The sequence below is a fragment of the Runella sp. R5_40 genome (assembly GCF_057652295.1).
Genome location: NZ_JBYFCH010000004.1, coordinates 346029 through 403699 on the forward strand (window position 1 = coordinate 346029; position 57671 = coordinate 403699).

The 57671-nt window shown below is 44.0% G+C and carries 53 protein-coding genes and 1 pseudogene (1 of these 54 only partly in view); 16 read left to right on the forward strand and 38 right to left on the reverse strand.

Going from position 1 to position 57671, the window contains the following annotated elements; translation table 11 throughout:
- On the reverse strand, positions 1–403 hold the start of the coding sequence (locus AC23N5_RS10745; RefSeq protein WP_487755566.1) for a tetratricopeptide repeat-containing sensor histidine kinase. The gene continues 1571 nt to the left of window position 1, outside the view; the window shows 403 of its 1974 coding nt (coding positions 1–403); it begins with the start codon at positions 401–403; its stop codon lies off the left edge, out of view.
- A 132-nt stretch (positions 404–535) separates the two neighbouring features.
- Positions 536–1345, reverse strand: a complete 810-nt coding sequence (locus AC23N5_RS10750) for a LuxR C-terminal-related transcriptional regulator (RefSeq protein WP_487755567.1) — start codon at positions 1343–1345, stop codon at positions 536–538.
- A 121-nt stretch (positions 1346–1466) separates the two neighbouring features.
- Here AC23N5_RS10750 and AC23N5_RS10755 point away from each other — a divergent pair, with 121 nt between their 5' ends.
- From AC23N5_RS10755 to AC23N5_RS10780, 6 genes are read left to right on the forward strand one after another with little or no spacing between them, the layout of a single operon-like run.
- Positions 1467–2573 (forward strand): OmpA family protein, encoded by a 1107-nt coding sequence (locus tag AC23N5_RS10755; protein WP_487755568.1) that lies wholly within the window; start codon positions 1467–1469, stop codon positions 2571–2573.
- A 14-nt stretch (positions 2574–2587) separates the two neighbouring features.
- The gene (locus AC23N5_RS10760; protein ID WP_487755569.1) at positions 2588–3502 is read left to right on the forward strand and encodes a hypothetical protein; all 915 of its coding nucleotides are present in this window, start codon (positions 2588–2590) and stop codon (positions 3500–3502) included.
- Between the two features lie 10 nt (positions 3503–3512).
- Positions 3513–5546 carry a tetratricopeptide repeat protein gene (locus tag AC23N5_RS10765; protein WP_487755570.1) on the forward strand — a complete coding sequence of 678 codons (2034 nt, stop codon included), beginning with the start codon at positions 3513–3515 and terminating at the stop codon, positions 5544–5546.
- Between the two features lie 21 nt (positions 5547–5567).
- Entirely contained in the window at positions 5568–6839 is a 1272-nt protein-coding gene (locus AC23N5_RS10770) for a hypothetical protein (protein WP_487755571.1), read from the forward strand.
- Between the two features lie 19 nt (positions 6840–6858).
- Positions 6859–7869: a hypothetical protein gene (locus AC23N5_RS10775; protein ID WP_487755572.1), complete on the forward strand. Its 1011-nt coding sequence runs from the start codon at positions 6859–6861 to the stop codon at positions 7867–7869.
- Between the two features lie 48 nt (positions 7870–7917).
- Positions 7918–8949 carry an OmpA family protein gene (locus AC23N5_RS10780; protein ID WP_487755573.1) on the forward strand — a complete coding sequence of 344 codons (1032 nt, stop codon included), beginning with the start codon at positions 7918–7920 and terminating at the stop codon, positions 8947–8949.
- A gap of 96 nt (positions 8950–9045) precedes the next feature.
- Here AC23N5_RS10780 and AC23N5_RS10785 read toward each other — a convergent pair whose 3' ends face one another.
- Positions 9046–10212, reverse strand: a complete 1167-nt coding sequence (locus AC23N5_RS10785; protein ID WP_229601302.1) for a PQQ-dependent sugar dehydrogenase — start codon at positions 10210–10212, stop codon at positions 9046–9048.
- A gap of 210 nt (positions 10213–10422) precedes the next feature.
- Positions 10423–11418, reverse strand: a complete 996-nt coding sequence (mgrA, locus tag AC23N5_RS10790) for an L-glyceraldehyde 3-phosphate reductase (protein ID WP_487755574.1) — start codon at positions 11416–11418, stop codon at positions 10423–10425.
- 100 nt (positions 11419–11518) lie between these two features.
- On the opposite strand from mgrA, the gene AC23N5_RS10795 reads away from it, so the two are divergent.
- On the forward strand, positions 11519–12103 hold the full coding sequence (locus tag AC23N5_RS10795) for a Crp/Fnr family transcriptional regulator (RefSeq protein WP_487755575.1): 585 nt from the start codon (positions 11519–11521) through the stop codon (positions 12101–12103).
- A 38-nt stretch (positions 12104–12141) separates the two neighbouring features.
- Here AC23N5_RS10795 and AC23N5_RS10800 read toward each other — a convergent pair whose 3' ends face one another.
- The 8 genes from AC23N5_RS10800 to AC23N5_RS10835 all read right to left on the reverse strand — a co-directional run bounded on the left by AC23N5_RS10800 (position 12142) and on the right by AC23N5_RS10835 (position 23351).
- On the reverse strand, positions 12142–13860 hold the full coding sequence (locus AC23N5_RS10800) for a tetratricopeptide repeat protein (protein WP_487755576.1): 1719 nt from the start codon (positions 13858–13860) through the stop codon (positions 12142–12144).
- 47 nt (positions 13861–13907) lie between these two features.
- A complete protein-coding gene (locus AC23N5_RS10805; RefSeq protein WP_487755577.1) occupies positions 13908–14618 on the reverse strand; it encodes a hypothetical protein in 711 nt (236 codons plus the stop codon).
- Positions 14615–15142, reverse strand: a complete 528-nt coding sequence (locus AC23N5_RS10810) for a nuclear transport factor 2 family protein (protein WP_487755578.1) — start codon at positions 15140–15142, stop codon at positions 14615–14617. The genes AC23N5_RS10805 and AC23N5_RS10810 overlap by 4 nt, the downstream gene beginning before the upstream one ends.
- Positions 15143–15193: 51 nt before the next feature.
- Positions 15194–16507 carry an amidohydrolase gene (locus AC23N5_RS10815; protein WP_183972292.1) on the reverse strand — a complete coding sequence of 438 codons (1314 nt, stop codon included), beginning with the start codon at positions 16505–16507 and terminating at the stop codon, positions 15194–15196.
- A 103-nt stretch (positions 16508–16610) separates the two neighbouring features.
- On the reverse strand, positions 16611–17933 hold the full coding sequence (locus AC23N5_RS10820) for a DUF418 domain-containing protein (RefSeq protein WP_487755579.1): 1323 nt from the start codon (positions 17931–17933) through the stop codon (positions 16611–16613).
- A gap of 150 nt (positions 17934–18083) precedes the next feature.
- Positions 18084–18566, reverse strand: coding sequence for a RidA family protein (locus tag AC23N5_RS10825; protein ID WP_122930757.1), 483 nt, complete (start codon positions 18564–18566; stop codon positions 18084–18086).
- A gap of 21 nt (positions 18567–18587) precedes the next feature.
- Entirely contained in the window at positions 18588–20135 is a 1548-nt protein-coding gene (locus tag AC23N5_RS10830) for a SusD/RagB family nutrient-binding outer membrane lipoprotein (RefSeq protein WP_487755580.1), read from the reverse strand.
- Between the two features lie 15 nt (positions 20136–20150).
- The gene (locus tag AC23N5_RS10835) at positions 20151–23351 is read right to left on the reverse strand and encodes a SusC/RagA family TonB-linked outer membrane protein (protein ID WP_487755581.1); all 3201 of its coding nucleotides are present in this window, start codon (positions 23349–23351) and stop codon (positions 20151–20153) included.
- Positions 23352–23608: 257 nt separating this feature from the next.
- On the opposite strand from AC23N5_RS10835, the gene AC23N5_RS10840 reads away from it, so the two are divergent.
- Positions 23609–24367, forward strand: a complete 759-nt coding sequence (locus AC23N5_RS10840) for a DeoR/GlpR family DNA-binding transcription regulator (protein ID WP_122930760.1) — start codon at positions 23609–23611, stop codon at positions 24365–24367.
- A 48-nt stretch (positions 24368–24415) separates the two neighbouring features.
- Here AC23N5_RS10840 and AC23N5_RS10845 read toward each other — a convergent pair whose 3' ends face one another.
- From AC23N5_RS10845 to AC23N5_RS10855, 3 genes are all read right to left on the reverse strand, one after another.
- Positions 24416–25666 (reverse strand): PQQ-dependent sugar dehydrogenase, encoded by a 1251-nt coding sequence (locus AC23N5_RS10845; protein WP_487755582.1) that lies wholly within the window; start codon positions 25664–25666, stop codon positions 24416–24418.
- 110 nt (positions 25667–25776) lie between these two features.
- Positions 25777–26133, reverse strand: coding sequence for a cyclophilin-like fold protein (locus AC23N5_RS10850; protein ID WP_487755583.1), 357 nt, complete (start codon positions 26131–26133; stop codon positions 25777–25779).
- A gap of 107 nt (positions 26134–26240) precedes the next feature.
- Positions 26241–27011 (reverse strand): hypothetical protein, encoded by a 771-nt coding sequence (locus tag AC23N5_RS10855; protein WP_487755584.1) that lies wholly within the window; start codon positions 27009–27011, stop codon positions 26241–26243.
- A gap of 146 nt (positions 27012–27157) precedes the next feature.
- Between AC23N5_RS10855 and AC23N5_RS10860 the strand changes: the two genes are divergently transcribed.
- Positions 27158–28045, forward strand: coding sequence for a helix-turn-helix domain-containing protein (locus AC23N5_RS10860; protein WP_487755585.1), 888 nt, complete (start codon positions 27158–27160; stop codon positions 28043–28045).
- Positions 28046–28047: 2 nt separating this feature from the next.
- Here AC23N5_RS10860 and AC23N5_RS10865 read toward each other — a convergent pair whose 3' ends face one another.
- The 13 genes and pseudogenes from AC23N5_RS10865 to AC23N5_RS10925 all read right to left on the reverse strand — a co-directional run bounded on the left by AC23N5_RS10865 (position 28048) and on the right by AC23N5_RS10925 (position 40188).
- Complete coding sequence (locus tag AC23N5_RS10865; protein ID WP_183972283.1) at positions 28048–29241, reverse strand: ATP-binding protein; 1194 nt, start codon at positions 29239–29241, stop codon at positions 28048–28050.
- Between the two features lie 166 nt (positions 29242–29407).
- Positions 29408–30082 carry a 3-oxoacid CoA-transferase subunit B gene (locus AC23N5_RS10870; protein ID WP_487755648.1) on the reverse strand — a complete coding sequence of 225 codons (675 nt, stop codon included), beginning with the start codon at positions 30080–30082 and terminating at the stop codon, positions 29408–29410.
- A 57-nt stretch (positions 30083–30139) separates the two neighbouring features.
- A pseudogene (locus AC23N5_RS10875) lies at positions 30140–30826 on the reverse strand (CoA transferase subunit A); the annotation flags it as partial.
- Between the two features lie 126 nt (positions 30827–30952).
- The gene (locus tag AC23N5_RS10880) at positions 30953–31402 is read right to left on the reverse strand and encodes a DUF3237 domain-containing protein (protein ID WP_487755586.1); all 450 of its coding nucleotides are present in this window, start codon (positions 31400–31402) and stop codon (positions 30953–30955) included.
- A gap of 89 nt (positions 31403–31491) precedes the next feature.
- Positions 31492–32727 (reverse strand): flavin-dependent oxidoreductase, encoded by a 1236-nt coding sequence (locus AC23N5_RS10885; RefSeq protein ID WP_487755587.1) that lies wholly within the window; start codon positions 32725–32727, stop codon positions 31492–31494.
- Between the two features lie 49 nt (positions 32728–32776).
- Positions 32777–34003, reverse strand: a complete 1227-nt coding sequence (locus tag AC23N5_RS10890) for a multidrug effflux MFS transporter (protein ID WP_487755588.1) — start codon at positions 34001–34003, stop codon at positions 32777–32779.
- Between the two features lie 187 nt (positions 34004–34190).
- Positions 34191–34544 carry a DUF5615 family PIN-like protein gene (locus AC23N5_RS10895; protein WP_487755589.1) on the reverse strand — a complete coding sequence of 118 codons (354 nt, stop codon included), beginning with the start codon at positions 34542–34544 and terminating at the stop codon, positions 34191–34193.
- Positions 34541–34762, reverse strand: a complete 222-nt coding sequence (locus AC23N5_RS10900; RefSeq protein WP_487755590.1) for a DUF433 domain-containing protein — start codon at positions 34760–34762, stop codon at positions 34541–34543. Before AC23N5_RS10900 ends, AC23N5_RS10895 begins: the two co-directional genes overlap by 4 nt.
- A gap of 72 nt (positions 34763–34834) precedes the next feature.
- On the reverse strand, positions 34835–36043 hold the full coding sequence (gene pcaF / locus AC23N5_RS10905; RefSeq protein ID WP_183972276.1) for a 3-oxoadipyl-CoA thiolase: 1209 nt from the start codon (positions 36041–36043) through the stop codon (positions 34835–34837).
- A gap of 5 nt (positions 36044–36048) precedes the next feature.
- A complete protein-coding gene (gene madM, locus AC23N5_RS10910; RefSeq protein ID WP_487755591.1) occupies positions 36049–36807 on the reverse strand; it encodes a malonate transporter subunit MadM in 759 nt (252 codons plus the stop codon).
- Position 36808: 1 nt separating this feature from the next.
- Positions 36809–37177, reverse strand: coding sequence for a malonate transporter subunit MadL (gene madL / locus AC23N5_RS10915; RefSeq protein WP_183972274.1), 369 nt, complete (start codon positions 37175–37177; stop codon positions 36809–36811).
- Positions 37178–37283: 106 nt separating this feature from the next.
- Entirely contained in the window at positions 37284–38771 is a 1488-nt protein-coding gene (locus tag AC23N5_RS10920) for an acyl-CoA synthetase (RefSeq protein ID WP_487755649.1), read from the reverse strand.
- A gap of 73 nt (positions 38772–38844) precedes the next feature.
- Positions 38845–40188: a 3-oxoacid CoA-transferase gene (locus AC23N5_RS10925; RefSeq protein ID WP_487755592.1), complete on the reverse strand. Its 1344-nt coding sequence runs from the start codon at positions 40186–40188 to the stop codon at positions 38845–38847.
- A gap of 43 nt (positions 40189–40231) precedes the next feature.
- Here AC23N5_RS10925 and AC23N5_RS10930 point away from each other — a divergent pair, with 43 nt between their 5' ends.
- Both AC23N5_RS10930 and AC23N5_RS10935 read left to right on the forward strand, forming a co-directional pair.
- Positions 40232–40471: a hypothetical protein gene (locus AC23N5_RS10930; protein WP_122930781.1), complete on the forward strand. Its 240-nt coding sequence runs from the start codon at positions 40232–40234 to the stop codon at positions 40469–40471.
- The gene (locus AC23N5_RS10935; protein ID WP_487755593.1) at positions 40468–40857 is read left to right on the forward strand and encodes an HNH endonuclease; all 390 of its coding nucleotides are present in this window, start codon (positions 40468–40470) and stop codon (positions 40855–40857) included. The genes AC23N5_RS10930 and AC23N5_RS10935 overlap by 4 nt, the downstream gene beginning before the upstream one ends.
- On the opposite strand, the gene AC23N5_RS10940 is transcribed toward AC23N5_RS10935, so the two are convergent.
- The 5 genes from AC23N5_RS10940 to pcaH all read right to left on the reverse strand — a co-directional run bounded on the left by AC23N5_RS10940 (position 40817) and on the right by pcaH (position 46128).
- Positions 40817–42040 carry a 4-hydroxybenzoate 3-monooxygenase gene (locus tag AC23N5_RS10940; protein ID WP_487755594.1) on the reverse strand — a complete coding sequence of 408 codons (1224 nt, stop codon included), beginning with the start codon at positions 42038–42040 and terminating at the stop codon, positions 40817–40819. The two genes, AC23N5_RS10935 and AC23N5_RS10940, sit on opposite strands and share 41 nt — an antisense overlap.
- Positions 42041–42087: 47 nt before the next feature.
- Complete coding sequence (gene pcaDC / locus AC23N5_RS10945) at positions 42088–43206, reverse strand: bifunctional 3-oxoadipate enol-lactonase/4-carboxymuconolactone decarboxylase PcaDC (protein WP_487755595.1); 1119 nt, start codon at positions 43204–43206, stop codon at positions 42088–42090.
- 160 nt (positions 43207–43366) lie between these two features.
- The gene (gene pcaB / locus AC23N5_RS10950; protein ID WP_487755596.1) at positions 43367–44686 is read right to left on the reverse strand and encodes a 3-carboxy-cis,cis-muconate cycloisomerase; all 1320 of its coding nucleotides are present in this window, start codon (positions 44684–44686) and stop codon (positions 43367–43369) included.
- Positions 44687–44813: 127 nt separating this feature from the next.
- Positions 44814–45338, reverse strand: coding sequence for a protocatechuate 3,4-dioxygenase subunit alpha (gene pcaG / locus AC23N5_RS10955; RefSeq protein ID WP_487755597.1), 525 nt, complete (start codon positions 45336–45338; stop codon positions 44814–44816).
- 82 nt (positions 45339–45420) lie between these two features.
- Positions 45421–46128: a protocatechuate 3,4-dioxygenase subunit beta gene (gene pcaH, locus AC23N5_RS10960; RefSeq protein ID WP_183976670.1), complete on the reverse strand. Its 708-nt coding sequence runs from the start codon at positions 46126–46128 to the stop codon at positions 45421–45423.
- 146 nt (positions 46129–46274) lie between these two features.
- Between pcaH and AC23N5_RS10965 the strand changes: the two genes are divergently transcribed.
- Complete coding sequence (locus AC23N5_RS10965; RefSeq protein WP_487755598.1) at positions 46275–47078, forward strand: hypothetical protein; 804 nt, start codon at positions 46275–46277, stop codon at positions 47076–47078.
- Between the two features lie 32 nt (positions 47079–47110).
- Positions 47111–47983 carry a helix-turn-helix domain-containing protein gene (locus AC23N5_RS10970; protein WP_487755599.1) on the forward strand — a complete coding sequence of 291 codons (873 nt, stop codon included), beginning with the start codon at positions 47111–47113 and terminating at the stop codon, positions 47981–47983.
- 67 nt (positions 47984–48050) lie between these two features.
- On the opposite strand, the gene AC23N5_RS10975 is transcribed toward AC23N5_RS10970, so the two are convergent.
- The 3 genes from AC23N5_RS10975 to carB all read right to left on the reverse strand — a co-directional run bounded on the left by AC23N5_RS10975 (position 48051) and on the right by carB (position 53315).
- On the reverse strand, positions 48051–49349 hold the full coding sequence (locus AC23N5_RS10975) for an MFS transporter (RefSeq protein ID WP_487755600.1): 1299 nt from the start codon (positions 49347–49349) through the stop codon (positions 48051–48053).
- A 232-nt stretch (positions 49350–49581) separates the two neighbouring features.
- Positions 49582–50406 (reverse strand): formate dehydrogenase accessory sulfurtransferase FdhD, encoded by an 825-nt coding sequence (gene fdhD, locus AC23N5_RS10980; RefSeq protein ID WP_487755601.1) that lies wholly within the window; start codon positions 50404–50406, stop codon positions 49582–49584.
- 80 nt (positions 50407–50486) lie between these two features.
- The gene (gene carB, locus AC23N5_RS10985) at positions 50487–53315 is read right to left on the reverse strand and encodes a carbamoyl-phosphate synthase large subunit (protein WP_487755602.1); all 2829 of its coding nucleotides are present in this window, start codon (positions 53313–53315) and stop codon (positions 50487–50489) included.
- A gap of 269 nt (positions 53316–53584) precedes the next feature.
- On the opposite strand from carB, the gene AC23N5_RS10990 reads away from it, so the two are divergent.
- The 3 genes from AC23N5_RS10990 to AC23N5_RS11000 all read left to right on the forward strand — a co-directional run bounded on the left by AC23N5_RS10990 (position 53585) and on the right by AC23N5_RS11000 (position 56651).
- Entirely contained in the window at positions 53585–54553 is a 969-nt protein-coding gene (locus AC23N5_RS10990; protein ID WP_487755603.1) for a DUF2157 domain-containing protein, read from the forward strand.
- Between the two features lie 4 nt (positions 54554–54557).
- Positions 54558–55715: a hypothetical protein gene (locus AC23N5_RS10995; RefSeq protein ID WP_487755604.1), complete on the forward strand. Its 1158-nt coding sequence runs from the start codon at positions 54558–54560 to the stop codon at positions 55713–55715.
- 66 nt (positions 55716–55781) lie between these two features.
- Positions 55782–56651, forward strand: coding sequence for an RluA family pseudouridine synthase (locus AC23N5_RS11000; protein WP_487755605.1), 870 nt, complete (start codon positions 55782–55784; stop codon positions 56649–56651).
- A gap of 14 nt (positions 56652–56665) precedes the next feature.
- On the opposite strand, the gene AC23N5_RS11005 is transcribed toward AC23N5_RS11000, so the two are convergent.
- Together AC23N5_RS11005 and AC23N5_RS11010 are read right to left on the reverse strand one after the other, a co-directional pair.
- On the reverse strand, positions 56666–57049 hold the full coding sequence (locus tag AC23N5_RS11005) for a hypothetical protein (protein WP_487755606.1): 384 nt from the start codon (positions 57047–57049) through the stop codon (positions 56666–56668).
- Positions 57050–57451, reverse strand: coding sequence for a PIN domain-containing protein (locus tag AC23N5_RS11010; RefSeq protein ID WP_487755607.1), 402 nt, complete (start codon positions 57449–57451; stop codon positions 57050–57052).
- Positions 57452–57671 lie beyond the last annotated feature (220 nt).

The following is a 57671-nucleotide window of genomic DNA, read 5'->3' on the forward strand; positions in this document are numbered from 1 at the left end:
ATGTGTTCCCCATGTTTTCGTACATTATCCCCTCGCGCATACGGTCTTTACGGTCGATACTCAGCTTCACTCCTTCACGCAGAAGCAACATGGTTTGGTCGTATTTGCCTTCTATATTGAGCAACTCGCCTTCACTCGAAAAGTACCGAATGATTCCTCTCAAATAATCCAGTTTTTTACTCAACTCATAGGCATCTTTATAATATTGGCGAGCGGTTTTGATGTCGTTGTAAGCATACTCGTCGCCAATTTTATTGAGCAAACGTACTTTATTGGTATCGGGCTTCGACGTTTTCAACTTCCCCAAAAGGGGCTGTAAATCACCCGTTTGGGCATTTGCTATATTATGAAACAAAATCAAAGCCAGTAAAACTCTGTGTAAATCCGACAAAATCTGTTTCATCTGTGTGCAAATTATGTTGCTCAAAATTAGGCATTACCTACCAAACAAAATTCCCCCTTTTGGTGGAGAAAAAACATTTTTTCACCCACTACTTTTGGAACATCAACACATCCCCAAATTCCATCAATTATGTTACTCAAACCAGCCCATTGTTAATGCTTTAGCGGTCAGTTCGGCCATGTTTTTGACCTCACATTTGACAAACATATTGGTGCGGTGGTGCTTGACCGTATTTTCACTGATACCAAGCTCGGCCGCAATTACTTTAATACTTTTTCCTTGGGCAATCAGCTCAAGTACCCGTTTTTCGGAAGGGCTAATGGGAAGTGATTGGGTTTTACGAATAATCCCTTCGTGTATGGGAATATTTTTCATGTGTTCCGGATTATTCGTGTCGAGTAGAAAAAAACGAAGTTTGGGGATTGGGTCCAGGTGAGAGATGTCGGTAATGAGGTCAAATTGAAAGACACCGTTGCCCAAGTTATCAAAAAACAACGTGGAGCTTTGTTGAAGCGCATGAAATGAAGTACCGTTTTTACGCAAAAACTGATACGTATGCGACGATTTAACATTTTTACGGTAATCGACGGGTTGCGAATAAAAATAGTGCCAAAAAAGCTCGGCCGATTGAACCGTTGCCATGAGTTGCTCGGGGGTAGTGAAGCGAGCTGCCTGAATAAAGGAAGCGTTGGTAAGTTCGTCTTTTGAATAGCCCGTCATTTGCTCAATGGCTCCTCCGACTTTCACCCATTTGGCGCTTTTCATGTCCGAAATAAACCAACAATATGGCCCTACGGCATAGATGCGCTCGATAGTTTCGGTAAATGAAAATTGGTCGATGTACGAATCCAACCCCGAATCTCTCGGCAAATATTCATAAAAGCTTTTCAGCTTTTTATAAATCTGTTTAATCTCATTTCGAAACCGTAGCAAATCGCTCATAGTCAAGGTGTTTTTACGAAATATAGGCATTTTCGAGCAATTCAATAGCACAAATGTGCCATTGACAGGCGCAAGGGCTTTTCCTAGTTTTAGAACGTCGTTTAAACCTACTTTTAAAACAATGAAAAAAAACCTTCTTTTTGCACTTTTCCTTGGTTACAGCCCATTATTTGCCCAAGTTTCGGAAAAATCGTACGCAAAATTTGACTTTGTCCCAGGGGATAAGGTATTGTTTGAAGACAACTTTACGGGCGAAAGTTCTGACGAAATTCCATCGCATTGGATGATTAGCAGTGGGAAAATCGAAATCGCCAAAATTAATGGCGAATTGGTCATGGGTTTCTTGGATGCTTCCCCCAAAGCTTATCCTCGCATGGCCAAAAATAAAAACCTTATCGGTACCAGCCGATTCACTGTCGAGTTTGATTATTTGTGGCGGCACAACACCAAACCTTTTGCACAAGCCATCGGCGACGGCAACAGCGGTGGCGACAAATTACTGATTCAATTTGCTACCGACAAAGAATGGGACAGCGTACGAGAAAAACTCGGCGACTTTGAAGAAAGCATTTACCTCTATTCCATTGGTAATGTTGAGTTTAAATCTTTCAAAGGGCAATACAAGGGTGGCAAAAAAATAGCAGACAGCGAATATATTTACGAAGACCTCTGCGACAAATGGGTGCACGTTTCGATGGCAGTTACCGAAAAATCATTGAAGGTCTATCTAAACAGCGAACGCGTTTTGAACGCCCCTATCGAAAGTGGACAAGCCTTTAACATCGAGATAGTGGCCGATGGAAGTACGTACGAAATGAGTTCGCAGTTGTTCTTGAAAAATTTTCGCATTGCTGCTGGAGGCATTGACCCCTATAAAACACTAACGACCGATGGTAAATTTATCGCACGGGGCATCCATTTTGACGTTGCCAAGGCGACCATCAAACCCGAAAGCATGGGAACGCTCAATACGATGGTCGCGATGATGAAAGAACACCCCGAATTAAAATTTGAAATTGGTGGGCATACCGATGCCGATGGCAACGAAGCGGCCAATCTAAAACTATCCCAAGAAAGAGCTGATGCCGTGAAAGAAAAACTGGTTTCGCTCGGAGCAGATGGCACCAAACTTACCACCAAAGGTTACGGCAAAACCAAGCCCATTAGTGACAATACTACTTTTGAGGGAAAAGCCGAAAATCGTCGCGTAGAATTTGTAAAACTCTAAAAATCCCCCTAATCATGAAAAAACTCACTTATACAGTCATCATTTTAGTCACTTTTTCCGCCTTTCGTTTTTGGGATGATTTAGCAAAATATAAAGTCAACACGCCCGAATTTAAAGAAAAAATTGTGGAGCTTGCTGCCATGAATACCTTTCCCAGTTTTCAATTTTACATTCCAAAAGAAGTGAAAGACCTTGGCAGTAAATTGCCCGCTGCCGAACAAGCCGCCATGGCCCGTGCCGTAGGAACGTTTGCCAAAACGTACGTCAACTCCTCGGCTTTTGTCGCTGATTTAGGAAAAAGTTTGGATGCTCAAAAACAAGGTACCGACCCTAATTCGCCCGAACTAAAAGAATTCTATGCCGAAAAATACAACGAATCGCTCAGCGAAATCACCGAGACGATCAAGGCTGGAATACTCAACGACGAGTATTTTAAAGGACAACAACAGATGCTGGATGGACTAAAACCTGTCTTAGAAAAACCCAATCCGTACGGTGACACCCCCGAAGGAAAAGCCACTTACACCGCCGAAATGAAGGGCATTAAACAAATGGTGGGAGATTTGGAAGCCATGCTGGCGATTAAACCGTTGTTTCAAACCAACAAAACAGAGTTTGCCAAAAAGTATGCCACCATCCGAGCCAAATCAGAGGTCAATCAGCGCATTGGTACTATTGTAGAAAAAAATGCCGAAATCGACGGCAAGAAAAATTACAAAGCAAACATCAAAGCACAGCTTCAGCAGTTTTTGGATGAATCGACCGACGTTGATTTTGAGGCGAAGGTTGAACAAAAAAATGGTCGTAGTGAATTCGTAAACGACGACTATCGCCGCAAATCTTCTATCTGGAAACAGTGCTTTCGTATGGGTAAACCTGCGACTATGGAATTGCGTAAAATAGCCGAAGGTTGGCTCAAGGAACTATAAGGCACTCATTATGAAAACTTTATTCGTATTTTATCTAACCTTAATTGGAGTAAGTGTACAAGCACAATACGTGTGGGATGCGGTCAAAGATTCCGAAGAACGCCCGCTCAAAGAAAATAGCAGCTTGCATTATGACCAAATCAAAACCCCTACGGAGGAGGTTCTCACCAAATTGCTTTTCCAATCTAAAGGGATTGCTGTGGCGTTTTTAGATAAAAAAAATAGGAATTTTAGAATAGAGCTAGACCGAAACATCAGTAGCGCCAATGGCAGTGAGTTAACCGATTTAGCCACTCTTTTTTTCTTGAAAGGAAGTTCGTATGCCGCCGTTTACTTGTATGCAATGGCTGCCGAAAGAAACCGAATTGACACGACTATTTACCGCAATTTAGGCGTATGCCTCAAGAACATCGACGCCTATTTATTGTCGTACAAAATTTTGTTATATACCCGAAAACAAACACCTCAAAACCCTACATTACTGGCTAACCTCGGTTGGGTTGCTACTTCGGTAGGGGATTTTACAACGGGGAAAAAACACTTTGAAAATGCACTGTTAGTCGCGCCCAACCTCTACCATGCGATGAATGGTTTAGCGACGATTGCCGAAGCACGAGGCCAAAATACAGAAGCAGACCGCTGGCGTAAACTGGCTTGGTCTAAAAAAATGACATTTGCAGGTGCCATACAAAAAAAGGATGATCAGGCTAAAAAAATAGCGAAAGTCAACCAAAACGAAGGAATGAACGAAAGCACAACTTTACCCGCCGTAAACGACGTGCTTCCCCTCATAGATTACGAAGAGCGGCCTTTTGGAGGAAACGCCGCCAGTGGGCTTCATTTTCCTGAACCTCCCGCCGAATACAGTAGTAACTTGCTCAAAACGATGCAAAACGAACGGATTATTGAAGACTTTCACACTTCGTTAGTGGACGAAAATCACCAACGAATTGAGCGCGTGATGGCTTCGTTGAGTACCCTCGAAACGCAATGGCAAGAACAAGCCAAAGTAAAAGTAACTGATAATCATATCGTTGTCCCTTACCCTTATACCAAAGAGCTGGCAGCCCTTGACTATTATGAACAGCTCTTTAGCAATCGTTCCATTGCCTTCACGCGCCGTTTTAACAACGAAACAAAGGGGTCTTACTTGCAAATGAACGAAAAGTTTATGGCTGCCAAACGAGCTTACGAAACCAGTGCCCAAAAGTGCGGCGATAATGAAGGCTGCCAAGAGCAAGAGCGTAATAAGTACTGTCAAAATGTTCAAAAGTTGTTGAACAATCACCACCAGTATTTTTATTCAGCATGGCTGAGTTTGTATAAAAACACTACCAACGACATAAGGTCGTACGAGTCCAAAACCGACCGATACTTGATGGCACTCAAAAACCCCCAGCTCCATCAGTTGGCCAATACGCGCCGCAAAGAAGCCGCCCAACTGATGTACCAATATGGGTTGGCCCATGCCAGTTGGGCTACGTGGGCAAGCAATGCCGCCAATACATTTTGCGAAGTAGAAGAGAAAATTGAGGAGGACTCAGTCATTACGGAACAAGTACAACGATTGATGAGAACTCACAAGCTCGAACTTTGGGAAGATGACGACGAATGCCCCCTGCCTACGTGGAATATCGACGCGGGAGTGATAGAATCGGAAGCGAATTGCGAAAAAATCAACTTTTCAATCAATACCCCCAGCCCAGGGGTCAAAGGAACGCTCGGGTTAGAGCTAACGTGGGGAGACGATTGGGGCGAAGATGAACTCGAATTACAAGCGGGACTAAAAGCTGAAAAAGAAGTAGGTGGCTTGAGCGTAGGTGGAAAGGTCGTCGAATTTATCACCATCACTGGCAATAAAGGGATTGTGGATGCAGGTTTAAAGGGGGAAGCTACGGCTTCATTGTCGGGAAAAATTTCGACTAACGGCGGTGATTTGGGCTTAAAAAGCGAGGGGAAAATTGAATTTGGCATCTCTGCCGCCAAAGGAATTGCCCCACTCACACCTTCACAGGCCTGGAAATTTACCCCAGGAGTTGATTGACATTTATTTATTTTCAATACTATGCCTCAGAGTTCTTACCGTTTTCTTCAGCTTAAAGCGTCTTTTCTCTTTCATTGGGGAATAGTCTTCGTTTGTTTTCAGGCCCATGCCCAAGAAGGCCGCCCCGCTTTGGCCATTGAAACTGCCGAAAGCCAACGGGTGAAAAGCATTATCAAAAATGCGCTTCCACATCAGTTGGAAAATTGGGCAATCGAACGCGAATCAGATACCGACGGCGACACGTGGTTTCATAATGGTAGCGTGGGCTACAGCTCATTTTTTTCGCATGAGTTTAAAATTCGATACGTGCGTAAAAATGTAAGCGAGGATGAAAAGAACAAGTGGCGCACCATTGCCGTTGACATGGCTGGCATCCAAAAAATGATGGACGAAACGGAATGTGAAATAGACGTTTATGTAAATGCGTTCGAAAACGAGCTGACTACTCAAGGTTCCCTTCATCCCAAGCCAATACCTCCATTTCCCTTTGTGATGGTGGGTCCGCACGACGCTCGCTTGTGCATGGGAAAAGGTTGGAAAGTTGCTAAAACAACCCCGCTTGACGATGGCCAAACGCTGTATCGATTTGAGATGCCGCCCAGTTTTACCGTTCCCATGACCCAAATCCAAAGTATATTAATCTTGGTGAAAGGGTCACCGACAGTACTTGACTTTTTCTTAAAAAACACTGATTTAAAAGCACTTAAAGACTTGATGGGTGAAAATAAAATCCCTATTCCTAACCCAAGCCAAGCACCTCCGATGGAGAAAACGCTGGCAAAGCCTTTGGCAGGAACTAACGAGATTGAATTCACGCTCAACGGCGGAGATTTTAACCAGCGAACCGTTCGTTTAAAGCCATCGGTGGATAATCAGTTTGGGTATTTACGAAACAATCATCCCAATCGTGCCATTACCGAAAATGCCATCACTCGTATTTTAATTTCCGAAGACTCCGATTTTAAAACCTATACCAGTGCTGGTTTTCTGGATATTACGATTCCATTTATTCGACAAACGGGGCAGTTTGAGACCTTCCCAGGGAGTGAAAAATCTTCTTTTCGTGGAGGCATAAATTGTTGGAATGGCTGCGAATATAGCTTTGACTCCAACGGAGTTACCATCAAAATCACCAGTTATGACCCCGTAGGTGGCTTTATCGAAGGTACATTCGAAGGGGACGTTAAAGTGGGTTACAAAATCCATGAACCCATTGGCACAGACCAACAAAAACGACCCGACGCTCATATCAAAGGGCATTTTAAAGTAAGAAGGCAAAAAGATAGGTATTAATCCAAAACAATCAATATTTATGAAAAGAGTGATTTTTTTTCTCCTTTTAAGCATCTCCTTATTGGAAGTTAGAGGGCAAACTCCCGAGGGCTGGACCAAAGAAATGTGGGACGAAGTCATTGCCAGTAAAGCATTTAAGCTTTCCTTGGTTTCGGATAAGGGACTATTAGAAGCCTCTGAATCTTGTCAATTAAGCATCGACTTGTTTATTCTACCTAAAGCTAACCCCGACGACGAGACGCCTGAACTCCGCCGTAAAGGACGGACCATAAAGTTACCAAGCGGAGAAACAAGTCCTTATCGGGTAACTAACTGGCGGATTGTGGAAGGAGGTGGTCGAATTGCTTCAAACGGTCTGACTGCTTCTTACACAGCTCCCGCTGCTGCACCCGCCAACAAAAAAATGATTATATCGGTTGATTTAACCCCAACAGAGCCCAATTTGCCCAAAGTACAACTCCTTAAAACTATTTATTTTTCCCAAAACGAAACCTTTTTTACGCTACACATACCAGATATGGGCATCGTCAATGCCAAGTTTGTTACCAAACTGACAAGTATTGATAGCAAAATGCTACCCCAACAAGCGGTAAACGCCATTAAACAGAAAGGGTACTCTATCAATGGGCTTACGGCCAGCGCCATGTACATCTATGACCCAAATCAAAACCTCTCGGTCCTTCGCTTTAGCAACTTAGCCCTTGAAGCTATTGACACAGAAGACAATGGGAGTAAAAACATCGTGAACGGCAACTACCTGCTTGCCATTGCCTATCGAGGATTAGGAGCTGGTTCGTTTGATTTAAGCGCCGAAAAAAGTGGGGTCAATATGGTCGTTGGTCTTCAGCTGGGAGTAGGTTGTGGAGACACCAACGAAGATATGATTTGTGACGGAGGTGTTAGGATTACGCACGAGGACAGCACCTATATAGAAGGCTATATCAACACCATTGTGTATGCAGGGGATGCCAATGGTCAAAAAGCCCGAGGACGCCTAAATGGAAAATTCAGAGCTATGAAAGCCAATTGATTCCCAAACTCTTAGCAAGTTTTAAAAATCAAAAAACAATCAAATCACATGAAAAAAGTAATTATTTTCTTACTCCTAACAATTCCCCCAATGGGGGGCAGGGGGCTATTCGCTCAAGACCTGCGCGCTTATCAAAACTATGATTTTGTGGCAGGTGATAAAATTATTTTTTCAGATGATTTTACTGATAGTCAAGAAGGCGAATTTGGTACTCATTGGAAACTAAAAGAAGGGCAGGCAGTTGTCAATAAATCGGGGGACGAAAAAGCATTTTTTATCACAAAATTTTATACCAAGTTAGCTCCAAGGGTAAAGACGCCCACTTATTTGCCCAAAGAATACACCATCGAATTTGATGCTTATTTGGATGCGGGTTACGACAGCAACCCAGGCATTCGCATTATGCTTATGAATGGCGATGAAGCCAGCGTAACAGTAGAAACTTCTCGCGACTATACCACTTTTTATGGCCCTGGCACCCAGCTCAATGGCGATAATCCAAAGGACTTATTAGGAGATAACTTCTTCAACAAATGGATTCATTACGCTGTTGCGGTCAAGGGAGGGCAAATTAAAGTTTATGCCAACCAAAATCGGGTATTGACCGTCCCTGAGGTGGAGTTTAAAGCCACCACCTTGCTGGTCAGCGGAGATTACAGCGACGGAAAACCCATGGCTTTTAAAAATTTCAAATTGGCCGCAGGGGGAGACCAAAACTTAATTGGGAAAGCTTTTACCGACGGAAAATACATTTCGCACGGTATCAACTTCGACGTTAACAAATCAATCATCAAGCCTACCTCGATGGGGGAATTGAACGCCATTGCCAAAATATTGAAAGAAAATTCGGCCCTAAAAGTAGAAATCGGTGGACATACAGATGCTGATGGGGACGACACCAGCAACCTCAAGCTTTCAGAAGCGCGCGCCTCTTCGGTCAAGAATCAATTGATTACAATGGGCATTGACGGCAGTCGATTGAGCACCAGAGGATACGGCGAAACCAAGCCGCTCGCGCCTAACACCACTTTTGAAGGAAAAGCTGAAAACCGTCGGGTAGAGTTTGTGAAAGTCAATTAGCTTCACAAAAAATAACCATATAAGACATATAAGGGATTATAAGAAAAACTTATATGCTCTTATATGTCTTATATGGTTGCACAAAAAGGCAAGAAATTATTTCTTAGAAATACGATACAAACGCCCTTGGTCAGTCACGGCGTAGATAGCCCCGTCTTTGCCTTGTGTTACGTCACGGAAACGTTGGTATTCTTGCGAAAGAAGACGCTCCTCACCTACCACTTTGTTGTTTTCAATCACCAAACGCGCAATATGCATCCCGCTCAAACAACCCACAAATAGGTTATTTTTCCACTCAGGCATCATGTCACCGCTGTAAAACGTCATTCCGCTTGGCGATACCGATGGATCCCAATAATAAACAGGTTGCTCCATCCCTTCTTTTTGCTGAATCACCTCTCCAATCTGCTTCCCACTGTATTCGATTCCGTAAGTAATCACAGGCCAACCGTAGTTCTTACCCGACTGCACACGGTTGATTTCGTCGCCACCTCTTGGGCCAAACTCATTCGACCACAAATCGCCCGAAACAGGGTTAAATGTAAGCCCTTGCACGTTGCGGTGTCCGTACGAATACAACTCTGGTTTGGCTCCCGAAGTGCTGGCGAATGGGCCATTGGCAACGGGTTTTCCGTCAGTAGTGATGTGGACAATTTTTCCTAAACTAGAGTTCAATTGTTGCGCTTGAGGGCGGGTTACCATGTCGGAGCGCTCGCCTGTACTCACAAACAAATCGCCTTTTTTATCAAACAAAATACGGCCTCCGTAGTGAAGATTTCCCTTGTGGGCAGGCGTGGCACGGTAAATGACCGTTGCCCCTTCAATCTTTGTCTCATCGGCCGAAAGTTTTCCTTTCGCTACCGAAGTAAGCGTGCCACCGTCAAAATTTTCGGCGAACGTCCAATAGATCATTCGGTTTTTGTCAAAATTAGGGTCGATGGTAATTCCCAAAAGTCCACCCTGACCACTGGTATTTACGGCAGGAAGTCCCGTAATCGGCTTGCTCAATTCGCCGTTGGCTTTGGCAATACGTAGATTCCCCGCTTTTTCAGTGATGATTAAGCGCCCATCGGGTAAACTTTTTACGCCCCAAGGAAACGTCAAGCCTTCCGAAAGTACCTTGAACTCATACGGTGTTTGGGTTTTTACGCCACCAATTCGGGTTTGCCCAGCAAAGGCCGATTTGTAGGTAGAATTGGGAGCTTTTGTTTCAACTGGTTCAGTTTGACCCCACGAAGCGTACGCCAATGTGCCAAATACCATTGAAAAAAGTGCTGTTTTTTTCATTTGTAAGTTGTTTTTCTTTTGTTTATCAATTTAAAATTAGAACACAGATTAAACTGATACTCACTGATTAAAATCCGTTTATATCTATTTCATCCGTTCGATCTTTAGAACACTGATTTAACAGATTAAACGGGTTAGTACTGATAAAAATCTGTTTTATCCGTTCAATCTGTGTTCCATTAAATATTAGCCTAAAATTTGATTAATCTTCTGCAACTCCTCCGCCGAAAACTCCTTATTTTCAAGGCATTTCAACGAATCTGTGAGCTGTTCGGGTTTACTAACGCCCAAAATTACCGAAGTAATACGCGGGTCTTTTAGTATCCATGCCAACGCCATTTGGGCTAAGTTTTGGCCTCTTTGTTGGGCAATTTCGTTCAATTGAAGCACCTGATTAAGTTTATCTTCCGTGATACGGCCACTTTCCAACGCCCCATTTCCACGTCCCGAAGCCGCTCTTGAGTCAGACGGAATGCCCTTCAAGTACTTATTGGACAACAATCCTTGAGCCAAGGGCGAAAACGCAACGCAACCCGCGCCGTTTTGTTCCAATACATCGAGGAGGCCGTCTTCCACCCAGCGTTCAAACATCGAATATTTCGGTTGGTGCACCAAGCAAGGTGTACCCATTTCACGTAACATCTTTACAGCCTTTTCGGTTTCGGCGGCGTTGTAATTTGAGATACCCACGTAAAGCGCCTTCCCCTGACGAACAATCAAATCCAAGGCTGCCATGGTTTCTTCCAAAGGTGTTTCGGGGTCGGGGCGGTGGTGATAAAAAATATCCACGTAGTCCAAGCCCATGCGCTTCAGGCTTTGGTCGAGGCTCGATACCAAGTATTTTTTAGAACCCCATTCGCCGTATGGGCCTTGCCACATGTAATAGCCCGCTTTGGTGGTAATAATCATTTCGTCGCGGTAAGGCAGCAGGTCTTTTTTCAAAACACGACCGAACGTTTCCTCGGCTGATCCCGCAGGCGGGCCATAATTGTTGGCCAAATCAAAATGGGTAATGCCTTTATCAAACGCCAGTGTAATCATGTTTCGGGCATTTTCGAACTGGTCAATTCCGCCGAAATTGTGCCACAAGCCCAACGAAAGGGCAGGAAGTTTGATGCCACTTTTGCCGCATCGGCGGTATTCCATGGCGTCGTAACGCTGCGGAGAAGGTAAAAAAGCCATAGTGTGTTATTTTTGCGTTGATTTTAAAAACGATGCGCAAAAGTCGGGGTTCTAAGCCAAATAAAAATTGAACTAGAACAAGAAATTCTTTAAAGAAAAAATGCACTCACAACTTCATCAATATATTTCCCGCTTTGTTCAGCTTACGGAAGAAGAAGCCCAAGTGGTCGCCGACTGTTTGAAATGGAAAACTTTTCCCAAAAAAACGGTACTACTGCAAGCGGGCGATGTCTGCCATTTTGAAGCCTACGTCATTAAAGGGTGTATTCGAGAATATTTTACTGACAAAGACGGCACCGAACTCACCTTGGAGTTTGCCGTTGAAGATTGGTGGGTAAGCGATATTAGCAGTTTTGAGCACCAAACCCCCAGCCAAATGACGATTGAGGCGCTCGAAGACTGCGAGTTGTTGGTACTTTCTCGGGAATCTAAAGACGAATTGCTCCAGCGCGTCCCTAAACTGGAACGTATGTTTCGCCTGATGATTCAACGCCACTTGGCCGTTATTCAAGCCCGATTGCTCCGCACGGTATCTTATTCGGCCATGGAACAATTAGAGGAATTTTTGAAACGCTACCCAACCCTACCCAACCGCGTGCCACAGCAGTACATTGCGTCGTATTTGGGAATTACGCCCGAGTTTTTGAGCAAGTTGCGAAAGCGACAAATGACGGGTAAAAACTAACAACAGCCACCCCGCTATAGCAACACGAATAGCCAAAACTACTTCTTTTTCAGCGCATATATTCCTTTGTCGGCATATAGGGTCGCTTCTTTTAGTTTACGTTCAAACTCTTTTGACTTTTCTGCGTCTCCTTTTTGAGCATAGACCATCGCCAAAGCATGCAAGACATACGCACTCTGGGGAAATCTTTTGAGCAAATCATGGTATTTTTCAATGGCTTTTTCTGATTTCCCTTCCTTTTCGTATGCTTTTGCCATACTCATTGCCACAGGACGGGCGTATAGAGGTGGCTCACCATAGCCCAATTCTGTTTCGTTTTTGTGGGCTTGTTCCAAGATTTTCAGGGCTTCTTCCTGTTTACCTTGTTCGCTTTTTATACAGCCTTGAAGTTCCAAACTGGCCGTATTGAGCATATTTTGTAGCCATTTTTGCATGGTGCTGTCTTTGCCTGTCTGTTTTTCGTTACGCCAAAGAAAGGCATCGAGGCTGTTTGAATAGGTTATAGCTTCGTCCAGTTTATTTTTAGCAACGGCATCCATACCTTTTACAAAAAACAACAAGCCACTTTTAAAATCCATGTTCGACAGGCCGTAAACCGAGTCTTTGTCTTGTATCAATTCCAACTGGGCGGCGGCTTTGTCCCAATGCCCAAACGCCATTTCCATTTTGGCAGGCGCTAAAATGCCTTGGTTGAAAAATGTACCGTCGTATATCTTTTTACGGTCTTTGGTGATGGGCATATTTTTCAATTTTTCGGCATACCACAACGCTTCCTTGTGCCGTCCGTCGTGCACGCAATTATTTATTAAGTAATTGATATTGTGAATGTAATTCCAGTTATCTACTTCCTGAACCCCTTCGTTTTTCATGTAAGCCGAATCCACTTTTACGGCTGCCACAAACGAATCGTGGGCTTTTTTGTAATCGCCCACGCGGTTGTAAATATGCCCTGGCATGTGGACGATATGGCCTGATGTGGGGGCAAGCGAAGTCAGCATATCGGCACTTGCCAAGGCCCGTTCGGGGCAGCAATGCTCCATAATGTGAATCCAATAATGATGAAAAGCATGGTTGTTGGGTTCGGTGCGTTGTACATCTTTAAGCAAAAACTCGCTGTACATTTGTCCTTCTCTGGGCTTCATGTCGGTATCAAAGCCACTCATTTGCATCAAGGCCAAAAACAACTTGGCATCAATATCATCAGGGAATTTGTGGATAATCAATTCATATTTTCTGGCTATTTCTGGATAGGCTTTTTCTTTGAGTGAATCGGCCAAAAGTGCTAATTCAGCATACAGTTTTTCGTGTTCGTTGGCAGTTTTAAGTAATTTTCTTAACTGTTTCAATGCCATTTTTTTCTGGCTTGTCAGTACGCTATCCTCTTCGGGACCAGGGGCTTGTAGCAGCCCCCAATAGGGCATTATCGCCGTAGAATCGTGTCGAATGGCCTCTTTGAAAGCTCGGTAGGCTTCAAAATCCCAAAAATCGTGCAGTAGATTCAGCCCTTGATTAAAATACGCCTGCGTTTTGTCGGATTTGGTTTCAATCTTCATTTTTGATTGTCCAATTCCCGTCATCAATTTGGGCGACGGCAGGTTGTGGATATAGAAATTTTGCGTTCGTGAGGCTTGGATATGGGCGAGGTGATTGTGGCTGTTTTTCGTGTCGTCCACGTGGTGGTCGTGCTGGGCGTAGGCTTCCATAGTAGCTGTGATGATACAGCCAACGGTGAAGGAAAAAAGGAATACGTTTCTCATTTTTGAGTTTTTGGAAAGTTAGGGTAAAAAAGAGATTATACTACGAATCAATAAAACACCTCTGCCCAAAACCGCCCAACTGCTTGCCATACATCGGTATTGCGAGCATGATACACCGACACAAAGGAAAAAAGTATCCCAGCAACAATCGCATTAGGTTTCCAATCCCATTTTTTTTTGATGTCTATGACCCATAAATAAGACGAAATAAGTAAAGTCAAATACATTTCGTACATGATTTCGGCTGCAAAGTATCCATAAAATATCCTGCCCAAAGTAGGCGTAATCATCAGCAGTGCCGTTCCAATCATAAAACGAACATGATAAAACGTATTTTTTCGGTAAACAATAGCAAGCGCATATAAACCAATGAAGCTCAACAATTGCATGATGGTGGAGGCTTGTCCTGCTACTTCTTTTTCAATTGAGCTGTTAGGTAAGTTTTTGTAATAAGAAAATTTTAGCATCAAAAACATCGAAACAACCATCAGTGGAGCTGTGATGTAGGAAAACTTCCCGATGAAACGATGGGCCGCAAATCGCTTTTTATGAATCAAAACAGGTTGAACTACCAAAAAGAATATCCACGAGGCCATCAAAGCTCCATGAATATGATGCAGCCAAGTAAATTTTTCAAAGGTTGGAAAATACTGAATATAGAATGGGTGAAAGCCGATTTGTAAGATAATAAACAGCAATACCATACCAATGATGATGGCTTTGGTATTGACGGGCTGATTTAGTTTTTCTTGATTCATCTCTGTGTTCTCAGCAACGCCTCCCACTCTTCCTTGGAAGCCTTGGCTTTTTGGTATTCCATCAAACATAGCCACTTGCCATCGCGCTTTACCAACAGTGCTTCTAAATGCGTATAACCCTCCGAAATGAGCTTACCCGTGCTATCATGGGAAGTGAAATAAAAAATGCCCGTTTCGTGCGCGGTGGTTTCGTCACCTATTCGTTGAGAAAACCGAAACTGCACGTTGTCCAGCTGCTTTCCTTGTTTGGTATTGAGAAAACCCTGTTTCCAGCCAGCCAATGCCTTGGTCATCGGATAAGACTGCTTATTTTTTCCCGAGGTTGTCACCAAGACGGCATTTTCGTGGCAAGTGGCTTTGTACCCCTCAAAATCACCTTCTTTGACCGTTCGGGATATTTCTGTCCAATAGCTCTTGTCTATTTCTGATATGCGAAGCTGGTCTGCTGCCGATTGGGCAATCGTTTTGGTGACTGTTAGAAAAGTAAAAAGTAAGGTTGACAAAAAAAGGAAGTTCGTGTTCATTGTTGGGATTGGTTTTTAGATTAAAGATAGTAAAAATATCATGGGAGCATTTCACTGTTTCTTACTCTCCTCTGCATAATCAAACACCAAATTGCAAAAAGTAATCACGCCTAATTTAAAGGCAGTATCATCAATCATAAACTGGGGTGTATGATGAGGCCCTGCCGTTTTGGGGTCTTTTCCTTTGGACATACCACCTAAGCGAAAGAACAAGCCAGGCACTTTTTGGGCATAAAACGAAAAATCCTCTGAGCCCGTAACCGATGGAATCAAAAGTACATTTTCTACTCCTGCCGATTTTTGTAAAGAAGCTAACATAGATTTTGTCAGTGCTACATCGTTAAAGGTAACAGGATAACGAATCGTATAAGGTAGTTCCACCACTGCTGTTGCACCTGCTGCTTCGGCAGTTTTCTCGGCTACTTGCCTAACACGGTTAAAAATCAACTCCTCGTCTTCGTTGCTTAAAGTTCTAACTGTACCCAACATCTCTACTTGTTCTGGAATAATATTCCCCCTATTTCCCCCATTGATAGCACCAATCGTAACTACTGCGGCATTGTCGGTAAGTTTTATGTTTCGACTGACAATCTGTTGAAGACTGACCACGATTTGAGAAGCTACCAAAATGGGGTCAACAGAAAGCCATGGATAAGCTCCATGACTGGGTTTGCCTTTTACCGTAATTTTAAAATCAGAAGCTCCTGCCATAAATCCAGCGGGACGATAAGAAAGACTACCGACTTCCAATTGGGAGTTTATATGCAAGCCAAAAATTGCCTCTACTTTTGGGTTTTCCAGCACACCTTCTTTCACCATCAAGTAGGCTCCGCCTTCTTCACCGTTTGGTGCACCTTCTTCTGCTGGCTGAAAAATAAATTTGACGGTGCCTTTTAAGTCCTTTTTCATGCTGGCCAATACTTCAGCGACACCCATCAATATGGCTACGTGAGCGTCATGTCCGCAGGCGTGCATGACGCTGGTTTCTTTTCCGTTATACATGGTTTTTACTTTGGAGGCAAAGGGCAACCCGTTTTTTTCTTCTACGGGTAGGGCATCCATATCCGCTCTCAATGCAATCACAGGACCCGCTTTATCGCCTTTTAAAATACCTACCACACCCGTAACACCCACTTTTGTTTTTACTTCTATGCCCAGTGATTGTAAATGCTTGGCAATGAGTTCGGCAGTACGAACCTCTCGGTTTCCCAATTCGGGATTTTGGTGAATATCGTGTCGCCAAGCAATGACTTTTTGCTCAACTTTGTCGGCGCTTTTGGCAATGAGTTCGCTATAATTGCTTGACTGTCCTGACGCAAAAAAGACATTGAACAATGCAATGATGAAGAAGGTTAATTTTTTCATTTTAAAAGTTGATAGTTTGGTTAGGTTTAGCAGCCGAATTCGCTGGTATAATATACAGAGTAATTTAAAATCATTAGAAGAACAACTTTCAACCTTTTGATATTCACCGCTTCATCGGCTGTACCTTCCAATACGTCAGACTCCGCCACAGCCATTCGAGTGGGCCAAAAAGAAAGTATTTTAGCCAAATTGGACCGATAATCAACTGAAAAGCCCAAATAGCAAGTACCACGATGTAAATTTGATAAAACGCCAATTCAGCGTAGTAATTCAGGCCGTATCCAAAAAAGAAAAGTGTACAAATCACCGAATGCGAAATGTAATTGGTAAATGCCATACGCCCTACCGCCACCAAACGGTTCATCAAGCCTTGTATCACACCCGATTTGTAGAGCAAAATTAGCGCTGCGGCATGAGCCATCACCAGCAAAATCCGCTGAAAAGGGTAAATCAAATTAACCCAGTTAATGGGTACTTCTTCCATACGAGCAAGATTGGCTTCAAGCGTAGAGAAATGATGAAACGCATAATAATTGCTATAAATCACCAAGGGTAACCCAAACCCGTAGCCAATTTTGGCAACTGTCCAATATTCTTTGTTTGACCACGCTCCCGTCAGAAAACCCCATTTGAAAAGTGCTAAACCCAACAGCATTAATGCCAGCGAATCCCAAATTTCAAAAGGCAAGTACTTGGTCTGAATATCCAGCGCAATGGGCCGCAAATAACCCGCAACGGTACTGTAATCTGACTTCATCTTTTTGGTGTTGGCTTTCGCATCTTCGCGATTAGGAATCATCGTTTTCTCAATCTCACGCCATTCGGTCAGCGCTTTTGTTTGAGTAGCGGTCAGGGTTTTGTTCTCACTTTTGGCTTTGGTGGCTTCGGAGTAGGCGATGCGCTTTTCACGAATGTCTTGGTACTGAATGGTACCCGCCACAAAACTAGCCACTGCCACAAGGGGCACCGCCCACACCAAGTATCGGGGTGGCACGTTGCGAAACAAATACAAAATCATTCCACAAACGGCGTAGAGGTACAAAATCTCGCCAATCCATAATATGAGGTGTGAATGAATGAGGCCAAAAATCAACAACCAAAACATGCGACGGTAATACAGCCAATGCACTGACGTACCTTTACCGCTTTTGTTAGCAACAAAAAGCAAGACACCCGCTCCAAAAACCATCCCAAACATGGCTCGCATCTTGCCTTCAAAGAACACTCCAATGAATTGATAAAGCCAAAAATTGAAACTATCAGGGTCATTTTTGAATGCCTCAAAAGAATAATCGGCCATCGAAAAGCCTGGAATATTCATCATTAAAATACCCAACAACGCAAAGCCTCGTAACATATCAATGAGGGAAATACGGCTGGTTTCTGGCACAGGTGCAGCAACGCTGGAAGGCGTGAGTTTTTCCATGGGTTATGAACGTTTGACGAGAAATAGAGTTTAGGTATGAAAAAGTACGTAATTTTTTGCTCATCAAAAAATTAAAAAAAATCCCTTGCAAGAGACAAGCTCCTACAAGGGAAATAAATCGGGGTTACGTGAAGGCGTTTGGCTTGTCGGTTATTCGTATAATTCAAACATTGCTTCAATTTCTACGGGAATGTTGTCGGGTAACGTGCCCATTCCAACCGCGCTCCTTACACCAATGCCGTGTTCGGTGCCCCACACTTGGGCAAATAACTCACTGCATCCATTGATGACGTACGGATGGCGCAAAAAATCGGACGTGCAGTTCACCATTCCCAATACTTTCATTACCCGTTTTACACGGTTCAATGAACCCACGTGCGTTTTGATGGTTGAAAGCATGGTGAGCCCCACTTGACGGGCGGCTAATTTGGCTTGTTCCATGTCTAACTCCTCACCTACCCGCCCGATTATCAAGCTTTTATCGTCTTGTACTGGCCCGTGTCCCGAGAGAAACAAGTACTTTCCATCAATCAAATAAGGCTTATAGACGCCCAGCGGTGCGGGTGCTGGTGGTAACGATAATTCGAGGGCTGCAAACGCCTCTTCGGGGCTCAATGTTTCAATCACTGTCATGTTGTTGATTACTTTTTTGAATTACTGTTTATCCCACCAAACGCGCGTCAACAAATCGTCCGCTCCTTGGCGTTGAACGGCCTCATTGTACGAAGCTATGTTTAGTGTTTGTTCTAAAACTGGGTACAAGAATCGACGGAAAATCTTACCCCCCGTGGCATTTCCTGGATATACGTTTGGTACCAACGCAGGGTAGCCCGTGCGACGGTAGTTGTTGTAAACCTCCTGAGCATCGGGGAAAATACCCGCCCAAAACTGGTAATAAATTTGCTCAGTTTGTTCGGCCACCGTTCCCGATGTTTTCAACGCATGAGCCGTGATATAGCTGTCAATGCGGGCTTTGTCGATGACGTTGGTGACACCACTGATTAAATCCCACTGCTGCATGGCGGCACGAATACCTGTCTCGTATAGAGCAGCAGCCGTTTCGGTTTTATACCAACCTTTGATAGCTGCCTCCGCCAACAAAAAGTTAGACTCTGCGACGGTAAACAACAACAAAGGCGCATCTACTTTCAACACCGTCGTTTGCTTCGGTTCAGAATACGTTATAAAATCGGAAGGCTTGGTTCCGTTGATGGTGGCAGGTAGTCCTTTTTGAATGCTCTCATCCGAACTGGCAGCTCCATTGACATATACCACCGACAACACGCCTAGACGCGGATCTTTATTGGTTTTCAAGGAGTTAATAAATACATCTTGGTATTTTCCGCCTTCGGTGTTGTTTGTTCCATCGGCACGGAGGTAGTTGTCGTTCAGCAATTGCCACGCGATTGGATTTTTGTTGATATTTTGACCCGAAGCCAAGTAACTCACTTTGGCAATGTCGGCATAGTCACGAATCACTCCACCCGCGATGGCTTTTGTCACCCAGCTCTGCGAGGCAGCCGCGTCCACTTTCGACAAACGCATTCCCAAACGTAACATGAGCGAATACGCAAACTTTTTCCATTTCGTACTATTGCCTTGATAAATCAAATCTGAATTACCGAAGGTTGTGGTGTTTGAAGCATCAAATGAATTGGCTGCCGTTTCCAACTCTTTCAACATATCGGCATAAATCGCACTTTGAGCGTCGTATTTGGGCTGGAATATCGAAAGGTTGTAGCCCTGTGCTGCTTCCGAGTACGGAATATCGCCATACAAATCAGTCAGGCGACTGTAACAAAACACGCGCCAAATACGCGCTGCGGCATAAAGATTTACCTTGGTGGGGTCATCTTTTACTGCCTTGATGACCTCACCGATTTGGTTGATTTGAGTAGGGTAAGAATTACTAAAAACACCACCCGTGGCATTTACTTGCGAAGCGGTGTATTTTGAACCAAAGCCTTCCACGTCGTTGTAGCTGGTGGTGTATTGCATCAATCCAAACAACAAACTGCCTTTGTTTCCGCTGTTGGCAGCTCCGTCGTAGATAGCTTTGCTAAAAATGTAAGGGGTCGTCGGCACCGAAACCGCATTGGGGTTAGTGTTGATTTCGACAAAATCTTTATCGCACGAAGCAAGGAGAACCATGCTACTCAATGCGAAAATGGGGAGTTTATATCTTGACAATAACTGTTTCATTTTCTTGTACTTGGGTTAAAATTTCAGGTTCAAGTTAATCCCGTACGAGCGTGTACGCGGCAAGCCAATCGACTCAATTCCTTGAGCAGAACCGTTGGTCAGTCCTTGTTCTGGGTCAAAGTTGTCAGTCTTCTTAAAGAGAATCAACAAATTACGGCCCACCAACGACACACTTGCCGATTTTACGCCTACTGCTTTCAGTAGCCCCGCAGGTAAGTTGTACGAAACGATGATTTGGCGTAGCTTAACAAAACTTGCGTCGTGGACAAATAGCTCCGTATAACGGTTCAAGTTGTTGTAGTAAGCACTGCGTAAGTTAGCCACAGGAACGGTGTGGGCATACGCATCGCCTTTGGCCGTTACCCCTTTCAAAGCCAATCCATTTTCTCGTCCTGGCAAGGTAGATTTCATCAAACCCAAACGCGTAGCATACACCTCCATCACGGAGAAAATACTACCGCCAAATTTTCCGTCCACCAAGGCATCGAACGTAAAGTTTTTATACTTAAAGGTATTGGTCAAGCCCATCGTATAAGGATGTACGCCATTTCCTAAGTACTGGTTGTTGTCGGTTTGCAACGGAAGGTTTGAGTTGGTATCGTAAATGATGTTCCCTGCCGCATCCTTCTTCATGCGGTATCCATAAATTCCGCCAAAAGGCATTCCTACTTGGTTGTTGATAAACGCATTACCGTTGGCTGAGTTTCCAATGGAGAAGGTCGAAATTCCGTCGGCCAGTTTTAAGACTTCACTTTTGTTATAGGCAAAATTGAAGCTTGTATTCCACGAAAAGTTGGCTGATTTGATCGGAGTTCCTTCAATCAACAACTCAATCCCTTTGTTGCTCAACTCTCCTGAGTTCAAAATCGCACTCGTATAACCCGAAGCCCCTGAAATAGGGACACTTACGATGTCGTTGGTTGATTTTTTGTTGTAAACAGCCGCGTCGATGTTGATTCGTCCGCCAAACAAACGCGTTGTAAAACCAAACTCAGTCGTGGTAGAAGTAAACGGTTTAAGCTCGGCATTGGTGATAGAATTGGAGCTTACATTTTGCAAGGGCACCGAACTGGCACTTGGCACGCTACTATAGGCAAGGTTGATAGCGTAAGGATCAGGACCTCCACCACCTACTTGCGCCCACGAAGCCCGCAATTTTAAGAAATCCACGGCATCGGGCATTTTAACAATATCTGAAAGCATCAAACTTGTCCCAACGCTTGGGTAAAAAATACGGTTATTTTTTGGACTCAAAGTCGAAAACCAGTCTTGACGACCCGACAATGTCACAAACCAGCTATTTTTCAAATCCAAATCCACCGACCCAAACACCGAATTGGTCTTAATTTTACTGGCAACAGGTGTAGCAATGGACGTTGCTAAGTTTGAATAACTGTAGAAATACGGAATGGTATAACCTTGGCCAAAGAAATCAAACTGGTTGTTTTCAAATTGGCGCGTATTGGCCCCCGCCAACGCCGACAAACCAATCGACTCCCCAAAACGGGTATTATACGATGCCGTAACCATGCTGTTGGTCTCGGATACATCCGACTTGATGCCGTCGTACTGCCCTTGCGGAATGTACTGTCCGCCCGTTGGCATGATACTCGTGAAATTATAATTGTAAAAATCGCGCGTAGTCGTTGCCTTCAGCGTGAGGTTTTTTAAGAGGTCGTACGACACCGACGCTTGCCCAATAAATCGGTCTTTGGTATCGGTCTGTTTGAACTTATTGATAAAGAAATACCCGTTGGTCACAATTCCTGCGTCATTCCAGAAAATTTCGTTTCCGTTGGCATCATGACCTGGATTCAGCCAGCGAACGTCCACCGTATTGGCTACTTCATAAGCCATCCAGTTGGGGTTTCCGAGGGCATCTCCCGCAATCGGGCGGTTGTGTCCCTGTTCACGATTATACTGCATCACAGCCTCAGCGCGAAGGCGACTACTTAAATTGGCAGAGACGCTCAAGTTGGCCGATTTGCGGTTATACGTGTTGGACGGCAACACGCTTTTAGCATCCAAATCAGACACAGATAAACGATACACGACTGCATCGTTTCCACCCGACAGCGCAATGGAGTTGGTGAGGTTAATGCCCGTTTGGTAGAAATTTTTCAAGTTATTTTTTTGGGCAACGTACGGGTGCGTTTTTCCGTCGGCGGCTACATAATCGGTAGAACCATCAATTTTTGACCCAAACGAACGACGACCCGTAGCCTGTGCCTGAGCGAGTGTGGTAGGTTTTACGCCACCGTCGCCTTGGCCGTATTCGTACTGAAAATCAGGGAATACCGATACGTTTTCCATCGTAAAAGTACCGTTATACTCTACCCCAACTCCCTTTTGAGATTTCCCTTTTTTGGTGGTAATCAAGATAACCCCATTGGCTCCCCGAGAACCGTACAGTGCCGCCGCAGCGCCGCCTTTGAGCACCGTCATCGACTCAATATCGTCGGGATTGATGGCGGCAATCCCATCCCCACGGTCAGTACCTGCTTTTGTCCCCAAGCCATTGACCAACGAGCTTCCACCCGGCACACTGTTATCAATCGGCATCCCGTTGATTACGTACAAAGGTTGGCTATTTCCTGTCAATGAACCATTTCCACGAATTACGACACGACTAGATCCGCCTGGCCCCGTCGATAAACCTGTGGCATTGACCCCCGCAATTTTTCCCGTCAGGGCATTGGCAACGTTGTTTTCGCGCGCTTGCGTAAAACCCGTCCCCGCAATCTCGGTGACCGAATACGACACCGCTTTTTTATCCTTTTTAATACCAAGGGCAGTGACAACCACTTCCGCAAGTTCTTGCGCACTTTCTTTAAGTTGCACTGTAACAGACGTTTGCGAAGGGCTAAGGGTTAGTTCGTAGGGTTCATAACCAATAAAACTCACCACAATAGTTACGTTTGTGGTATTTAGTGCTTCGGGAAGGGTTAATTTAAAGTTACCCTCTGCATCGGTACTTGTACCAATTCGCTGATTTCCTTTCACAATTACCGAAGCACCCACCACGGGCGTTGCGTCTTTTGCGGACACTACAGTCCCCTTTAGCTCACCAATAGCCGCAAATTTTGCAGCATTTTGCAAATTTACCTTTCCACTCCCATGTGCATCGGAAGGGACAAAAGGGCTAAAAGTCAAGCACCCTGCCAGCGAAAGCCACAGATAGCGTTGATTTTGCTTCATAAGTCGATTTTTTTTCATATAGAGTTAAAACAGTTTGATAAGAACAAGGTGTTAGTAGTAATAGCGTTAAATATTCGCAATATTTGCACAATGTTAAAAGATTATTATTTATTTACCGCAAAATTTGCAATTAAATTTTACCAAATCCCGCATAGTGCGTATTTTTACTTACTATTTTTGCTGTTTTTGCAATATTCTAGTTAAAGCTTTAGTAGCCATTTAGAATTTTGCCTATCTTTGTATCGTACAATCGTTTGTTAATTTTTTGCAATAAAATGCCTGTCAATCTGCTTAAAAAAGAGCGGAAGGACCTGATTTTAAAAGAAATCAACGTCCATACGCGTATTTCGTTAAATGAGTTAGTGGATAAACTCAATGTCTCAGAGGATACTGTTAGAAGAGACATAAATGAGCTTTCGGAAGAGGGAGAAATTATTAAGATTCGGGGAGGCGCCATGTCCAAGGCTTACCACCATACCTCCAATCTCAAAGAGACCTACGCACATTCTCAGAAGGAAATTATTGGCCGCAAAACGCTCAATTTACTGAAGGAAGGAATGTTGGTCATCATTGGCGGCGGAACCACCATCCGCGAATTTGTCAAGCTCATTCCCGATGATTTTTCGGCAACGTTCATGACGGTTAACCCGCTCACTGCTGTGGAGTTGCTGGACAAACCTAACCTTGAAATTATCCTGATTGGAGGTCAATTGTCGCGCTACAGCCAGATGTCAGTTGGTGGTGAAGTACATCACCGACTTTCGGAGATGAAAGCCGACCTGTGTATTATTGGTACCAACGCCATTGATGTACAAACGGGTTTAACGGATTCTGACTGGGAAACCGTACAGGTGAAGAAAGCCATGATGAAAGCCTCTGACAAGGTGGCGATTTTGGCAATTTCAGAAAAATTAAATTCGGTAATGAAGATGAAAATCGCCGATTTGGACGAAATTGACTACCTCATCACCGAACTTCCCGCCGATGCGGCTATGATGGCGGCGTACCAAAATAGCAAATTGAAGGTGTTGTAGAAGGGGGAGTTTTAGACTGATTTTTAAGTAAACAACGATGATATTCTATCATTCTTTGTCAATTTTATACATTCTTCCCCCGTCGGTAATCGCATAAAGCGCACCATCCGTTCCTTGGGTAAGGTCCCGAAACCGTTGTCCTTCAGAAGTAAGAAGCCGCTCTTCTCCCGTGACTTTATTGTTGGCAATGACCAGTCTGGCAATGTGTTGACCACTCAACGCACCTACAAAAAGGCTGTTTTGCCATTCGGGAATGCGATTGCCTTGGTAGAAAGTCATGCCGCTGGGAGATATAACAGGATCCCAATAATAAACGGGCTGTTCCATTCCATTCTGTTGTTGAATGCCCGAACCAATGGTTTGTCCACCGTATTCGATACCATACGTAATGGTAGGCCAACCGTAATTTGCTCCTGGCAGCACTCGATTAATTTCATCCCCGCCCCGTGGTCCATGTTCGCTTTGCCACAACTCTCCCGTCGTTGGATGCAGCGCAATGCCTTGCGGATTTCGGTGACCAATGCTAAATAGTTCAGGCAAAGCCCCTGTTCCGTTAAATGTTGGATTGCCCGAGGCAGCTGCACCATCGGTTGTGATGCGAACGATTTTCCCCAACGCCCCCGAAACCGATTGCGACAGCGGACGGGTAGCTAAGTTAGAGCGTTCGCCCGTACTGACTAGTAAATGTCCCGTTTTATCAAACAAAATGCGGCCACCATAATGCAAGGTACTGTTTGCCGCAGGATTTGCTCGGTAAATGATGGTTGCATTTTCGATGGCCGTCTCGCCCGCTGCTAATTTTCCTTTTGCCACAGCGGTGACAGTTCCCCCCGTTACATTTTCCGAGAATACCCAATAAACCATTCGGTCGGTGGCAAACGACGGCGAAACGCATACCCCAAGCAAGCCCCCCTGCCCGCCTGCGTTGACGGCTGGAATACCCGTGATAGGCGCGCTGACCGTTCCCGAAGCCGTAACGATTCGCATTCTTCCCGATTTTTCGGTGACCAACAATCGTCCATCGGGCAGCGGAATAATGCCCCAAGGCGCACTAAGCGAAGACGTCAGAAGGGTAGCTTTATAAGGCGTAGTGGTTTTCACTCCTCCAACCCGAGTTTGTCCCAAAAAAGCGGGTTGATAGCTCGTATTGGCAGGATTGGTTTCAACGGGTTGCGAAGCGACGGGAAGTTCGGGCTCGGGTACAGTCGTAGTGCTTCCGTCATTACTTTGTTTTTCGGCACAAGCAGCTAATAAACTGAGAGTTATAACAATGATAGCGAGTGGTGTGGTGTTTTTCATGTTCGTTAATTTTAAAGTAAAACCAGAATCATGTTTTGGTATAGTAACGATAGTAACGACGAGCTTGTTTGATTTAGTGATTAGAAAGGAGGGAAATTATACGATTTCAATCATTCCTTCACCTCAAAACTCACCTTCACCTCCCCCGCTCCAAGTGCCGCTTGGAGTCCTGTTATATCATCAATTTTACCGATTTTGGTGTAACTGTAGGAGGTAGAAAATCCTTTGTAGAACAACACTAATGTGCGAGAACCGTACAGCATCAAATCACCTACCTGAATACTCGACGGAACAGAGGCGTTGGTTGGCAAGGTCGTTGGCAAATCGGCGTATTTTTCGTTATTATTCAACTCTAACATATTAATAGCCAACGGCAATTGAGCAACAAAAGCCTTGGACGTGGCATTATCTGCAAGGGTTGCCGTGAAGGTTTTATTACCGATTTTTACATTGATTTTATTCTTCATATTCAACTCAATTGAGGGGCTGATTGTAGATTGATTTTCTTTTTGACAAAAGGCCAACAATAGGCTCATTGTCAATAACAAGAAAGGATTAAATTTTATCATAGAGTTCAGTTTCGTTTGATGATTCTCTTGAAATTATAATTCAACGTTACGTTCCACATAAAATCCTTATTACCTGGGACATTTGATTTGAATGTTTGGTTGATGGTAGATTGTAAACTAATAGGCGACTTTTGGTTCGACACACTTACCGTGAGGGTAAAGTAATCACCTCGATAGCCATCGGTATGCAAGAAAAAGATGGTAGGGAATAGGTTTAATCGAAAGTTCTGGCTCAATTTGAGATTAGTAAAACTGGTATTCAGAAACAATACCCTCGTGAGCTGTGGCCCATGCTTTTGTAAAGCGTTTCCTTGTAAATACGTAGCACTTACCCCAACGTGGGGCGTGATTTGGTAACTCGGCACAACCTCAAACGCAAGAAATCGTAGCATTTCGGTTATTTCGGTAGTTTTGCCGTTTTCGGTGTCTAGTCGTTTTATAAGCGTAAAAGCGGGATGTGTTCCTACCCTAAAACCAAACTTTTTCTGGTCAATCAATTTATAGCGAAACCACCAGAGAAAACCGCCATTTTTGGCATCCAAAGCCACCCGAATGTCAGGGTCGAAACTAAATCTTTTTTTGCGAAACGATAACGTACTTACAATGGCTGGGCTATTCAGCGAAAACGAAGGTATAATAGAAAACCCATTGTTGGTTAAACCCACCGATCCCGAAAAAGTAGCGGTCTTGTTAGTGCTATCGGGCGTTTGTCCGATGCTAAGTAAAGAGGTTAAAATAAATAGAAACAGAAAAAGAAAATTCGTTAAACAATTCATTGACAGGTATTTATTTATTTTTTGCAAAGTTAGCGTGAGCATTTAGGATAACTTTTATACATTTCACTGTTTTACCTACCAATTTTACCGATGGTATTCCAATTCAACATTTAAGGATGTAGATTTGGTAAAAAAATACCAAGCCGATGATTATTTATGATAGCATAAAAACCTATAATGAAACCTTCAATCACCCTACTTTACACCCGCTCATCAGTGTGCTGGATTTGAGCAAAGGCAACCCTTTGAAGCGAGACAAATTTCGAATGGATTTCTATGCCATCATCATCAAAGACAGCAAATGTGGCGACTTACGATATGGCTTGAGGTACTATGATTATGACGAAGGAAGCATTATTTTTTTTGCTCCAGGGCAAATTACTACCTCCGAACCCGAAGGCGAATGGCATCAACCCTATGGCCTTGCCCTTATTTTTCATCCCGATTTAATCAAAGGAACGAGCTTAGGCAAGCAAATTCACGAATACACCTTTTTTAACTACGATTCTTACGAAGCACTGCACGTTTCGGAGAAAGAAAGAAACTTGGTGGATATTTGTTTTGCAAATATTGAATTGGAAATCAAGCAAAATATGGATGCCCACAGCAAAAAACTCATCGTGGCCAACATTGAATTGTTATTGAAATATTGTAGCCGTTTCTACGACCGCCAATTCATCACGCGGGAACACGTAAATCACGGAATTATCGAACAATTTGAGCAAAAACTAAATGAATATTTTCAAGGTGAAGAACTAAAATTCAACGGCTTACCTTCGGTGGCATACTTTGCCAATGAATTACATCTCTCTGCCAATTATTTTGGTGATTTGGTAAAAAAACAAACAGGTAAAACAGCTTTAGAATACATACAGCTTCGCTTGATAGATTTAGCCAAAGAACGCATCTTCGACAACAGCAAATCGGTGAGCGAAATAGCCTACGAGTTGGGTTTCAAATATCCGCAGCATTTTACCCGATTTTTTAAGCAAAAAGTGGGGGTAAGTCCTGTGGAGTATCGAGGGTTGAATTAAAGTTAGCTAAAGTCAAATAAAAACTGCCGCAACGTGAGGTGATGAATCCCTTTGTAGGTATTGGTCGTAGCAAAGCTATTTTGACTAATAACGTATTTTGGGTAGTTATCATTGATAAGCAGTAGGTTACCAAATTCTCGGTCAATAGTAGCTTGTTCGTGGAGTAAGTACGCAACTTGAAAATAACTTATTTCCTGATTTTTAGTGGCGATAAAATCTATTTCTTTATCGGTCCAGGCCCCTGTTTTTACGTCATAACCACTTGATTTTAAGTGATTAAACACTACATTTTCATACACCTTTTGAATATCTTTTGGGGAGAAACCAACAATATTGTTTCGGATACCGATATCCTCAAAGTAGTACTTTTCGCCCACTTCAAAGATTCGTTTACCATTTATATCTTGTCTTTTTACTTTACGTACAATAAACGCATCTACCAAAAATTTGAGATAATCAATTACCGTATTGATGGATATTTGTATTTGCTGTGATTTGAGATAGTCACTGATTTTTTTTGCAGAAAGTTGACTCCCTACGTTGTCGGCAATGTAGTTGACCAAGTTTTCCAAAAAAGCCACATTTCGTATTTGATTACGTTTGATGATGTCTCTGTACAAAATCGAATTATAGATATTTTGTAAGTATTCACGCTTTATTCTGCTATCTTCTGGTAGTATTGAAAGACCTGCCAATCCCCCAAATTGTAAGAATTTCTCAAAATTAATTTCATTGTTTTCGGCTTCATTGAGTTCTAAAAACTCTCGATAGTCCAACGGAAACACTTCTATTTCAATAAGGCGACCACTGAGTAGGGTAGCCAATTCGCTCGAAAGCAGATTAGCATTACTTCCTGTGACATAAATATCAACATTGGGTCTTTTGTAAAAATTACGTAGCGATTTCTCAAAATCTTTTATCTCTTGCACCTCATCAATAATAATAGCTACGTTTGATTGAGTTGTGTTGGCTATGATGTAATCGTTGAGGGATCGGTAGTCAATAATGGCATCAAATTCATAGTTTTCTTTGTCAATATAAATCACCTGCACACCACTTGCCGAAAGTTCGTCGGCAATCATTTGTAGCAAAAAACTCTTCCCTACCCGCCGCTGACCTAACAGCACCTTTATAAGCGGCTTATTGATATAAGGTCTAATTTGCTGGAGGTATTTTTCTCGTCTAAGTACTTTCATTATAATAAAACTTTACTGTAAAAGTAAATTAATTTTCACTATAATGAAAACAACTCCAAGTTAGGTTTCAAATATCCACAAATTTTTACTCAATTTTTTAATCGCACAGCGCAAAGTCACAGCGCCAACCTCTGCGGCTTTGCGCTGTGCGTGCATAAAAATCTCGCTACACCTCAATCACAGGCACTTCGCCTTCCACAATTAGCTTGCCTTCCGTGACTGATTGAATGTATTCGACCGTAATGCCAGGGGCTATTTCGAGCAGTTTGAAGCCTCCCTCGGGCACTACTTCAAAAACCCCGAGTTCGGTCACAATTTTTTTGACGCAGCCGATGCCCGTCAGCGGCAACGTGCAGCGTTTCAACAATTTAGATTCTCCTGCTTTATTGACGTGCTGCATGGCTACAATGATGTTTTTGGCCGAAGCTACCAAGTCCATCGCGCCACCCATCCCTTTTACCATTTTACCAGGAATTTTCCAGTTGGCGATGTCTCCGTTTTCGGCCACTTCCATGGCACCCAAAATCGTCAAGTCCACGTGCTCGCCGCGAATCATGGCAAAACTCTCCGCCGAACTGAATAACGACGAACCCGCTTGCATGGTCACGGTTTGTTTGCCTGCGTTGATGAGGTCTGCATCCACGTTTTCTTCGGTCGGGAATGGGCCAATACCCAACAAACCATTTTCGGATTGAAGCACTACGTTGATGCCTTCGGGGATATAATTGGCAACTAACGTGGGGATTCCAATGCCTAAATTGACGTAATAGCCATCGCGGAGTTCTTTGGCGATGCGTTTGGCGATGCCGAATTTGTCTAACCCCACCCCTTCCCTTCGCACCGGCGAACCGCCCTGTAGGGAGGGAGTTAGAGCTTCCTTTTCAGAAGTTGGAATACTGACGATCCGTTGCTCTATCCGTTTTTCGTAATTTTTCCCTTCAAAAATCCGCTGCACATAAATTCCTGGAACGTGAATTTCGTTGGGGTCAAGTTCCCCCGCAGGAACAAGCTCTTCCACTTCGGCAATGCAAATACTCCCCGCTGCGGCCATCATAGGGTTGAAATTGCGAGCGGTGCCCCTAAAGACCAAATTCCCAGAAGTATCTCCTTTCCAAGCCTTCACAATCGAAAAATCGGCGCGTAACCACGATTCAAGCAAGTATTTTTTTCCGTTAAACTCTCGTACTTCTTTGCCTTCGGCTACTTCGGTGCCTACACCTGCGGGGGTAAAAAACGCAGGAATTCCTGCCCCCCCAGCCCGTACACGTTCGGCCAATGTTCCTTGGGGAATCAGTTCCACTTCCAACTCACCTGAAAGCAATTGCCGTTCAAATTCCTTATTTTCACCAACATACGACGAAATCATCTTTTTAACCTGTCGCTGCTGAAGCATCAAGCCAATTCCAAAGGTATCAACTCCCGCATTGTTGGAAATGCAGGTCAGTTCTTTCACTCCTTTCTCTACCAATGCTGAAATGCAGTTTTCGGGAATACCGCACAGGCCAAATCCTCCAAGCATTAATATCGCTCCGTCTTTTATATCTGCCACGGCCTCAGCCGCACCACTTATTACTTTATTTATCATGGTTTAGTCTTAGTTAATCTGTTTATGGATACAATTGGGTCTGACTATCGTCTGACCCTGTCTTGGCTCACGGTCAGACGGTAGTCAGACCGATACCATTGATTGTTAAACGAACCACGAATGGCGTTAGTTTATTTTATAGACCTGAATCAGCACTTTATCGGGCTTACGAATTCCCGTTGCTACAAACACCGATTGAGACAGCCATACATACTTGGGGTCGGCGGTTTCAAATACGGGAATGGAGCGAAAATAATACTCCGACGGATCAACTTCCTTTCCTTCCGACAAACGTTTCATCACCTCCGCAGGCCCTCGTCGAAGTCCTTGATTGACAATCGTAATTAAGGCCCCATCATCGGTTTGAAGCACATAACGGGCATCCAACTCCGCTACCCCATCCGTACGAATTACCTGCCAATCGTATCCTCCTGCTTGAATCTTTCCTTTGATGGCAGGGCCCTCAAACGTTCCGCCCATGATAGGAATCATACGACGATTGCCACGGTGAGTATCACCCATAAATTGTATATCGGCAACCTCTACCCTCAATTCAAAAGCAAATTCTAATTCCATCTTTATTTTTTGTTCAAAGTCCTATTCCGCCCTGTATTCATTCACTTTTTCAGTTTTAAATTTCTCGGTTTTACAGTTTTTCGGTTCCATTATCCTTTCCGATTTAGTGTCTGAACATCAAAACCCGCTATTTTTTTATAGTGATCCATGACTTGCTCCAGTTCCTCATGCGGGACTTCATCGGGGGTAAACCCTTGTGGAAAACGCTCTTCCATCATATCCATAATTTGGTCGGGGCCTTTGGCGCGGTTTTGCAGCACCACTTTTGCGGCGGCAGGAACTCGTTCTTGGTCATAAGCCTCTAACGCCTCCAATGGATTTTCAAATTTGAGCAAACATTCCATCAGATAATCAGCATCTAAAATCGCTTGCGATGCTCCGTTTGAACCAATTGGGTACATCGGGTGGGCCGCATCGCCCAAAAGGGTTACACGCCCAAACGTCCAGCGGTCGAGCGGGTTACGGTCGCTCATTGGAAACTCATACACGGCTTTAGCACCGTTAATCATCGCAGGAACATTTAGCCAATCAAACGTCCAATCTTTGTAAATTTCCACCAATCGTGCTTTGTCAGCTTCGCGGTTCCAGTCGCGTGCGGTGAGTTTCGACTTTCCTTCTTTCAAATTTCCCACCCAATTGATAAGCAAATCTCCATTTTCGTCGGGCGTAGGGTCAATGGGATACACGACCATTTTTTGCTGCATACTTCCAATCATCGCCATCGACGTGCCATTCAAAAATGGTTTCATACGAGTCGTACCTCGGTAAAGGACGTTTTCGGAATAAACAGGCGGGCCTTCGCTGGGGTACAGTTGTTGACGAACAACGGAGTTGATACCGTCAGCACCAATCAGAACATCACCCGTTTCTTGGCGAATAATCTCTCCCGTTTCACGGTTGGTAAAAATCGCCCTTACCTCGTTTTCATCCTGTTCAAAATGAGACAAATGGTGATTAGGTATCAGTTTATCTTCTCCGAGAACCCGTTTTGCTTCTTCCCACAAAAGCATTTGTAACGTACCACGGTGAATAGAAAATTGAGGCCATTTATAGCCCGCAAAACGTCCACGAGGCTCCGTCCAGAACTGCTGCCCAAACTTATTGAAATACACCAAATCAGTGGTTTCAATGGCATTTTTTGCCATCGTTTCTTGCAAACCAAGGTGAGTGAGTACTCGTACCGAATGAGGCAGCGTGTTGATGCCGACGCCAAGGGGTTTTACCTCTTTGACCGATTCAAAAACGTTAACATCAAAACCTGCTTTGTGCAAGCAAAGCGCGGTGGTAAGTCCTCCAATTCCTCCGCCGATAATAATAATTTTCATGAATTAATCTTTAAAATAAGGCAGTCTGATTTTTGAAAAACATAAAAAATCAATGGTCTCCCGCGAAAACCGCTTCGTCATTTTTGTCGAATGGGTGACTATAATTAGAACCAAACCATAATCCAGCTAAGCCAATGAATGCCACTCCTGCCATGACACTCACCATAGGCATGGCTGTACCGTCATCAAAATAGCTACAAATAGCCGAGGCAACCGCCCCCGCTCCCATTTGAAAACTCCCCAACAATGCCGTGGCCGAACCTACATTTTTGGAAAAAGGGCGAATTGCCAAGGCCATCGCATTGGCTCCTATCATGCCTAAACAGAACGTATAAACGGCCACTAGGCTCATCAACGAACCCAACGAAAGGTACGAAAATGCGACAACTATCACCAAAGCAACGCCCATTACCGCTTGTACCAGCAAGCCTCTTTTAGCAATGGTTTCGCTGGAATGGTATTTCAATAACCAACGATTAAGCTGGCTTCCAACAACAAAAGAAGCGGCATTAAGGCCAAATACCCAGCCAAAGGTCTGTTCGTTGAGCCCCAGCAATTTCATATAAACAAAAGGTGCATTGGCAATAAAGGCAAAGATTCCCGCCGTGTTCATGGCAGCCACTAAGGTGAAACCTAAAAACGCGCGGTTTTGTAAAATTGAATAAAAGTCCGTTAGAACGGCTTTGGGTTTCAGTGATACACTTCGGTCCTTTCCGCGTGATTCGGGCAAAAAGTAATAAACCAAAACCAAAATGAGACTAGCAAATGCCGCCAATACCCAGAAAATAGCCCGCCAACCCATACCAACCACGACAAATCCACCCACCGAAGGCGCAATGATGGGGGCAATTCCCATCACCAACGTCATGGTAGAGAAGACCTGTGCCAAGCGGTTGGCAGGAAACACGTCCCGAACAATGGCGCGATTGGCCACCATTCCCATGCTTCCTCCAATGGCTTGAAAAAAGCGGAGTACAATTAATCCTTCAACGGAATTGACCATCGAACAGCCAATACTCGCTATGATATAAACGCCTAACATCAGCAATAATGGGTTTTTACGCCCAAAACGGTCAACTAACGGACCATTGAGAAGTTGTCCCAAACAAATTCCAACGAAGTAGCTACTCATCGAATAAGCGACTTCGGCGATGGTTACGTTCAATTCTTGGGCAATGGTAGGAAAAGCCGCCAAGTACATATCGGTCGAGAATGGACCAATTCCTTGCAGCGCTCCTAATAATAAAATGATGTTTTGTTCTTGTTTTTTTGTCATGGAGAGGGGGTTGTAAACCTATGAGGTTTTGTAATCGTCCGAATCAGAAACCTCATAGGTTTAATTAAACCAAAAATGACTAATTATTGGAATAGTGCAAATTTCCAATAATTAGTCAAAAAATGGTTAGGCGAAATACGCTTTATTTTGTGCAGAATCAATCAGGTTGTTCGTAAAAGCAAATAGGCTAAAACCATATTTTTACACTCGCCTGATTGACTTCTACAAGATTATGATTTTCTAACAATTGGCATAAATGTTCAAATTGCGAACGAAACAAATCCAATAAAGCTTTATTTTTACAATTACCTGTGGTTACAAATATCAACTTATATGGTTCTTTTTGAAAAATATAAGAATTAAAAAAATCCTCGTCTTTCGTAATTACAATTCGTTTTTCAGCCATACTTACCCCCCGTATATCTTTATCCGAAAACGAAGAGTTAGTACCCAATGTAGCTACATGAATCGCGTCAAAACCTTTAGTGTTAATCCACTCTGCCAGCAGTTTAGGAAGTTGCTCGTCAACCAAAAATTTCATGCCGCAACCGATACAGAGCGAAAATTAACAATCTGAGCCGCAAAATTTAGACAAGCATGAATGTCTTCCACTTCTAAATTAGGGTAATCGGCCAACAATTCCTCATATGTCATTCCCCCCGCCAGGAGTTCCAATACTGTTTTTACCAACAGCCTCGAATTTCTAATTGTGGGTTTGCCATGACAAATTTCTGGATTAATCGTGATTCGGTTTTCCATTTTATTATCTGTTTTAAACAAAATTACAAAAGATTCACGTAACCACTCAACAATTTTCCCACATTCCTCCCACTACACCCGCTCAATCACTACGGCATAACCCATGCCGACGCCTACGCACATGGAAGCCAAGGCATAACGCTGATTAGTACGAACAAGCTGATTTACTGCCGCTTGTACAATACGCGTCCCCGACATACCAAGCGGATGCCCAAGGGCAATGGCTCCTCCGTTGGGATTGATCCGGGCGTCGTCATCGGCCAATCCGAGGTTGCGCGAAACGGCCAAACATTGAGCCGAAAACGCTTCATTAAACTCAATGACCGCCATGTCATCGAGCGTCAATCCTGCTTTTTGAAGGGCTTTTTGCGAAGCACCTACGGGGCCGATACCCATAATTCGAGGCTCAACTCCCACCACCGCCGAGCTCACAATACGCGCTTTGGGGCTGAGATTATAGCTTTTTACAGCCTCTTCCGACGCAATAAACATGGCCGCTGCCCCGTCATTTAAGCCCGAAGCATTACCCGCCGTGACCGTTCCACCTTCTTTTTTGAAGGCAGGTTTTAGTTTGGCTAATCCTTCCAAAGTAGTGTTTGGCTTGATAAATTCGTCTTTGGCAAAAACCGTTACATTGCCTTTGCGGTCAGTCATTTCAACGGGAATGATTTCTTCCGCTAAAATCCCATTTTGCTGTGCGGCTGTTGCTTTTTGCTGAGAACGCAACGCAAACAAATCTTGGTCTTCACGGCTAATGTTGTACATTTCAGCCAAGTTTTCGGCCGTTACGCCCATAGCATCGGTTCCGTACATTTTTTGCATTTTGGGATTAACAAAACGCCAGCCAAAACTCGAATCAAACATTTGTGCATCATTCCCAAAGGGTTTTGAGGTCTTTGAAATGACCCAAGGCCCACGCGTCATGTGTTCCATTCCTCCCGCAATAAATACCTCACCGTCACCTGCTTTGATGGCGCGGTTGGCGTGCACTACCGCCGACATTCCTGACGAACACAGTCGGTTGACGGTTTCGCCTGGAATTGTGTAGGGAAGTCCCGCAAGAAGCAAAGCCATTCGCGCTACGTTGCGATTGTCCTCCCCTGCTTGATTGTGACACCCCAAAATGACATCTTCAATCACCTCCGTTGGAATCGAAGGGTTTCTTTTTATCAATTCAATGATGGGCAAGGCCGCTAAATCATCGGCTCTTACGGGTGACAAACTGCCACCAAAGCTACCAATCGGGGTACGAATGGCATCTATGATAAATGCGTCTTTCATATTAACTATACGATTGTTCTTATGATGAGATAAAAAACGGAAGGACACAGTAAGCATCCAAGTCCCGTATAAAAAGTAGCTGTAAGTGCGCCATAAGGCACTAATTTGGGGTCTGTTGCGGCTAATCCAGCCATTACACCTGCGTTTGTTCCCATAATTCCCCCAAAAACCATGGCGGTATGAGGGTTATCCAAGCCAATTCGTTTAGCTACCAAAGGGGTGGCAATAGCTACTACTGTCGCTTTTACGACGCCCGTGGCGATGCTCAACGCAATCACTTCCGAACTCGCTCCAATCGCAGCCCCCGTCACAGGGCCTACGATATACGTACAGGCACCTGCCCCAATGGTGGTGAGGCTGACGGCGTCGTGGTAGCCCATGACCCACGCGACACTCAACCCAACGGAAAACGCAACGATAATTCCTATTATCAACGAAATAGCTCCGACTATCCCCGATTTACGCATCAGCAAAATGCTTGCTCCAAACGCCGTGGAAACAATCGCAAAGTCGCGAAACATGGAACCACCCAATTGACCCATCCCCGAAAAGAGTTTCACGTCGGCAATACCCTTTTCTCCTCCCGAAATCGTACCTCCTACATACGCTAATAGTAACCCAAAAACGATGGCCACCGCTGGGGTTGGCACTTTTTTATTAAGCAATCGCTTGGATACGGTATCAGCCACTAAAATCATTAACCCAACCACCAAAAACGCAACAACTAACCCATTTTTTTCCAAAAACTTGAGAAGTATTTCCATCTTATTGTTCCGTTGAAGGTTTAAAGGCTTTGGTCAAATAAGGAATCATAAAGTAACAAACGGCAACGGGCAACGCTCCAGCCAACAAGGCCACCGCTCCGCTCGAAACGGCGAGTTTGACGTTTTGGATAGAGGCCATTGCTACGATAATCGGGATGTACATCTGATTCCAAAACTGAATACCAGATTGTGTCAAGTTATCCAGTTTTCCCTGCTTTTCTAACCAACTGTTGACGACAATCAGCAAAAGCATGGCAAAACCTACCCCGCCGACGTTGGCCTCTACCCCCAACCAACTTCCGAGGTATTCGCCGACGACTTGTCCGACGAGGTAACAAAATGCTAAAAGGGCGACACCGTAAATGACCATGGGGCAGGAATTAATTCAATTTGAGAATTTGAAAATTAGGCAATTATGATTACTCTCCTCTAACTCCAGCTTAAAGGCTGGAGTTAGAGGAATATTCAGATTATTCTCACAAAAACAACGGTTTCAAGTCATTTTTGGTCACTTTCCCCATGGCGTTACGCGGAAAATCGGCGACTATTTTGTACTGACGCGGGGTTTTGTACGCAGGCATTTTTTCCCGAATCCACGTATTCAACTCCTTCAAATCAACCGCTACGCCGTCGGTGATGATAGCTGCTACGACCAACTCACCCCATTCTTCGTTGGGAATGCCAATCACGCTACAATCTTTGATGGCAGGGTGAGTGCGAAGTACTTCTTCAATTTCGAGCGCCGAAATTTTATATCCTCCCGACTTAATAATATCAATCGAATCGCGCCCCAAAATACGGTAATAGCCTTTTTCTTTAACAGCTACGTCTCCCGTTTTGAACCAGCCATCTTCGGTAAATGCTTTTTGCGTCGCTTCGGGACGTCGCCAATATTCCAGAAAAACGTTATTGCCTTTTATTTGAATTTCGCCCGCAGCACGGCCTTTTACTTCGTTTCCTTCATCGTCCACCAACCGAACTTTCACCCCCGCCAAAGGTTTTCCGATGTATCCTGCTTTGCGTTCGCCGTCGTAAGGATTGCTAATTCCCATGCCGATTTCGGTCATACCGTAGCGTTCCAAAAGCGTGTGCGTGCTTATTGTTTTCCACTTTTCCATCACCGTTACGGGCAATGCCGCCGAACCCGATACCATCAAACGAAACTTCGATAGCGCTTCGGTGATTTCTTGTTGACGTTCAGCAGGCAAACTTTCCCAATAAGAAATGAGTTTGAAATAAATCGTCGGGACGGCCATAAACAAGTTGACTTTCCCCGCTAAAAAAAGCTCAAACAACGCTTCAGCGGAAAATGACGGCAAAAATTGCACCGTCGCGCCCGACCATAGTGCACACGAAACGACATTGATAATCCCGTGGACGTGGTGCAACGGCAACACACATACGATGTGGTCGTTTTCGCTCCACTTCCAAGATTTTATCAAGGTTGAAATTTGGGCTTCGAGGTTTGCGTGGGTCGTCACCACGCCTTTGGGAAGACTCGTCGTTCCGCTGGTGTATAGAATCATCGCCCGACGACTCTTTTCCAACGTTGGCAGCCCCGCTGGTGAATCATTTACCGCTTTTTCTTCACCCAGTACAATAAAACGCAAGCCTTTTTCCAAGACCCAGTCTTTTAACAAAGCGGCATATTCAGGGCCAACGACCACTATTTCGGCTTGGGTATCTTCAATAACATACTGCAACGATGGCAGCGGATACGTAATGCACAAGGGCGCCGCAACGCCTCCCGCCAACCAGATGCCCCACTGTACACGCACGTAATCGAAGCCTGGCGATACCATAAAGGCCACGCGAGTTTCCTTCAAGTCAGCGGAAGTTTCAAGAAGTTGGTGTGCAAAAGCCCTCGATGCGTCGATTAACGCTTGGTAGTTATAACTTTCTTCTCCTGCAACAATCGCCGCTTTGGCAGGGTTTTTAAGTGCATTGGCCGTAATGTTCAACATTTGTGATAAAAATGTTTGGGTGAAGTCGGTTACAATAACCGACATTGAGGTTTCTCAAAACCTCGGTTGAAATTTATAATGCTACCTCAAAGTTAGCACTTGTTTTGGCAATTACTTCTTCGAGGGTGACGTTTGGCATTAAGCCCGTTAAGGTAAGTTTACCGTTCGGAAATTCAAAGACCGCCAATTCCGTAATTACCATATCCACTACCCCCGATGCTGTGAGGGGTAAAGTGCATTGAGGGACGATTTTAGAAGAGCCATCGGGGTTGGTGTGGGTCATGGTAATGATAAGTTTTTTGGCTCCTTTCGCTAAATCCATTGCTCCACCTACGCCCAGCAGTGGCTTTCCTGGTACGGCCCAGTTGGCCAAATTCGCCGCTTCATCCACCTCCAATCCTCCCATAATAGCCACGTCGATGTGCCCACCGCGAATCATGGCGAAGGAATCAGCACTGTCAAAATAGCTACTTCCTTTTAGGGCTGTGACAGGAATCTTTCCCGCATTGACAGGGTAGTCCATCGCACCGCCACCGTCGGTAGGCACGGGGCCAACGCCTAACATTCCGTTTTCGGTGTGCAAAATGATACCGTGTTCTTCGGTGATTAAATCGGCCACCAATGTTGGTATTCCAATGCCCAAATTGACAACGTTTCCCTTCTGGAGTTCGGCCAATGCGCGTTTGGCCATGTTCATACGGCTTTCATCCACTTTTTTAGACGAAGAAACCGAGGCAGACGTCCCCAAGTCTTCCAAGGTAAGTTTTGCCACCACAACGTAATCGACAAAACAGCCTGGCGTATGTACGTTTTCGGGCGCAATTTCGCCCACGGGAACTACTTCTTCCACTTCTACAATCACCAAATCGGCAGCAGTAGCCATCGCTTTGTTGAAGTTATTTTCGGTCATTCGGTACTGCAAGTTTCCTGCGGTATCGGCCCGCCACGCCCGAATAAACGCGACATTTCCCCGTAAGGCTTTGATAAACACCTGCTCTTCACCGTCAATGACCTTGGTTTCACGCCCTTGGGCGATAAGTGTCCCCGCCGAAGTAGGGGTATAAAATCCACCAATGCCCGCCCCACCCGCTCGAAGCGCCTCGGCCAATGTTCCTTGCGGAAGTAACTCATACGCCACCGCCCCCGATTGAGCTGCCTTAACGGCATCGGGGTTGGAGGTGAAAAAAGAGCCTATCATTTTTTTGAGTTGACCGTTGCGTAGCAAGCGCCCTCCTCCTAAGCCTGGCTCTCCCGTATTGTTGCCAATAAATGTCAGATTTTTAGTCCCAATTTCGGCCAAAGCGTGCATGAGATGGACAGGGTTACCCGTCATTCCAAAACCGCCTTGCAGCAAAATATCCCCTTCTTTTACCATACTTGCGGCAGTTTGAAGGTCTATAATGGGTACTTGTTTCATATTGTTATGCGAGAAATTTGTATATTCGTAAAAAAAACAGACTATGGTTACGCTTCGCCCAATTGATGAAGTTATTGACTTTATCACTTCATTCCCAGAGCCACAGCAAATCCTTGACTATAAAGCTTCCCCTGCTTTGCAAGAGCGTGTTGAAAACTTGGTTTATAAAAAGAAAACATCTGAGCTTAGTTCGGAAGAGGTACTCGAATTAGAGCGGTATCTTCTCCTTCAGCATATCATGATTATGGCAAAAAAAAGAGCAAAAAAACAACTGAGTTTATGAGTCGTTATATTGCTGATTCACTCAAAAAACAAGTAATTGACCGAGCTAACTACCGTTGTGAATACTGTTTGCAACCCGATTTATTTGCTTACATTTCCCATCAAATTGACCACATTATTAGTATAAAACACGGTGGCGAAAATAACTTAGACAACTTGGCTTATGCTTGCTTTCAGTGCAATGTCAATAAAGGCAGTGATATTGGAACTGTCCTCTTACCAGACCGAACTTTAATCAGGCTCTACAATCCTCGAATTGATTATTGGCATGATCATTTTGAAATCGAAAATGGGGTTATATACGCAAAAACTGCTATAGGTCAAGCCACCATTAAAATACTTGATTTTAATGACGTTGATAGAGTTCTTGAACGTCAAGGGGACTAAACGCCTCAAAAGGCAGTCCAACGTAATTTTCGGCGATAGTGGTGGCGTAAGCTTTTGAGATACTGATGTAATCAAACTTCGCCCTTTGCAAATGGTACTGAAACGACCCGTGCGCATCCTGTTTGTGAAAAAGCGTGGTCATAAAGTTGGAGAAATCTTGCGCTCTCCAAATTCTTCTCAACGCAATTTCGGAGTACGCATCCAACAGTTTCATGGAATTGTTTTTGTAAAAATCCACAAAGCCATCGACCAAATGTTTTACGTCGGCTACGGCCAAATTAAGTCCTTTTCCGCCCGTAGGTGGCACAATATGCGCCGCATCCCCTGCTAAAAACAACCGCCCCGCTTGCATGTTATCGGTAAAGAAACTACGCATTGGAGTGATACTTTTCTCAAAGATAGGCCCCGATTTCAGCGTCCAACCCTCCGTTCCCAAACGAAGCGAAAGTTCTTCCCAAATACGGTCGTCCGACCAATTATCGACCTGGTCATCGTTGTCAACCTGTATATACAAACGGCTTACTTTTTCCGAACGAAGGCTGTGCAGGGCAAAACCATTTTGGTGGTAAGCGTAAATCAGTTCTTCCGAAGAAGGAGCCACGTTTGCCAAAATCCCTAACCAACTGAATGGATACGTAATAGAAAACTCATTAAAGGTATTTTTGGGTAACGTTTTACGACCTACTCCGTGAAAACCATCGCAGGCCGCTACAAAATCACACTCAATCACTCCTGCTTCTTCTTCGTGCACAAAGTGGATTTTGGGTGAAGTAGAGTCAAAACCTTCAATTTGAGTGGCAGCTGCTTCAAAATAAAGTTCTCCTCCGCCCGCCAACCACGCATCGGTTAGGTCTTTGACCACTTCTTGTTGGCCGTAGATAGTGATATTTCGTCCATTGGTATGTTCTCCAAATGGCACCCGAATGCGGTTTCCATCAAAACTTAAGTACACACCGTGGTGCTCTTGTCCTTCCCGAACAAGTCGGTCGGCCAAGCCCAACTGTTTGTAAATATCAACGGTGTTTTGTTCCAACAATCCTGCACGAACACGTGCTTGAACGTATTCACGGCTTCGATTTTCGATTATCACCGATTCAATACCATGTTTACGGAGCCAATGTGCAAGCGTCAGACCCGCAGGCCCAGCTCCAATAATACCGACTTGGGTTTTGATTACTTTCATTTTATCAATGTTTACAGTATGCTGATGAGGCAGGATGATTTTATATTTTAGAATGTGCCATTTATTTCTTTAAATACTTCTTCGGCTGTATGAAAGGCTTCATTGGCAGCGGGCAAGCCACAGTACAACGCAGCGTGCATAATGACTTCTTTGATTTCGGTCACAGTCACGCCATTGTTTAGCGCTGCTTTAACGTGCATTTTAAACTCCGCTTTTCGGTTGAGGGCTATCAACATCGCCATCGTAATCAGGCTTCGATTATGCTTCGACAAGTCGGGGCGAGTCCAAATCTCTCCCCACGCATAACGCGTAATAAAATCCTGAAAATCGGCATTAAAATCATTGGTTTTGGCATTGGCGCGATCCACGTGCTCGTTGCCTAAAACGGAGCGACGAACGTGCATCCCTTGCTCATAAGTGGATGTCCCTACCAAAAAATCAATCAATACCTCAGCATATTCTTTGGGCAATTCCGTACTTGCCAAATGCCGTGCGTGCAGAACTTTGAGTTGCGCATTGGGAATGTGATTGACCAAGAACTGCGCTTGTTCTACATTTGTCACAGGGTCTTCGTCGCCCGTAATGACCAATGTTTCTACCGATAATTGGTGGAGTTGTTCCCGAAAATCGGCATCCCGAATGGCTTCACAACACTTGGAATAACTCTTGATGTCGCTTCGTAAAAACATCGCTTTGGTTTCAGCGACTCGTGTTGGATTGGTTTCTCTAAAAGCCTCCGTAAACCACCGTTCCATGGTATCGTCAACGATGGCCTGCATTCCGTTTTTAGAAATGGTTTCAATTCGGCCATTCCAGCGCTCGTCGTTCCCGATTTTAGCCCCTGTGTTGCTCAAAACTATTTTATGAAAACGTTTCGGATGATGAATCCCCAGCCATTGACCAATCAAGCCCCCCATCGAGAGTCCGCAGTAGTAGGCGCTTTCAATGCCCAATTCATCCATCAATTGAATCACTTGCTCGCCTAAATCGCCAATTGAGCAAGGGTTTTCTAAATTTCGTGGGCTGGTCGTATATCTTAATACCTGAAAATAGGGCAACAGATACGGAACTACTTCGTCCCACATCATCATTTCTGACCCTAGCGAGTTTGAAAATATCAAAACAGGGCTGTTGGGCGTACCTTGCAACTGGTAGTTGGTGTTCATTTCTTTTTTCAATTTCGAGTTCTACGAATGACGAATTTTTCGAATCGCCAATTAGTTTGTTCTTAGTTACGAGCAGTGCTACTAGTGAAAATAACAATGGATAAAAGCTCTCTTGCTACTTTCATTCGTAGCCATAGAAATACTAGTATTCGTTATTCGTTCAATTCGAATCATTCGTCACTCGAAGCACTGTATCAATTAATTCCAAGCTCAATCCAATTGAATTTTCTGGCTTAAAAAGCTCCTCTAAATCAGGCACATCCAATTGAAGGTCAAGCAGGATTTCTTTTAGATGTTTCTGCTGGTGAATGGCCGTTTTGCACGCCTTTTCCACCAATTCGTGGGCTTGCATTTTCCCAATTTTAGGCGCTAAAGCTAAGGACACGTTTTCGGCATAAATCAGTCCTTTGGTCACTTCTAAATTGGCCAACATTCGTTTTTCATCTACTTCCAAACCGCTCACTAACTCTATGGCTCGTTCGACCGAACCTGCCGTTAAAGTCATCAATTCTACCAAAACCTCCCATTCAGAATGCCACAATCCCGCCGAACGCTCGTGTTCTTGGGGCATCGCCGAGAGAACCGTCGCCACTAAGTGAGGGGTTCGGGTTGCATTGGCCAATAAGGCAGCGCAGGTCACGGGATTTCGTTTGTGAGGCATGGTGCTTGAGCCTCCTTTTCCTTCCGCTGCTCCTTCCATCACTTCCCCTACTTCGGTTTGCATGAGTAGAGAAACGTCTTTGGCAATCTTCCCAAGACTTCCCACCAACACCCCCAGCACACCTGCCCATTCGGCGAAGCTATCACGCTGGGTTTGCCACGAAAAACTAGGCGTTAACCCTAACTCTTGTGCCATGGTCCGATGAACTTCTTGGTTAATAGACGCATTTCCGCTGCCCACGGCTCCGCTTAATTGGAGCTTCAACAAACGAGGTTGAATCTCCGTTAGGCGGTTTTGCGAACGTACAATTCCCTCTAACCACCCTGCCGTTTTGAGTCCAAATGTAATCGGACGGGCTTGCTGAAGTAAAGTCCGACCAATCATCAGAGTCGAACGGTGTTTTTGAGTTAGCGCTATCAACAACTGACGTAATTGGTTAAGTTTTGACTCTAACCACGCCAAAAACGCTTTGATTTGAAGCACCATTGCCGTATCGACAACATCCTGACTGGTAGCGCCCAAATGCACCATTTTCGAGGCTTCTACATCGTTGTTTTTGACAATACGAGTCAATTGTTTGACCAGCGGAATCGCCGCATTTCCTCCTAACTTTATTTCTGATTTAAGCTTCTCTATGTCAATCAAATCGACTGCACAACATTGTGCTATTATTTCCGCCGATGTTGAAGGCATAATACTATGAACCGATTGGGATTCAGCCAAAATCGCTTCAAAACGCAGCATTTGTGCAACAGTAGCCTGTTCCGAAAAAAGCGAATTGACTTCCTCTGAATAAAAATAGGCGGAATAAAGACTCATTTTCAAGGTCGAATTTCAAGTACAGATTGACGACTTGTAGGTTGAATTACAATGTTTGAAAAGTACGATTTTGTTTTCATCAATTCGGTTAACGGTTAACAAATAACGATTAACTGTGCGTAAGCACTTAAATATCAAAAAATACGGTTTCGTTTTCGCCTTGCATCCAAATGTCAAATTCGTAACCTGACGGCGTTTTTTGAGCAATGAGGGTAGCGCGACGTTCTTCGGGGACTACATTGAGCACCTCATCAGTTGCATTTAGTTCGGCTTCATCAGAAAAGTACAGGCGAGTATAAGAGTGAATCAGCTGCCCGCGCATAAACACGATGATACTTAAATGAGGTGCTTGTCCATTGACCGATGCAGGCTTTTTGGTATAGAAAACAAAGCGATTTTTTGAGTCGGTTCCTGTACCAAAGCGGCCAAAAAGTTGTTGTTGTCCATCGTTCTGCCATACTTCAATCATCGCATCAGGAATAACAACCCCTTCTCCGTCAAACACTTTGCCTGTGATGGCTATGGCATCGGGTTCATCGATTGGGTTCACCAACTGATTACCGACCAGTTGTTTAAAATCGTATAAATATTGCTCAGGGGAAAGGCCGTAGGCAAAATAAGGGCCAACCGTTTGAGAGGGAGTCTGTTTCATAGTCGAATGACGATTTATGAATTTTTCGAATGACGAATACAACCCGTTCAAGCTATTTGAATCATTCGTTAAATCCGAATAATTAACTATTTTCAAATGGAGTCTGATTGTGGCCTCTTAACACAAAATCAAAACGATATCCCAAGGCAAAATGTGGTTCCGTAATGCTCAAATCAAACTGGGAAATGAGTAAGTCTCTGCCCTTGGGCGGTACGCCCAAAAAGATGGGGTCGTACTGAAGGAGCGGGTCTCCTGGGAAATACATTTGTGTCACCAAACGATTGGTAATATTGGCGCCAAACAACGAAAAATGGATGTGGTTGGGACGCCATGCGTTGTAGTGATTTCCCCAAGGATACGCACCTGGCTTAATGGTATAAAATTTATAATTCCCGTCTTTGTCGGTCATGCAACGACCCGCGCCTAAGAAATTGGGGTCAAGCGGAGCATCGTGTTGATCTACTTTGTGTACGTAACGCCCCGCGGAATTGGCTTGCCAAATTTCGATGAGCGTATTCGGAATCGGCTGACCGTTTTCATTTACAACCCGACCGTGTACCACAATTCGTTCTCCCAAAGGTTGCCCATTGACCACCGAATTTTTGGTTAAATCATGGTCAAGGGGGCCTAAATTAAAATCACCAAAAATCGGCCCTGTCAATTCACTAAGCGACTGCTTCACTACAATCAAAGGCTTGGTAGGAGCCCGAAGGACGGTAGATTTGTAGTCGGGCGATAAACGTGGCGGGTGTACCTCCTCGTCAAAACGGTTATAAATGATTGTGCTCATGTTGTGCAACGATTGGGAAAATATCTGCTTAAAGAACACAACAAAAGTAGCGGGAAGGTGAAAGATTATCTTGGATAAATCAAAATATAACTTGTACAAAACAAACATTTTTTGGTTAACTTTGTACCATACGATTCATTCTTGTCATGCGTCTGCTCTACCTGCTCTTTTTACTTTCACCTCTCTGGGCGTTGGCAACAGGACAAGCTCCCGACCGCTTGATTTGGCAAGGCGATACGTTGTCTTTGTACACTGCCCCGTTGAATTCTCATCCAACCTTTAATAAATTCTCTAAAACCCTTTTTGGAACACAAAAAGCCCCTTTTAACACGGGCTGCTGGCGGGGACACATCGCTGAGTGGGAAATTCAACATGATACGCTCTTTCTCGTCAACATTTACACTTGCGATTACCCTAGCAATAAAACCAAGGCCGATTTAAACACCCTATTTCCCAACCAACTCATCCGTGGAAAGCTTCCAGCAATCTGGCTATCAGTGCCTTTGCTGGTACCTCAAGGTAAATTACTATATTATACTCAATCCTACGTCGCCATCCATGAGAAAGAAATAGAATTAACGTTAAAAAACGGATTTGTTACTCATTATCAAGAATTTGACAACTCCAAAACTCAACTTTCCGTGTATGCAGAAAAGAATGATAGCCTACTGAACTATGTTTACAGCCACATCAATTGGCAGCTATTGCCCGATTTATCAAAACCCGTCAAGGTTTTTGCTGAAATTCTCAGCGGCGCTCGCCCTTTTCCTGACAGCATCCGCCTCCTCAAAAAATCTCAACAGGCGATTTTCGACGATGAAGCACTGCGCGTTTTAACGTCAATTCCGTCTTGGAGTTGTTATTATAAACGGGGAGTACCCCACCCGATTGGCTACTATTTTGTGGTCATTTTTGATGAAAATCGTCGAAAAAAATACGCAAAACCTTAACTTTTTTAGCTTGTAATTTTCAAACATCCATTATGCAAAAGGCATTGGTCCATTTTAAAGGGCTTTACGGCGACAATCCTCATTCTCTTTTACCCAACTTTATCCATTTTGAAGCCCTCGAAACTCGGAGTAAAATATACGATTGGGAAATAAAGGAACACTTGCACACGGATTTGTTTCAGGTGTTTTTGATTAAAAGTGGGGAAGGGTTGCTTGTTTCTGAGCAAAAAGAATGGACGCTCACGGGGCCTTGCATTGCGACCATCCCCGCGCACAGCCTTCACGGTTTTGTGTTTCAACCCAACATCAACGGCGAAGTCCTGACATTTTCTGACTCATTTTTGGAAGGATTATTAAAAAACTCACCCAAAACATTGCTAGAAATCAATCATTTACGGGTGCTTTCTTTTGATGAAGATTTTGAAACTTTTGAACGATTGATGGGATTTAAAAGCCTCATTGTAAAAGAATTATACGAAGATTTTGTCGAAAAACAGGTGGTTTTACAGTCGTTATTTCAACTCTTTTTTACGCACCTTTACCGTTTTTCCCTTCGACTAAGCAGCGCCTCTACTTCGTCCGACAATCGGACATTGCGTTATTTTCAGCTTTTTCAAAAAAGCATTCGGAAGTCGTTGCAAGAATCAAAGTCTATTCATGAATATGCCAAAGAGTTAACGATTACACCCGTCCACTTAAACCGCATTTGCCAGGCGATTGTCCAAAAATCGGCTTTGCAGATTGTCCATGAGCATCTGATTAATGAAGCAAAAAAATACCTCCTTAATACGAATTACTCGATTTCGGAGGTTTCTTATTTTCTCAATTTCAAAGACCCAGCGTATTTTACACGGCTTTTTAAGAAAGTAACGGGGGTTTCACCTAGTGAATTTAGGAAGAACTAGCGTGCTTCATTTTTTGAACCATATAAGACATATAAGGGCAAATTAGAACTCCACAACAGATGCCGAGTTAACTGATTCGTTTTGACGAAATATAAATCGTGATTATTCCTGCGATGATGGTAGGAACGGAAAAAATCAAGAAATTGACCGTCATTGAAAGTCCCATTCCAATGAGGACACCGCCTAATAATGGGCCAATGATGCCGCCTAAGCGCCCTGAACCGATGGCCCAGCCTACGCCCGTCGTGCGAAATTCGGTGGGGTACATCCGCGCCGCTACGGCATAAAGCCCTACAAAACCACCTTGGATACCAAAGCCTATCAATCCAAAAATAACCAACAACCACGAAGAACCTTTGAACCAGCCAAAAGCAATCATCAGTACGCCCGTCAAAATCAAAAAAGTGCAAATGGTACGTTTTAAGCCATATTTGCTTGAAAAATAGCCTTGAATGACAATCCCAACAAATGCGCCAAGATTAAAAACTGTGCCTGCATAAATCGCCAATTCCATCGAAAGTCCCGCGTTGGTGGCGAGTTTCGGTATCCAGTTGGTCAAAAAATAAAGGGTAGCAAACGCCATAAAAAGCGCCCCCCACAGTTGAAAGGTCGGCAGTTTAAACTCTTCCGTTAACATCGATTTGAACGACACCGCTGCTTGTTCGGCAGGTTTTATTGGAAGTTGAGACAGGCTAGTTACGCCCATTTTATCCAAAATCTGGTTGGCTTTACCAAGGGCATTGGTAGGTTGTGCTTTAAAGTAAAAATCAAGCGACTCCGATAACAAAAAGTGAATCAAGGGCACTGAAAGTGTAGTGCAAAAACCTGCCAATTGAAACATCGTACCCCAGCCCAATTGCGGTATTACTTTCGCTGCAACTAACCCCGACAACACTGCCCCAATTGGGTAACCTGAAATCACAAAACTTACCCAAAAATCTTTGGTTTTGTTTGGGGTGTATTCTGCCGTCAGCGTAGCGGTGCTTGCCAACATCGCCCCAATCCCTATCCCACTAATGAGCCGAATAACTACCAAAAACTCAATGGATTGGGCAAATGATGTACTAAAAATGCTAATTCCCATCAGTACAGCACTTAACAAAATCATGTTTTTACGGCCAATCACATCCGCTTTAGGGGCCAAAAACATCGCTCCCAGAGTCATCCCGACCAAGCCAGAGCTAAAAACAATGCCGAGCGCCTCGGGCGTTATGCCCCATGCTTTTACAATGGCAGGTGCGGTGTAGGAAATTACCATTACGTCCATGCCGTCGAGCATGTTCATCAACAAACAAATAAACACCGTCGCGTACTGCAACCGTGTCATTTTGTGGGTATCAATGTGTTCTTTTATGTCAAAGGTCATTGCGAGATTGGAAGGCTAAGGGCTAAAATAGATGTATTCCACGAAATAATTGGACATAACTTCGCAAAAATAGAGGTTTTTTCAAAGACCCATCACGCAAAATCAATTTCCTTCTGTGCAATATCAATCTTTATCGAAAAAGGGGCTTTCGCCCCCATTTTTCCTTTCGTCATATAAACGTTTCCCCCGCCGAACTCGCAGATGTTCGCAGAATACTATCGGTCTGCTAACACTACTCACTAACCAAAATCCGACTCGCCCCTGAATACACATTAAAACGCCCGTCGCGGGTAAAGCCAATGAGGGTTTGCCCGTATTGTTCGGCAGTCTCAATGGCAAGACTAGAAGGTGCCCCCACCGCAACAATGATGGGGATAGACAACGCCAGCGCTTTGTGTAGCAATTCAAAACAAGCCCGCCCACTTAGTACAAGCGCATGATTCTTAAATGTTTGGGCCGTAGTAAGTCGTGCCTTGCCTGCGATTTTATCCACTGCGTTGTGGCGACCTACATCCTCGGCGTACAGTTGCATATTCCCAAATTCGTCAAACACACCTGCCGCATGAATCCCGCCCGTTTGGTCAAAAATCCGTTGAAAAGTGCTGAGTTTTTCAGGCAGCGACACCACGACACTCGCTTTCATTTTGACATTACCAAAGGCAGTACTTTCATACGAATAACCCAACGCATCCAAAGAAGATTTCCCGCAAACACCGCAGCTTGAAGTCGCATAAAAATTACGCTGAAGTTTCTGTAAATCAGGGCGAATGTGTGGCTTTAATTTGACCGTTACGGTGTTATCCAAATGCGCCGTCACCGAATCAATGTCATCGTTTTTCAAAAGCCCCTCCGTAAACAAAAAACCTCCCGCAAGTGCCTCGTCTTCACCAGGCGTGCGCATCGTTATTGAAATAGGTTTTTCGACCCAGCCATGAACCACATCCCAATATTCTATCCGAATTTCAAGAGGTTCTTCAACAACCACTAGGTCATTGACTGCTTCTGATTTTGAAGTCGAGGTAATAACTTTTAGAATAGGGACTTTTTTCGTGTTCATACAGCCAAGGTATTCGTTTTTTAGCTTAAAAAAAGCCCCTACTTTCGCAGAGGCTTTTTATGTATTGTATCAACTTAAAACTAGCGGCTCAAGTAAAGGTTACGTTCGCCATATACTTTTTGGAAGAAATCATCTTCAAGGCTATCAATGAAGTAAATACCCTCTCCCGTTGATTTCATTTCTGGTCCGAGTTCCTTGTTTACGTTCGGGAATTTGTTGAACGAGAACACAGGAATCTTAATCGCCCATCCCTTTTTCACAGGATTGAACTGAATATCCGACACTTTTTTGTCGCCCAACATAAACTTGGTTGCGTAGTTTACGTAAGGTTCTTGGTATGCTTTGCAAATAAACGGTACCGTACGTGATGCACGTGGGTTGGCTTCGATGACATACACTACGCCATTTTTTACAGCAAACTGCATGTTAATCAAGCCTTTCACTTTCATCGCTTTGGCTACTTTCAACGTAATCTCCTCAATTTGACGAATTTCGTCTTCCGTCAAATGGAACGGAGGCAAGGTAGCATGCGAGTCACCTGAGTGAATACCAGCAGGTTCGATGTGTTCCATCACGCCAATAATGTACGCATCTTCACCGTCACAAATGGCATCTGATTCGGCTTCGATGGCGTTTTCGAGGTAGTGGTCAAGCAAGATGTTATTATCTGGAATATCGTTCAAGATTTTCACAACGTGTTGTTCTAATTCTTGTTCGTTCAAGACAATCTTCATGCTTTGTCCACCCAAAACGTAGCTTGGACGAACCAACAATGGGAAGCCAAGATTTTTACCAATTTCAACGGCGGCATCTGACGTACGAACAGTGTCAAACTTAGGATATGGAATGCCCAAATCGCGTAACAACGACGAGAAACGGCCACGGTCTTCGGCTAAGTCGAGGGTATCGAAGCTACTTCCGATGATTTTGATGCCGTATTGCTCTAATTTTTCAGCAATTTTCAGGGCCGTTTGTCCACCCAACTGCACGATAACGCCTTCTGGCTTTTCGTGTTGGATAATGGCGTGAACGTGTTCCCAGAAAACAGGCTCAAAGTAGAGTTTATCCGCAATATCAGGGTCGGTAGAAACCGTCTCAGGGTTACAGTTGATCATCACTGTTTCGTAGCCAGCCTCTTTAGCCGCCAACACCCCGTGAACACAAGAGTAGTCAAACTCAATACCCTGTCCGATGCGGTTAGGGCCTGAACCTAATACGACTATTTTTTTGCGGTTTGAAACTACCGATTCATTCTCAGGTTCGTCTTGCGAAACGCTGAATGTTGAATAATAATAAGGTGTTTTAGCTTCAAACTCTGCCGCACACGTATCAACGCACTTAAACACACGCTTGATGTTGTGTTCCTGACGGAATTTATAGATACGACTTTCCTTTACTCCCAGCAAATGCGCAATTTGGCGGTCGGCGTATCCTTTTTGTTTGGCCGTCAATACCAAGCTCGCTGGAATATCTTCGAGGTCGTATTTCTGAATATCTTTTTCTAACTCAACGAGTTCTTCAATTTGATGCAAAAACCAAGGGTCGATTTTTGTCAAATTTTGGATCGTTTTGAAAGAAAGTCCCAATTTGAAGGCATCATAAATGTGGAACAGGCGGTTCCAACTTGGATGCGCAAGGCTATCTTTAATTACCTCTACATCAGTTACTTCTTTCCCGTCGGCACCTAAACCGTTACGACGAATTTCGAGCGACTGACACGCCTTTTGAAGGGCTTCTTGAAAGTTACGTCCGATACCCATCGCTTCACCCACTGACTTCATTTGCAAGCCCAATGAACGGTCAGCCCCTGGGAATTTGTCGAAGTTCCAGCGTGGTACTTTTACGATAACGTAGTCAATTGTAGGCTCAAAGAACGCCGATGTGCTGCCTGTGATTGGATTGATAAGCTCGTCGAGGTTGTAACCAATCGACATTTTTGCCGAAATTTTCGCAATTGGATAGCCCGTTGCTTTCGAGGCCAACGCCGACGAACGCGACACCCGTGGGTTGATTTCAATCACGATGATTTCGTCCGTTTCTGGGTTTACCGAGAACTGGATGTTACAGCCTCCTGCAAACTTACCGATACCGTTCATGGTCAAAATCGCCAAGTCACGCATACGTTGGTAGAGCGTGTCAGGTAGCGTCATCGCAGGGGCAACCGTTACGCTATCGCCCGTGTGAATACCCATCGGGTCGAAGTTCTCAATCGAACAAACGATGATAAGGTTTCCGAGGCCGTCGCGCAAAAGCTCCAATTCGTACTCTTTCCAGCCCATTACGCTTTGCTCAATCAACACTTCGTGTACTGGTGAGGCCAACAAACCGTGTTGAAGTGCTTTGTCAAAGTCTTTGGCCTCGTTTACGAAACCACCTCCCGTACCACCAAGGGTAAATGAGGGGCGAATTACGAGTGGGAAGCCAATTTCTTGGGCAATTTCTTTTCCTTCCAAAAACGACTTCGCCGTGCGACCTTTACAAACGCCAGCTCCTAACTCAATCATTTTGAGGCGGAATTTTTCACGGTCTTCGGTCGTCTCGATGGCCTTGATGTCCACCCCGATGATTTGTACACCGTACTTTTTCCAGATACCCGCTTTGTCGCAATCAATAGCTAAATTTAACGCCGTCTGACCACCCATAGTTGGCAAAACGGCGTCGATTTTATGTTTCTCTAAAATTTCAACAATGTACTTTTTCTCTAGTGGCTTCAGATAAACGTGATCAGCGTTGATGGGGTCTGTCATGATTGTCGCTGGATTCGAGTTAATCAGAATGACCTCAATTCCTTCTTCACGAAGAGAACGCGCCGCTTGTGAACCAGAATAGTCAAATTCGCAAGCTTGACCAATGATAATGGGGCCTGAACCAATGATGAGGACTGAGTTGATGTTGGGATTTTTAGGCATTTTTTTGTTTTGTGGGGTTATTCGGCTGTACCGCCAGCTCAAAAATTGTGCAAAATTAGGACATGAATCGTTTAGTCGGACATTAAAAAGTAAAAAAATATCTTTTCGGGTTTCTGTTTATAGTTTACGGCTTAGGACTTAGTGCTTTTATCTCACTAATAATCAATAAATTAAATCGCAATTTTGTTTATTTTCAACTCATATAAATTTAAATTCTACGAAAAATAAGTCGATTTCATAATTACAAAAATTACGCTCATCTTTGGGATATGAACCCTTTATCTGAAATTTTAGCTCAGTGGCAAACCCACGAAATTGTTTCACCTGCCAGTGCTGAAACCATCAAGCAAACAGAAAACACGCGCCCAGTTTCGTTGTACACCCTCCTCCGAAACCTGCTTTACATTGGCCTTGTGTTGTTTACTTCGGGCGCAGGGATGCTCGTCTATTTGCACATCGACACCATTGGACACGATGCACTCATTGTGGTATTGGCATTGCTAACATTGGGATGCTTTTTCTATACCTATCGACACAGTTCTCCATTTTCAGTTTCAGAAGTCAACTCCGAAGGCAAGTTTGTTGATTTTGTATTATTGCTCGGCGCCCTATTATTTCTTTCGCTTGAGGGCTACGCCCAATGGCGTTATTCGCTTTTTGGCACGCGTTATGGATTAGCGGCTTTTCTACCAGCGGTTGTGTTTATCTTTTGTGCTTACCGTTTCGACCACCGAGGTGTTTTGTCGATGGGGCTCACCGCCTTGGCATCTTGGGTAGGGTTGAGTATCGCTCCCTTGGAAGTATTGACGGGAAATGATTTTGGAAGTTCCCAAATCATCCATACCGCCGTTGGTTTTGCGTTGGTAGTGGGTGGCGTCAGTTTTGGACTTGCGCATCGTGGCATCAAAACTCATTTTACCAACACCTATTTAATCCTGACGGGCAACCTATTTTTCATTGGAGCTTTGGCAGGGCTTTTCACCTCTAGCTACTGGTTTTTGTATGCCTTATTAATAGCGGGTTGTTGCACCTTTTTTGTGTGGTACGCTCGGCAAAAGCAATCATTCATTTTTTTACTAATGGCCATTTTGTACGGTTACATCGCTTTTACCTATTTGCTCTTCAGCAAAATCGACGACGCTGGTTTTTGGATGGTCTTTGGCGGTTTTTACTTCCTTGCCAGCGCGGGTGGAGTTGTGATGTTTATTTTAAACTATAAAAAATGGTTAACCAACTAACACAATGAAGGTATATCAGGAATCTTGGCTAATAAACCGCTACGCCCTTGGTTTGGCAAAAAAACTCCAAAAAGAAGGTACTTTGACAACAGCACAGGCAGAAGCAGCTCAAAAACTTCACGCTGACCTCCCCTACTCTCCCAACATATTCATCAAAGCGCTTTTATTTATTTTTGGCTTCATTGGATTTGGTTTTGGAGGTTCGTTTTTTACGCTTCTTCTCATGGGCGATGCCAATTGGGGATTACCCATCGGGGCTTTGTTGTACGGTGGCGGAACACTTTTTGGATTAGTTCACATCATTCGTCAGCGCAAACTTTACTTTTCAGGCATCGACAATGCACTTATATACTGCATACTGGGGTCTTTAGGGCCTATTTTTATGAAGGTTTCTGAAATCAACAATTTTAAAGAGCCTTGGCAGTTTGGGTTGCTTTATTTACCCTTTTTGCTCATGGCTGTCTATAGTTTTGGCGAACCGTTGGTAGCATTAGGTTTATTTTTCGACTTCTTATTTATCTTCTCGTCGTTGTTGATTAAACACCCACTCGGGAAAGCATTTTTACCATTCATACTATCGGGGGTTTCGGTCGCATTGTTTTTTTTAATGCACCGCTTCTCAAAGCGTCGAACCGCTTTTTACTGGCAAACTGCCCTCGAATGGACGCTTCCTGTGGCTTTGCTTTGTGCCTATTTAAGCGTAAATTATATGGTTGTCCGATACGCCAATGCCTCTCTAAACGACTTACCAATGCCTGCGCCCGAAATCCAATTTGCGTGGCTTTTTTGGACACTCACCTTTCTGGTTCCGCTCTTACAACTTGGGCTAGGGATTCGATTACGTGACCGTTCCATCATCGTCGTAGCCCTTGTTTCCGCCCTTTATTCCATCGTTACTTACCGTCATTATCATTCTTTGCTTCCGCTTGAATGGGGTCTTTTGCTCGGCGGGCTAATTTTAGCAAGCCTCGCCTATGCTCTTTTACGCTACTTAAAAATCCCAAAATTTGGTTTTAGCATCACCCCTGAGAGTAGCAAAACCAACCTCCTCCAAACGGTGGTTCTTTCGCATTTAACCAAAACAACCCAATCAGCCGCATCCCAAGAAGTAAAAATGGGAGGAGGAGATTTTGGAGGTGGCGGCGCAGGTGAGCAGTATTAATCAACGCACTGATTCTAGCTATTTGCGTACCTTTGGGGCAAATCATTCAATTATTCCAACGCTACGATGAAGCTACAAGTGACCGAAGAGATCGAACTGATGGTATTTTTACTGTCAAAATTAACCCATCACAGTCGTACCAACATCAAAAGTTTACTTCGTGATGGTCAAATCCACGTGGACGGTCGAAGCGTTACCCAATTTAATCATCGTTTAGCAGCAGGCCAAACGGTTGAGATAAGTCCTAAAAAATCGGTAAAACCCGCACAGCGCCCCACAAAGGGCATTCGGATTCTATTTGAAGATGCGTATTTGATTATCGTTGAGAAAGAGGCAGGTTTGCTCTCCATTGCCACCGACAAAGGCGACGAGCCTACAGCCTACCGAATGTTGAGCGAGCACGTAAAAACCCAAGACCCCAAAAATAAAATCTTCATCGTTCATCGCCTCGACCGTGATACATCGGGGGTAATGGTTTTTGCTAAAAGTGAAGACATAAAAAATAAACTTCAATCGACATGGGGGCCAGATACCAAAGAGCGAACGTACATTGCTTTGGTGGAAGGAAAACCAAACCCTCCACAGGGCACGATTCGTTCGTATTTACAGGAAAGCAAAGCCACGATTGTTTATTCTTCCAAAAACCCAGAACGAGGTCAACTAGCGATTACCCACTACGAAACGCTGCAATCCAATGCTCATTTTTCGCTTTTAAAAGTGGAATTGGAGACAGGTCGCAAAAACCAAATTCGGGTCCACATGCAAGACCTTGGGCATTCGGTCGTAGGAGATAAAAAATACGGTTCTTCCCAAAATCCGCTTCATCGACTTGGGCTACACGCTTGGGTTCTTGGACTTACCCACCCTGTTACGAACAACTACCTTCGATACGAAAGCAAAATACCCGCCAAGTTTTTGGGGATTTTTGGAAAATAAGACGCAGTGTTTTTTTAATTTTCGTAGTAATCCAAAACATACTCCCGCATGTTGGCGTAAAGGGGGCTCATGGTGTCAATCTCGCAAGAAGTGGAGGTGATGGTATAGGTAGTTTCAAAATCTTCGTAGGTAGCAGCTCGCCAGAGCCTTCCTTGAGGGTCAATGACCAATGAAAAACCAATTCCCCCCCGAAAAATACGTGAGCCGTCGGTGCCCATGTGCAAATGATACGTCCACGACTTATGAACGTCTTCATAAACGGCGTTTTTTTGAATTTGTTCGGCGAAGGATTCAAACAACGTCATACGTTCCTCAGGACGGGCTTCCAATGTCCGAATAAGGGCTTTTCTAAACATCAAAGAGCCATCTTCGGCGAGGAGTTTGTCACAAGCTGACATTTATAGTTTCAACCAATCTTCTATTTCTATTCCTAAAATACGTTCAAAATGGGCAACGTTATTTGTAACAATTACCAAACTATTTGCTACTGCCGTCGCGCCAATCAACAAGTCAAAGTCATCTATTCTTGTTCCTAAACGCTCTAGTCGTACGCGCTCTGAGGCATAAATACTTATGGCATTATAGATGGGTAAGACTTCAATTTCTTCAAGAAATTCGTTTAAAATAGCCAAATGGTGTTCAGGTCGTTGGCTTTTGAGCGCCCCATACTCTAATTCTGCAAGTGTAATTTCAGAAATGAAGCAATTTTTAAGTCCAACTGAATCAATTTTATCTCCAATATTTTTCAAACCTTTGAAAAGAAAAATAACAATATTGGTATCTAAAAGATACTGTTTCATAAACTTTCAAGAGTTCTATTAAATCTACGGGCTTGCTTAATTTCGTCAATTATTTCCTCAGCAGTGCTTGAATCATCCCAGCTGCCCACGAAATACCTAGCTGACCGTAAATTCCGAACAGTTTTTTTTTGAATAGATACCTTTAGCCGATTAGCTAGTTCTAACTTAGCCTGCTCGTCTAATCCTTCTAGCATCTGCCAATAACTTTCGACTACTCGGT

Bases quoted from the DNA above. Each gene is read 5' to 3' on its own strand.
- AC23N5_RS10750 (WP_487755567.1), bottom strand. From the start codon at position 1,345: ATGAGCGATTTGCTACGGTTTCGAAATGAGATTAAACAGATTTATAAA.
- AC23N5_RS10755 (WP_487755568.1), top strand. From the start codon at position 1,467: ATGAAAAAAAACCTTCTTTTTGCACTTTTCCTTGGTTACAGCCCATTA.
- AC23N5_RS10760 (WP_487755569.1), top strand. From the start codon at position 2,588: ATGAAAAAACTCACTTATACAGTCATCATTTTAGTCACTTTTTCCGCC.
- AC23N5_RS10765 (WP_487755570.1), top strand. From the start codon at position 3,513: ATGAAAACTTTATTCGTATTTTATCTAACCTTAATTGGAGTAAGTGTA.
- AC23N5_RS10770 (WP_487755571.1), top strand. From the start codon at position 5,568: ATGCCTCAGAGTTCTTACCGTTTTCTTCAGCTTAAAGCGTCTTTTCTC.
- AC23N5_RS10775 (WP_487755572.1), top strand. From the start codon at position 6,859: ATGAAAAGAGTGATTTTTTTTCTCCTTTTAAGCATCTCCTTATTGGAA.
- AC23N5_RS10780 (WP_487755573.1), top strand. From the start codon at position 7,918: ATGAAAAAAGTAATTATTTTCTTACTCCTAACAATTCCCCCAATGGGG.
- AC23N5_RS10785 (WP_229601302.1), bottom strand. From the start codon at position 10,212: ATGGTATTTGGCACATTGGCGTACGCTTCGTGGGGTCAAACTGAACCA.
- mgrA (WP_487755574.1), bottom strand. From the start codon at position 11,418: ATGGCTTTTTTACCTTCTCCGCAGCGTTACGACGCCATGGAATACCGC.
- AC23N5_RS10795 (WP_487755575.1), top strand. From the start codon at position 11,519: ATGCACTCACAACTTCATCAATATATTTCCCGCTTTGTTCAGCTTACG.
- AC23N5_RS10800 (WP_487755576.1), bottom strand. From the start codon at position 13,860: ATGAGAAACGTATTCCTTTTTTCCTTCACCGTTGGCTGTATCATCACA.
- AC23N5_RS10805 (WP_487755577.1), bottom strand. From the start codon at position 14,618: ATGAATCAAGAAAAACTAAATCAGCCCGTCAATACCAAAGCCATCATC.
- AC23N5_RS10810 (WP_487755578.1), bottom strand. From the start codon at position 15,142: ATGAACACGAACTTCCTTTTTTTGTCAACCTTACTTTTTACTTTTCTA.
- AC23N5_RS10815 (WP_183972292.1), bottom strand. From the start codon at position 16,507: ATGAAAAAATTAACCTTCTTCATCATTGCATTGTTCAATGTCTTTTTT.
- AC23N5_RS10820 (WP_487755579.1), bottom strand. From the start codon at position 17,933: ATGGAAAAACTCACGCCTTCCAGCGTTGCTGCACCTGTGCCAGAAACC.
- AC23N5_RS10825 (WP_122930757.1), bottom strand. From the start codon at position 18,566: ATGACAGTGATTGAAACATTGAGCCCCGAAGAGGCGTTTGCAGCCCTC.
- AC23N5_RS10830 (WP_487755580.1), bottom strand. From the start codon at position 20,135: ATGAAACAGTTATTGTCAAGATATAAACTCCCCATTTTCGCATTGAGT.
- AC23N5_RS10835 (WP_487755581.1), bottom strand. From the start codon at position 23,351: ATGAAAAAAAATCGACTTATGAAGCAAAATCAACGCTATCTGTGGCTT.
- AC23N5_RS10840 (WP_122930760.1), top strand. From the start codon at position 23,609: ATGCCTGTCAATCTGCTTAAAAAAGAGCGGAAGGACCTGATTTTAAAA.
- AC23N5_RS10845 (WP_487755582.1), bottom strand. From the start codon at position 25,666: ATGAAAAACACCACACCACTCGCTATCATTGTTATAACTCTCAGTTTA.
- AC23N5_RS10850 (WP_487755583.1), bottom strand. From the start codon at position 26,133: ATGAAGAATAAAATCAATGTAAAAATCGGTAATAAAACCTTCACGGCA.
- AC23N5_RS10855 (WP_487755584.1), bottom strand. From the start codon at position 27,011: ATGAATTGTTTAACGAATTTTCTTTTTCTGTTTCTATTTATTTTAACC.
- AC23N5_RS10860 (WP_487755585.1), top strand. From the start codon at position 27,158: ATGATTATTTATGATAGCATAAAAACCTATAATGAAACCTTCAATCAC.
- AC23N5_RS10865 (WP_183972283.1), bottom strand. From the start codon at position 29,241: ATGAAAGTACTTAGACGAGAAAAATACCTCCAGCAAATTAGACCTTAT.
- AC23N5_RS10880 (WP_487755586.1), bottom strand. From the start codon at position 31,402: ATGGAATTAGAATTTGCTTTTGAATTGAGGGTAGAGGTTGCCGATATA.
- AC23N5_RS10885 (WP_487755587.1), bottom strand. From the start codon at position 32,727: ATGAAAATTATTATTATCGGCGGAGGAATTGGAGGACTTACCACCGCG.
- AC23N5_RS10890 (WP_487755588.1), bottom strand. From the start codon at position 34,003: ATGACAAAAAAACAAGAACAAAACATCATTTTATTATTAGGAGCGCTG.
- AC23N5_RS10895 (WP_487755589.1), bottom strand. From the start codon at position 34,544: ATGAAATTTTTGGTTGACGAGCAACTTCCTAAACTGCTGGCAGAGTGG.
- AC23N5_RS10900 (WP_487755590.1), bottom strand. From the start codon at position 34,762: ATGGAAAACCGAATCACGATTAATCCAGAAATTTGTCATGGCAAACCC.
- pcaF (WP_183972276.1), bottom strand. From the start codon at position 36,043: ATGAAAGACGCATTTATCATAGATGCCATTCGTACCCCGATTGGTAGC.
- madM (WP_487755591.1), bottom strand. From the start codon at position 36,807: ATGGAAATACTTCTCAAGTTTTTGGAAAAAAATGGGTTAGTTGTTGCG.
- madL (WP_183972274.1), bottom strand. From the start codon at position 37,177: ATGGTCATTTACGGTGTCGCCCTTTTAGCATTTTGTTACCTCGTCGGA.
- AC23N5_RS10920 (WP_487755649.1), bottom strand. From the start codon at position 38,771: ATGTTGAACATTACGGCCAATGCACTTAAAAACCCTGCCAAAGCGGCG.
- AC23N5_RS10925 (WP_487755592.1), bottom strand. From the start codon at position 40,188: ATGAAACAAGTACCCATTATAGACCTTCAAACTGCCGCAAGTATGGTA.
- AC23N5_RS10930 (WP_122930781.1), top strand. From the start codon at position 40,232: ATGGTTACGCTTCGCCCAATTGATGAAGTTATTGACTTTATCACTTCA.
- AC23N5_RS10935 (WP_487755593.1), top strand. From the start codon at position 40,468: ATGAGTCGTTATATTGCTGATTCACTCAAAAAACAAGTAATTGACCGA.
- AC23N5_RS10940 (WP_487755594.1), bottom strand. From the start codon at position 42,040: ATGAAAGTAATCAAAACCCAAGTCGGTATTATTGGAGCTGGGCCTGCG.
- pcaDC (WP_487755595.1), bottom strand. From the start codon at position 43,206: ATGAACACCAACTACCAGTTGCAAGGTACGCCCAACAGCCCTGTTTTG.
- pcaB (WP_487755596.1), bottom strand. From the start codon at position 44,686: ATGAGTCTTTATTCCGCCTATTTTTATTCAGAGGAAGTCAATTCGCTT.
- pcaG (WP_487755597.1), bottom strand. From the start codon at position 45,338: ATGAAACAGACTCCCTCTCAAACGGTTGGCCCTTATTTTGCCTACGGC.
- pcaH (WP_183976670.1), bottom strand. From the start codon at position 46,128: ATGAGCACAATCATTTATAACCGTTTTGACGAGGAGGTACACCCGCCA.
- AC23N5_RS10965 (WP_487755598.1), top strand. From the start codon at position 46,275: ATGCGTCTGCTCTACCTGCTCTTTTTACTTTCACCTCTCTGGGCGTTG.
- AC23N5_RS10970 (WP_487755599.1), top strand. From the start codon at position 47,111: ATGCAAAAGGCATTGGTCCATTTTAAAGGGCTTTACGGCGACAATCCT.
- AC23N5_RS10975 (WP_487755600.1), bottom strand. From the start codon at position 49,349: ATGACCTTTGACATAAAAGAACACATTGATACCCACAAAATGACACGG.
- fdhD (WP_487755601.1), bottom strand. From the start codon at position 50,406: ATGAACACGAAAAAAGTCCCTATTCTAAAAGTTATTACCTCGACTTCA.
- carB (WP_487755602.1), bottom strand. From the start codon at position 53,315: ATGCCTAAAAATCCCAACATCAACTCAGTCCTCATCATTGGTTCAGGC.
- AC23N5_RS10990 (WP_487755603.1), top strand. From the start codon at position 53,585: ATGAACCCTTTATCTGAAATTTTAGCTCAGTGGCAAACCCACGAAATT.
- AC23N5_RS10995 (WP_487755604.1), top strand. From the start codon at position 54,558: ATGAAGGTATATCAGGAATCTTGGCTAATAAACCGCTACGCCCTTGGT.
- AC23N5_RS11000 (WP_487755605.1), top strand. From the start codon at position 55,782: ATGAAGCTACAAGTGACCGAAGAGATCGAACTGATGGTATTTTTACTG.
- AC23N5_RS11005 (WP_487755606.1), bottom strand. From the start codon at position 57,049: ATGTCAGCTTGTGACAAACTCCTCGCCGAAGATGGCTCTTTGATGTTT.
- AC23N5_RS11010 (WP_487755607.1), bottom strand. From the start codon at position 57,451: ATGAAACAGTATCTTTTAGATACCAATATTGTTATTTTTCTTTTCAAA.